Annotated in this window: 50 protein-coding genes; 46 read left to right on the plus strand and 4 right to left on the minus strand. The window is 37.3% G+C overall.

Features of this window, described 5'->3' with window-relative positions:
- The first annotated feature begins 601 nt into the window (after positions 1 to 601).
- Positions 602 to 1,315: an RNA polymerase sporulation sigma factor SigK gene (sigK, locus tag H280_RS0116340; RefSeq protein WP_020062213.1), complete on the plus strand. Its 714-nt coding sequence runs from the start codon at positions 602 to 604 to the stop codon at positions 1,313 to 1,315.
- 794 nt (positions 1,316 to 2,109) lie between these two features.
- Positions 2,110 to 2,889: a phosphatidylserine decarboxylase gene (locus tag H280_RS0116345; protein ID WP_020062214.1), complete on the plus strand. Its 780-nt coding sequence runs from the start codon at positions 2,110 to 2,112 to the stop codon at positions 2,887 to 2,889.
- Positions 2,890 to 2,995: 106 nt separating this feature from the next.
- Here the strand turns inward: H280_RS0116345 and H280_RS0116350 are convergent, their stop codons facing one another.
- Complete coding sequence (locus tag H280_RS0116350; protein ID WP_020062215.1) at positions 2,996 to 3,151, minus strand: sporulation histidine kinase inhibitor Sda; 156 nt, start codon at positions 3,149 to 3,151, stop codon at positions 2,996 to 2,998.
- A 382-nt stretch (positions 3,152 to 3,533) separates the two neighbouring features.
- Between H280_RS0116350 and H280_RS0116355 the strand changes: the two genes are divergently transcribed.
- The 8 genes from H280_RS0116355 (at position 3,534) to H280_RS0116390 (ending at position 8,638) form a co-directional block, all read left to right on the plus strand.
- Positions 3,534 to 4,046: a YqeG family HAD IIIA-type phosphatase gene (locus H280_RS0116355; protein WP_020062216.1), complete on the plus strand. Its 513-nt coding sequence runs from the start codon at positions 3,534 to 3,536 to the stop codon at positions 4,044 to 4,046.
- Between the two features lie 2 nt (positions 4,047 to 4,048).
- Positions 4,049 to 5,155: a ribosome biogenesis GTPase YqeH gene (gene yqeH, locus H280_RS0116360; protein WP_020062217.1), complete on the plus strand. Its 1,107-nt coding sequence runs from the start codon at positions 4,049 to 4,051 to the stop codon at positions 5,153 to 5,155.
- A 14-nt stretch (positions 5,156 to 5,169) separates the two neighbouring features.
- Entirely contained in the window at positions 5,170 to 6,003 is an 834-nt protein-coding gene (aroE, locus tag H280_RS0116365) for a shikimate dehydrogenase (protein ID WP_020062218.1), read from the plus strand.
- A 4-nt stretch (positions 6,004 to 6,007) separates the two neighbouring features.
- Positions 6,008 to 6,307, plus strand: coding sequence for a ribosome assembly RNA-binding protein YhbY (gene yhbY, locus H280_RS0116370; protein ID WP_020062219.1), 300 nt, complete (start codon positions 6,008 to 6,010; stop codon positions 6,305 to 6,307).
- A gap of 103 nt (positions 6,308 to 6,410) precedes the next feature.
- Positions 6,411 to 6,980, plus strand: a complete 570-nt coding sequence (locus tag H280_RS0116375) for a nicotinate-nucleotide adenylyltransferase (RefSeq protein ID WP_020062220.1) — start codon at positions 6,411 to 6,413, stop codon at positions 6,978 to 6,980.
- Positions 6,970 to 7,539 (plus strand): bis(5'-nucleosyl)-tetraphosphatase (symmetrical) YqeK, encoded by a 570-nt coding sequence (gene yqeK / locus H280_RS0116380; protein ID WP_020062221.1) that lies wholly within the window; start codon positions 6,970 to 6,972, stop codon positions 7,537 to 7,539. Before H280_RS0116375 ends, yqeK begins: the two co-directional genes overlap by 11 nt.
- Complete coding sequence (rsfS, locus tag H280_RS0116385; protein ID WP_020062222.1) at positions 7,536 to 7,892, plus strand: ribosome silencing factor; 357 nt, start codon at positions 7,536 to 7,538, stop codon at positions 7,890 to 7,892. The genes yqeK and rsfS overlap by 4 nt, the downstream gene beginning before the upstream one ends.
- Complete coding sequence (locus H280_RS0116390; protein ID WP_020062223.1) at positions 7,889 to 8,638, plus strand: class I SAM-dependent DNA methyltransferase; 750 nt, start codon at positions 7,889 to 7,891, stop codon at positions 8,636 to 8,638. The genes rsfS and H280_RS0116390 overlap by 4 nt, the downstream gene beginning before the upstream one ends.
- 95 nt (positions 8,639 to 8,733) lie before the next feature.
- On the opposite strand, the gene comER is transcribed toward H280_RS0116390, so the two are convergent.
- The gene (gene comER / locus H280_RS0116395; protein ID WP_020062224.1) at positions 8,734 to 9,558 is read right to left on the minus strand and encodes a late competence protein ComER; all 825 of its coding nucleotides are present in this window, start codon (positions 9,556 to 9,558) and stop codon (positions 8,734 to 8,736) included.
- Between the two features lie 79 nt (positions 9,559 to 9,637).
- On the opposite strand from comER, the gene H280_RS0116400 reads away from it, so the two are divergent.
- From H280_RS0116400 to H280_RS0116410, 3 genes are all read left to right on the plus strand, one after another.
- Positions 9,638 to 10,231, plus strand: coding sequence for a helix-hairpin-helix domain-containing protein (locus tag H280_RS0116400; protein ID WP_020062225.1), 594 nt, complete (start codon positions 9,638 to 9,640; stop codon positions 10,229 to 10,231).
- A gap of 66 nt (positions 10,232 to 10,297) precedes the next feature.
- A complete protein-coding gene (locus H280_RS0116405) occupies positions 10,298 to 10,855 on the plus strand; it encodes a ComE operon protein 2 (protein WP_020062226.1) in 558 nt (185 codons plus the stop codon).
- A 16-nt stretch (positions 10,856 to 10,871) separates the two neighbouring features.
- The gene (locus H280_RS0116410; protein ID WP_020062227.1) at positions 10,872 to 13,232 is read left to right on the plus strand and encodes a DNA internalization-related competence protein ComEC/Rec2; all 2,361 of its coding nucleotides are present in this window, start codon (positions 10,872 to 10,874) and stop codon (positions 13,230 to 13,232) included.
- Here H280_RS0116410 and H280_RS25240 read toward each other — a convergent pair.
- Positions 13,219 to 13,353, minus strand: a complete 135-nt coding sequence (locus H280_RS25240; protein WP_020062228.1) for a YqzM family protein — start codon at positions 13,351 to 13,353, stop codon at positions 13,219 to 13,221. The two genes, H280_RS0116410 and H280_RS25240, sit on opposite strands and share 14 nt — an antisense overlap.
- A 367-nt stretch (positions 13,354 to 13,720) precedes the next feature.
- Here H280_RS25240 and holA point away from each other — a divergent pair, with 367 nt between their 5' ends.
- A complete protein-coding gene (gene holA / locus H280_RS0116420) occupies positions 13,721 to 14,734 on the plus strand; it encodes a DNA polymerase III subunit delta (protein WP_020062229.1) in 1,014 nt (337 codons plus the stop codon).
- Positions 14,735 to 14,814: 80 nt separating this feature from the next.
- Here the strand turns inward: holA and rpsT are convergent, their stop codons facing one another.
- The gene (gene rpsT / locus H280_RS0116425; protein WP_020062230.1) at positions 14,815 to 15,072 is read right to left on the minus strand and encodes a 30S ribosomal protein S20; all 258 of its coding nucleotides are present in this window, start codon (positions 15,070 to 15,072) and stop codon (positions 14,815 to 14,817) included.
- Between the two features lie 182 nt (positions 15,073 to 15,254).
- Between rpsT and gpr the strand changes: the two genes are divergently transcribed.
- The 32 genes from gpr to H280_RS0116585 all read left to right on the plus strand — a co-directional run bounded on the left by gpr (position 15,255) and on the right by H280_RS0116585 (position 47,546).
- The gene (gpr, locus tag H280_RS0116430; RefSeq protein WP_020062231.1) at positions 15,255 to 16,358 is read left to right on the plus strand and encodes a GPR endopeptidase; all 1,104 of its coding nucleotides are present in this window, start codon (positions 15,255 to 15,257) and stop codon (positions 16,356 to 16,358) included.
- 21 nt (positions 16,359 to 16,379) lie between these two features.
- On the plus strand, positions 16,380 to 16,721 hold the full coding sequence (locus tag H280_RS0116435; protein ID WP_020062232.1) for a DUF3679 domain-containing protein: 342 nt from the start codon (positions 16,380 to 16,382) through the stop codon (positions 16,719 to 16,721).
- A gap of 213 nt (positions 16,722 to 16,934) precedes the next feature.
- Positions 16,935 to 18,758 carry an elongation factor 4 gene (gene lepA / locus H280_RS0116440; RefSeq protein WP_020062233.1) on the plus strand — a complete coding sequence of 608 codons (1,824 nt, stop codon included), beginning with the start codon at positions 16,935 to 16,937 and terminating at the stop codon, positions 18,756 to 18,758.
- A gap of 222 nt (positions 18,759 to 18,980) precedes the next feature.
- A complete protein-coding gene (gene hemW, locus H280_RS0116445; protein WP_020062234.1) occupies positions 18,981 to 20,120 on the plus strand; it encodes a radical SAM family heme chaperone HemW in 1,140 nt (379 codons plus the stop codon).
- 498 nt (positions 20,121 to 20,618) lie between these two features.
- Positions 20,619 to 21,650, plus strand: coding sequence for a heat-inducible transcriptional repressor HrcA (gene hrcA, locus H280_RS0116450; RefSeq protein ID WP_020062235.1), 1,032 nt, complete (start codon positions 20,619 to 20,621; stop codon positions 21,648 to 21,650).
- A 124-nt stretch (positions 21,651 to 21,774) separates the two neighbouring features.
- Positions 21,775 to 22,341, plus strand: a complete 567-nt coding sequence (grpE, locus tag H280_RS0116455) for a nucleotide exchange factor GrpE (RefSeq protein ID WP_020062236.1) — start codon at positions 21,775 to 21,777, stop codon at positions 22,339 to 22,341.
- A gap of 25 nt (positions 22,342 to 22,366) precedes the next feature.
- A complete protein-coding gene (gene dnaK / locus H280_RS0116460; protein ID WP_020062237.1) occupies positions 22,367 to 24,202 on the plus strand; it encodes a chaperone protein DnaK in 1,836 nt (611 codons plus the stop codon).
- A 216-nt stretch (positions 24,203 to 24,418) separates the two neighbouring features.
- Complete coding sequence (dnaJ, locus tag H280_RS0116465; protein WP_020062238.1) at positions 24,419 to 25,522, plus strand: molecular chaperone DnaJ; 1,104 nt, start codon at positions 24,419 to 24,421, stop codon at positions 25,520 to 25,522.
- A gap of 28 nt (positions 25,523 to 25,550) precedes the next feature.
- Positions 25,551 to 26,489 carry a 50S ribosomal protein L11 methyltransferase gene (prmA, locus tag H280_RS0116470; protein ID WP_020062239.1) on the plus strand — a complete coding sequence of 313 codons (939 nt, stop codon included), beginning with the start codon at positions 25,551 to 25,553 and terminating at the stop codon, positions 26,487 to 26,489.
- Between the two features lie 174 nt (positions 26,490 to 26,663).
- Entirely contained in the window at positions 26,664 to 27,413 is a 750-nt protein-coding gene (locus H280_RS0116475; protein ID WP_020062240.1) for a 16S rRNA (uracil(1498)-N(3))-methyltransferase, read from the plus strand.
- A 6-nt stretch (positions 27,414 to 27,419) separates the two neighbouring features.
- Positions 27,420 to 28,772, plus strand: a complete 1,353-nt coding sequence (gene mtaB / locus H280_RS0116480) for a tRNA (N(6)-L-threonylcarbamoyladenosine(37)-C(2))-methylthiotransferase MtaB (RefSeq protein WP_020062241.1) — start codon at positions 27,420 to 27,422, stop codon at positions 28,770 to 28,772.
- Between the two features lie 165 nt (positions 28,773 to 28,937).
- Entirely contained in the window at positions 28,938 to 29,603 is a 666-nt protein-coding gene (gene deoC / locus H280_RS0116485) for a deoxyribose-phosphate aldolase (RefSeq protein WP_020062242.1), read from the plus strand.
- Positions 29,604 to 30,156: 553 nt separating this feature from the next.
- Entirely contained in the window at positions 30,157 to 30,330 is a 174-nt protein-coding gene (gene rpsU / locus H280_RS0116490; protein ID WP_020062243.1) for a 30S ribosomal protein S21, read from the plus strand.
- Between the two features lie 15 nt (positions 30,331 to 30,345).
- Positions 30,346 to 30,789 carry a GatB/YqeY domain-containing protein gene (locus H280_RS0116495; RefSeq protein WP_020062244.1) on the plus strand — a complete coding sequence of 148 codons (444 nt, stop codon included), beginning with the start codon at positions 30,346 to 30,348 and terminating at the stop codon, positions 30,787 to 30,789.
- A 105-nt stretch (positions 30,790 to 30,894) separates the two neighbouring features.
- Complete coding sequence (yqfC, locus tag H280_RS0116500) at positions 30,895 to 31,188, plus strand: sporulation protein YqfC (RefSeq protein ID WP_020062245.1); 294 nt, start codon at positions 30,895 to 30,897, stop codon at positions 31,186 to 31,188.
- A gap of 168 nt (positions 31,189 to 31,356) precedes the next feature.
- Positions 31,357 to 32,556, plus strand: a complete 1,200-nt coding sequence (yqfD, locus tag H280_RS0116505) for a sporulation protein YqfD (protein ID WP_020062246.1) — start codon at positions 31,357 to 31,359, stop codon at positions 32,554 to 32,556.
- 7 nt (positions 32,557 to 32,563) lie between these two features.
- Positions 32,564 to 33,523: a PhoH family protein gene (locus tag H280_RS0116510; RefSeq protein ID WP_020062247.1), complete on the plus strand. Its 960-nt coding sequence runs from the start codon at positions 32,564 to 32,566 to the stop codon at positions 33,521 to 33,523.
- A 380-nt stretch (positions 33,524 to 33,903) separates the two neighbouring features.
- Positions 33,904 to 36,051, plus strand: a complete 2,148-nt coding sequence (locus H280_RS0116515) for an HD family phosphohydrolase (protein WP_020062248.1) — start codon at positions 33,904 to 33,906, stop codon at positions 36,049 to 36,051.
- The gene (gene ybeY, locus H280_RS0116520; protein ID WP_020062249.1) at positions 36,052 to 36,522 is read left to right on the plus strand and encodes an rRNA maturation RNase YbeY; all 471 of its coding nucleotides are present in this window, start codon (positions 36,052 to 36,054) and stop codon (positions 36,520 to 36,522) included.
- Positions 36,519 to 36,872: a diacylglycerol kinase family protein gene (locus H280_RS0116525; RefSeq protein WP_020062250.1), complete on the plus strand. Its 354-nt coding sequence runs from the start codon at positions 36,519 to 36,521 to the stop codon at positions 36,870 to 36,872. Before ybeY ends, H280_RS0116525 begins: the two co-directional genes overlap by 4 nt.
- 55 nt (positions 36,873 to 36,927) lie before the next feature.
- Positions 36,928 to 37,326 (plus strand): cytidine deaminase, encoded by a 399-nt coding sequence (locus tag H280_RS0116530; RefSeq protein WP_020062251.1) that lies wholly within the window; start codon positions 36,928 to 36,930, stop codon positions 37,324 to 37,326.
- Positions 37,319 to 38,227 carry a GTPase Era gene (gene era / locus H280_RS0116535; RefSeq protein WP_020062252.1) on the plus strand — a complete coding sequence of 303 codons (909 nt, stop codon included), beginning with the start codon at positions 37,319 to 37,321 and terminating at the stop codon, positions 38,225 to 38,227. The genes H280_RS0116530 and era overlap by 8 nt, the downstream gene beginning before the upstream one ends.
- Before the next feature lie 151 nt (positions 38,228 to 38,378).
- Complete coding sequence (locus tag H280_RS25245; RefSeq protein ID WP_020062253.1) at positions 38,379 to 38,522, plus strand: YqzL family protein; 144 nt, start codon at positions 38,379 to 38,381, stop codon at positions 38,520 to 38,522.
- A gap of 33 nt (positions 38,523 to 38,555) precedes the next feature.
- Positions 38,556 to 39,302 carry a DNA repair protein RecO gene (gene recO, locus H280_RS0116545; protein WP_020062254.1) on the plus strand — a complete coding sequence of 249 codons (747 nt, stop codon included), beginning with the start codon at positions 38,556 to 38,558 and terminating at the stop codon, positions 39,300 to 39,302.
- A 105-nt stretch (positions 39,303 to 39,407) separates the two neighbouring features.
- A complete protein-coding gene (locus H280_RS0116550; protein WP_028411275.1) occupies positions 39,408 to 40,040 on the plus strand; it encodes a helix-turn-helix transcriptional regulator in 633 nt (210 codons plus the stop codon).
- Positions 40,041 to 40,069: 29 nt separating this feature from the next.
- A complete protein-coding gene (locus H280_RS0116555; RefSeq protein WP_020062256.1) occupies positions 40,070 to 40,882 on the plus strand; it encodes a pyruvate, water dikinase regulatory protein in 813 nt (270 codons plus the stop codon).
- 254 nt (positions 40,883 to 41,136) lie between these two features.
- The gene (locus tag H280_RS0116560; protein ID WP_020062257.1) at positions 41,137 to 41,595 is read left to right on the plus strand and encodes a YaiI/YqxD family protein; all 459 of its coding nucleotides are present in this window, start codon (positions 41,137 to 41,139) and stop codon (positions 41,593 to 41,595) included.
- 38 nt (positions 41,596 to 41,633) lie between these two features.
- Positions 41,634 to 43,430, plus strand: coding sequence for a DNA primase (gene dnaG / locus H280_RS0116565; RefSeq protein WP_020062258.1), 1,797 nt, complete (start codon positions 41,634 to 41,636; stop codon positions 43,428 to 43,430).
- A 59-nt stretch (positions 43,431 to 43,489) separates the two neighbouring features.
- Entirely contained in the window at positions 43,490 to 44,611 is a 1,122-nt protein-coding gene (gene rpoD, locus H280_RS0116570; RefSeq protein WP_020062259.1) for an RNA polymerase sigma factor RpoD, read from the plus strand.
- A 387-nt stretch (positions 44,612 to 44,998) separates the two neighbouring features.
- Positions 44,999 to 45,358 carry a cytochrome c550 gene (cccA, locus tag H280_RS0116575; RefSeq protein WP_020062260.1) on the plus strand — a complete coding sequence of 120 codons (360 nt, stop codon included), beginning with the start codon at positions 44,999 to 45,001 and terminating at the stop codon, positions 45,356 to 45,358.
- Between the two features lie 362 nt (positions 45,359 to 45,720).
- Positions 45,721 to 46,428, plus strand: a complete 708-nt coding sequence (locus H280_RS0116580; RefSeq protein ID WP_020062261.1) for a tRNA (adenine(22)-N(1))-methyltransferase — start codon at positions 45,721 to 45,723, stop codon at positions 46,426 to 46,428.
- On the plus strand, positions 46,425 to 47,546 hold the full coding sequence (locus H280_RS0116585; RefSeq protein ID WP_020062262.1) for a Nif3-like dinuclear metal center hexameric protein: 1,122 nt from the start codon (positions 46,425 to 46,427) through the stop codon (positions 47,544 to 47,546). The genes H280_RS0116580 and H280_RS0116585 overlap by 4 nt, the downstream gene beginning before the upstream one ends.
- Positions 47,547 to 47,812 lie beyond the last annotated feature (266 nt).

A 47,812-nucleotide genomic window follows, 5' to 3' on the forward strand; every position in this document is an offset into this window, starting at 1 on the left:
TATCCTTCATAAAACAGTGTATATGAGTAATCAACAAATTTTATTTCAAATCAAGAAGGGAGGGAACCTGGTTTAAAACTTATATCCCTTTGCGTATAGTTGACTCGGATGAATGATTATGCGCAAAACAAGACCGTTCCTAACAGGAACCTGCCGTTATTCTTTCACAGTAGGTGAATGAGAAGGTGATAGCCTTGCGGACAGGAAAAAGGTGAGATCCCTTTTCGGTAGTTGGCTTTTGTCTTGGTTCGCCAACGTTTTGATAGATTTTTATAAGTTTTTTAAACCAGGATGGTGAAATAGAAGAAGGTTATTATCTTGTTTATGATCCGATTCCTTCACATGCTTTTATTGATGCGCATACCGGAGAAGACTTACATGAGCGTAGTCATTATGTAATTGAAACAAGAGAATTTCCAGCTTTAAGTGAGAAACCACAATTAGAAGCAAATATAGACCGTTTATTTCATATCGATAAGAACATTATGAAAAAAGTACATAAGGAATGTTTTTCATTTTGTCTATAAAGCTGTACAGACACAAACAACCACTCGCCCACATACAAATAGTAAAGACCACTATTTTTGCGGGGGTGAAGAGGTTGAGTCTGTTCGCCGCAATTGGATATATGATTCGTGAAATGTTTGTTTTCGTATCGTATGTCAAAAATAATGCATTTCCACAGCCGTTGTCGCCTGATGAGGAAAGGAAATACTTAGAGCTTATGGAGCAAGGCGATGCGCACGCAAGAAATATCCTCATCGAGCATAATTTACGTCTTGTGGCACATATTGTGAAAAAATTTGAAAATACAGGAGAAGATGCAGAAGATTTAATTTCCATTGGCACGATTGGCTTAATTAAGGCAATTGAAAGTTATTCGCAAGGAAAAGGAACAAAACTCGCAACATATGCAGCTCGTTGTATTGAAAATGAGATTTTAATGCATTTACGTGTATTAAAGAAAACGAAAAAAGACGTTTCTCTTCATGATCCAATTGGTCAGGACAAAGAAGGGAATGAGATTTCCTTAATCGATATTTTAAAATCAGAATCAGAAGATGTAATTGATACGATTCAATTAAGTATGGAACTCGAGAAAATTAAAGAATACATCGATATATTAGATGAACGAGAAAAAGAAGTGATTGTGAACCGATTTGGTCTTGGCATGGAGAAAGAGAAAACGCAGCGCGAGATTGCGAAAGCGCTTGGTATATCAAGAAGCTACGTATCACGTATTGAGAAACGGGCGTTAATGAAGATGTTTCATGAATTTGTTCGTGCGGAGAAGGAGAAGAAGGGGAAATGTTAAGGATAATTAGCACGGCTGTGGTAGATTCACAGCCGTATTTTTTTGTTCTATATTTTACAAGTTTATAATTTTAGCTGTGAAAGTAACTTGTGTTGATGAGCAAAAAACACGAGTTGCTTTGATAGCAATGTTGCTCAGGATGAAAATTTAGTGAAATAAAAAGTAATGGATAAAAGGAAAAATCCCTGGGGGACAGGGATTTACTAAGGGAGATATTATTATCGCGCAATGTCGAAATTTGGCATATTCAACAAATTAATATTATCACGAATTTTCAGGATATAGCGATAGTGAATGTGTCAAAAATGTGTACGGATTGCCTATAAAAGTGTTATTTAAATAGAAAGTTGTATTTGGTGAGTAAACAGGAAAAACCCCTAGCTTTCATACGGCTAGAGCTTTTTATAGAATTCATTGACTACTGTAACCCATGAATTTGTTCGTGCAGAGAAAGAGAAGAAAGGGAAGTATTTTTGAAGAAAGTGCTTGCCTTTATTCAAAGGTAGGCACTTTTCTTTTTTATCCCGCATTAACGGGCAGTAAGACCCCCACCTCAAGGTTCAGAAGAAACGAAGAAGATAGGTGGGGGATGAACAAAAACCCCCACTGATGGAAGTTTCGCTTTATATAAAATGAAACTCCTATGATAAATCGATGTTCACGGTTGAAAATGATGGGTTCTATCTGTAATATTAAAAGGTGCTAATAATTTATGATATAGAAACAAGAATAGGAAAAACTACATGTAAGGGTCTTATTACAACATTATATATCATAGTAGGGGGTTCCGCAGTTTGCAACGTACGTTATATCGATTATTGATTGAACTTACAAACGGTCGTTTTACATCTTATATATTGCGTAAATTTGCACAGTCTCATTTAAGTTCAATGATTATTCCATCTTATGCGAAGGTATTTCAAATTAACCAAGATGAGATGGAGAGGGATTTAAAAGAGTATCAAACACTTCATGAATTATTTACGCGTAAATTAAAAGAGGGCAAACGATCAATTGATACAGAAGAGTCTGCTATTGTGAGTCCGGTTGATGGTGTTTTTGCAGATCATGGTCCCATTGATGAGGCAAAAATGTTTGAGATTAAAGGGAAACGCTATTCTATTGTAGACATGCTTGATACGGACGAAAGGGCAACGCGTTACGCAGGTGGTACATACATGGTGATTTATTTAAGCCCAAGCCACTACCATCGTATTCATAGTCCACTTTCTGGTACAGTGACAGAGCGTTTTGTACTTGGAAGGAAGTCATATCCTGTTAATGCAGCAGGGATGAAATATGGAAAGGATACGTTGTCTAAAAACTATCGCTCTGTAACAGAGATAGAGAGCGAAGGCGAGCGGATGGCGCTTGTTAAAGTAGGTGCAATGTTTGTGAATAGTATTGAACTGTTGCATGAGAGAGAAACTATGCAAAAAGGTGAAGAGATGGCCTATTTTACATTTGGCTCCACAGTCGTGCTATTATTTGAAAAAGGTATGGTTGAAGTCGTTCAATCGTTAGCTAGTGGACAAGAGGTTCGTGTTGGTGAGAAAGTGGCAACTCGATTATAAAAGAGCCGTCTTATAAGATGGCTCTTTTTACAGGTGAAGCGGGGATCTCGTTCAACTAATCATAAGTGGTTAAATGTTATCTATGGAAGTTTTACTGTATATATACTTAAGACGATTTTAAAAGCTTGTCTTCTAATGAGCGTCTAATAATTTCTTGTTTAATAAGTAAAATGAAGTCAGGATTTAAATTTAGTTCTTTTGCTTTATAATAAGACTCAGTGAGTAATTCAGTAGATAACTGTTCCATATGTTTCGCCGTCAAGGCGGTTCACCTCCTGCGAAAAAGGAAATTTGTCTCATTTAATGTACCAAAAATTGTCTTATGTCACAATCTGTTGGTTATCCACATTCTGTCGTGGATAAGATGTGTGAGAATTGTTGATAATTTTCGAATTAACTGAATTTAACTGGAGGGAAATTGTGTACAAGTTTATCCACAGATGTATAATCGAAAAATGCTGTCGAAAAATTTTATCCCATTTTAATAGACAGTAGTTGTTAGATGATTTATCTCGCTCTTGCATAAAATTGCGACAAGAGTGACTTCCTGTAAGAGCCCGATAAGTTCAACTTCCACTTTGAGAACGGGTTTCTCTCAAAGTGGAAGTTGAACTATACAAAACTCCTCAAAGAGGTGAAAGAGATTGAGTTTATTTTTACCGAATGAATACGTGAAAAACGTGTATCATATTCAACCTGAAGAATTGAAAAACCGAGGTATAAAAGGAATCATTACTGATTTAGATAATACCTTAATCGAATGGGATCGCCCGAATGCGACACCGCAATTGGAAGAATGGTTTGCAAAAATGAGAGAACACGGCATTCAAGTGACAGTTGTTTCGAATAATAACGAGCAACGTGTAAAAGATTTTGCTGATCCGCTTGGTATTCCGTTTATTCATAGTGCACGTAAGCCGCTCGTTCGCGCTTTTAAACAAGCGCTAATGAAAATGAATCTGCGTGCGGCAGAGGTAGTTGTAATTGGAGATCAAGTATTAACAGATGTGCTTGGGGGGAATCGTGTTGGTTTGCATACGATTTTAGTTGTTCCAGTTGCAAAAACAGATGGATTTATGACGCGTTTTAATCGGAAAATTGAGCGTAGAATCATGCGTAATATGAAGAAAAAAGGTTTAATTAATTGGGAGGAATAAGCTTGACTGAGACGTTTAAATGTATTGGATGCGGCGTTGCAATCCAAACAGAAAATAAAAATGAAGTTGGCTATGCACCAGCTTCTTCATTAGAGAAAGAGCATATCATTTGTCAGCGTTGTTTTCGCTTAAAGCATTATAATGAAATTCAAGATGTGTCATTAACAGATGATGATTTTTTACGCATTTTAAATGGAATTGGACAATCTGATGCATTAGTTGTTAAAATTGTTGATATTTTTGACTTTAGTGGAAGCTGGCTTCCTGGTCTGCATCGCTTTGTTGGAAATAATAAAGTACTTCTTGTCGGGAACAAAGCAGATTTAATTCCAAAATCAGTAAAGAATGAAAAGCTTACACATTGGATGCGCTATAGTGCAAAACAACTTGGTTTAAAGCCAGAAGAGGTTTTCTTAATTAGTGCTGCAAAAGGTCAAGGTATCGAAGAGCTTGCGAACGCAATTGAACAATACCGTGATGGAAAAGATGTGTATGTTGTTGGATGTACAAATGTTGGGAAATCAACGTTTATTAACCGTATTATTAAAACGTTTAGCGAGGAAACGGAAAATGTCATTACGACATCACATTTCCCGGGTACAACGCTAGACTTAATTGATATTCCGCTTGATGAAACTTCATCTTTATATGATACGCCAGGTATTATTAATCATCATCAAATGGCGCATTACGTTGGAAAGCAAAGCTTAAAAATCATTACGCCAACAAAAGAAATTAAGCCGATGATCTTTCAACTGAATGAAGAACAAACGTTATTCTTCGGGGGATTAGCACGATTTGATTATATAAGCGGTGGTCGTCGTTCGTTTACTTGTCATTTATCTAATCGCCTTACGATTCATCGTACGAAGCTTGAAAAAGCAGATGCATTGTATGAAAAACATGCCGGAGAATTATTAAATCCACCAACACCAGAAGAACTTGAAAACATGCCTGAGCTTGTAAAGTACGAGTTTACCATTCATGAACCGAAAACAGATGTTGTATTTTCAGGTTTAGGATGGGTAACAGTGAATGAAGCTGGTGCAAAAATTGCAGCGCATGTACCAAAAGGAGTTAGTGTTTCATTACGTAAATCTTTAATTTAAAGTGGTGAGGGCTTGTGAAACAATTATATGGCGTAATTGGAAATCCAATTGGACATTCCTTATCACCGCTTATGCATAATGATGCATTTGTCCATTTTGAGCTGGATGCACATTATCATGCTTTTCTCGTTCAAGAGAGTGAATTAGGCGAAGCGGTGAAAGGATTGAAGGCGCTTGGAGTTGTTGGATTTAATGTGACAACGCCGCACAAGGTTTCGATTATGCAGCATTTAGATGAAATTGATCCTTTGGCAGAACAAATCGGTGCGGTAAATACAGTGCTTCATAAAGAAGGAAAATTAATTGGCTATAATACAGATGGAATAGGGTATGTTCGTTCATTGCAATCTATTAGTAAAGAGCCATTGACGAACAAACGTATTTTACTGCTCGGAGCTGGCGGTGCGTGCCGTGCAATTTATTATTCGCTTGCAGATGCTGGTGTGAAAGAGATTGACATTGCAAATCGTACAGTAGAGAAAGCAGAGCAGCTTATTGAAAAATGTAGAAGTGAAGTCATGTCTTTGGCACTTTCCTTAGAAGAAGCAACAGAGAAACAAGCGTTGTATGATATTATCATTCATACAACGACAGTAGGGATGCATCCTCATGTAGAAGATACACCGCTACGCATTCGAGGTTTGAAAAAAGGAAGCATTGTATCTGATATTATTTATAATCCGTTTGAAACGAAGTTGTTGCAAGACGCAAAAGCGCACGGGGCAATTGTGCAAAATGGCATTGATATGTTTGTTTTTCAAGGCGCACTTGCATTTGAAATTTGGACGGGACGTTTCCCGAATATAGAACGAATGACACAAATAGTAATGAAAAAGCTTGGAGGCTAAATACATGTTAACAGGAAAACAAAAACGATTTTTACGTGCAGAGGCACATCATTTAACGCCAATTTTTCAAGTTGGTAAAGGCGGCGTAAATGAAAATATGGTAAAACAAATTGCAGAAGCGCTAGAAGTACGTGAGTTAATCAAGGTTAGCGTACTGCAAAACTGCGAATTTGATCGCCATGAAGTAGCAGAAGAGGTTGCACAAGGTGCAAAAGCTGAACTTGTACAGGTAATCGGAAGTACAATCGTCTTATATAAAGAATCAAGAGAAAATAAACGTATTGTGTTACCAAAAACAAAGTAACGATTTCTAAAAGTTAGTTGAACCAATCGAGTTCGTATGGGTTTCTCGTTTTGTTATAAATGAGAATTATCACCTATAAGGACGAGGTAAAGGGGCGTTTTCTTTGAAGAGAATCGGGATTATTGGCGGGACATTTGACCCGCCTCATAATGGACATTTGTTAATTGCAAATGAAGTGTATGATACATTGGAGCTTGATGAGGTTTGGTTTCTACCAAATCAAATCCCCCCTCATAAACGAGACAAGGACGTTTCAAGTGTACGTAATCGTTTAGAAATGATTCATTTAGCAATTGAACAAGATATGCATTTCTCTATTTGTTTAGCGGAACTGGAACGAGAAGGTCCGTCTTACACATATGACACTATGTTACAATTGACAAAGGAGCATCCAGACGTTCAATTTTATTTTATTATTGGCGGGGATATGGTGGAGTATTTACCAAAATGGTATAACATCGATGAATTGTTAAAGCTTGTTACGTTTGTCGGGGTTTCACGTCCTGGTTATACACTTTTTACGCCTTATGATATTGTAACGGTAGAAATTCCAGAATTCGCTATTTCTTCTTCGCTTCTTCGCGAACGTGTTACAAAGAAGAAGACGTGCAAATACTTGCTTCCTAAAGGGGTACAGGAATATATTGAGAGGAATGGGCTATATGGATCGTAAACGGGCACTTGAAATTGTGAAACAGCAAATGCATGAAAAGCGTTATATTCATACAATTGGTGTTATGGAAACGGCTATTGAACTTGCAAAGCAATATGGTGTTGATGAAAAAAAAGCGGAAATGGCAGCTATTTTTCACGATTATGCAAAGTGTAGACCGATTTCAGAAATGGAAGAGATTATTAAGCGCGAACATTTGCCAAAAGATTTATTGTTTTATAATAAAGAATTGTGGCATGCGCCGGTTGGGGCATATTTAGTAGAACGAGAAGTCGGTATTACAGATGCTGATATACTACAAGCTATTACGTATCATACGAGTGGACATGAACAGATGACGATGCTTGATAAAGTGATTTACGTGGCGGATTATATTGAACCTGGTCGTAAGTTTCCAGGTGTTGAAGAAGCACGGAAGTTAGCGAGAGAAGATCTCAATCAAGCGTTATTATATGCTTTAAAGCATACAATCCAATTTTTAATGGAAAAGAATCAAACGATTTATCCATTAACATTTCAAACGTATAATGCAGTCATTAAGGAGGACTTTACGAAATGAAGGACAGAGAATTATTAGTATTGGCAGCGCGAGCAGCTGATGATAAAAGAGCAGAAGATATTGTTGTGTTAAATATGCAAGGAATTTCCCCGCTTGCTGATTATTTTGTAATTTGTCATGGTAACTCAGATAAACAGGTGCAAGCAATCGCTCGTGAAGTGAAAGAACAAGCGCATGAAGTACAAGTTGATGTAAAACGTATGGAAGGCTTTGAAGAAGCACGTTGGGTATTAGTTGATCTTGGTGATGTTGTTGTACACGTATTCCATAAAGATGAGCGTGATTATTATAATTTAGAGCGTCTATGGGGCGATGTACCGCGCGAAGATGTTACAGAAGAGTTAGGTCAATGAGATACGAACAATTTGCATTGTTGTACGATGAACTAATGAATGATGTCCCATATGAAAAATGGGTGGAATTTACGGAGCAAAGCTTGGGGCAAATTGGTAAAACGGATGCAAGAATTCTTGATGTTGCTTGCGGAACAGGGAATGTTACGTTACCGCTTGTACAAAAAGGATATGATGTAATAGGAGTAGATTTATCAGAAGAAATGTTAACAATTGCTCAGCAAAAGTTAGGTGAAGAAGGGCAATTTATTCCTTTTTATCAACAAGATATGCGTGAGTTAGATGTTCCAGGCGAGTTCGATTGTGTAACAATTTTTTGTGATTCGTTAAATTATGTACTAGAAGAAGAGGGCATCCAAGAGACATTCAGACGTGTATATCATCATTTGCGCCCAGATGGTTTGTTTTTATTTGATGTGCACTCTCTTTATAAAATTCATCACGTATTTCAAAATGAAACGTATACAGTGAATGAAGATGAAATCTCTCTCATTTGGAACTGTTTCCCAGGTGAAGAGCCGAATAGTGTGGAGCATGATTTGACATTTTTTGTACGAGATGAAGAAGAGGATGTGTATCATCGGTTTGATGAATTGCATATGCAGCGTACATATCCTGTTGAAGAACTGACGAAATGGCTTGAAAAAGCTGGTTTTACTGTTCTTCGTGTAACAGGAGACTTTGAAAGAATGGAAGTCACAGAACAAACAGAGCGAATCTTCTTTGTCGCTACAAAAAATGCATAATAAAAAAGCAACCATCCTCGGTTGCTTTTTTATTAGATAGCAAAAAATAAAATGTTTTATGAAGGAATATAGTTGTTTTTGTCGTAAAAGATATATTAATGCTTATTAAATTGCTGTTCTATGTGCTCTATATCCTCTTCGTACTTTTCATGTGTTCGATTTAACACCTTGTTAAACAAATCTCCAAGATGTTCTTCTAAAACGCGAATCCCTTCTCCTGTTATACCTCCTTTTACGCAAACTTTCTCCTGTAAAGTTGGCAAGGTAAAAATTTGCTTTTCTAGCAGTTTTCCCATTCCAATAATCATTTCACTCGTTAAAATAGTAGCTTCTTCCCGTGTAATATTTGTTTCCTCTACAGATGCGTCAATAAAACGTTGTAATAAGTAGCTGAAAAATGCCGGGCCGCAGCTTGCGATATCGGATGCTACTCTTGTGATATTCTCATCAATGATGATAGGTTTAGAGATTTTTTGAAACAAGTTCAATATACGTTTTTGCCATTCTTGTGAGCAGTTTTTCCCGAATGTGCATAGAGAGTCCCCGGCTAAGGCGCGATTTGTAATGCTTGGAATAACACGAGCAACGTTACAAGATACGATTGTTTCTAATTGTTCGGTAGATATGGGGCTTGTGATAGAAATCAGACATTTATCGTTGGTAAGAATTGAAGCGTGCTTTGTCAAAATAGGATGTATGTCTAATGGTTTTACACAAATAAAAATGAGCTCAGAGCGTTTGATTACTTCTTGGATTGTTTTTGCTATATGAATAGAAGGATACTTCTCTTTTATATGATATGCTTTTGCGAAAGTACGATTAATGATAGTAAGACACGAAGGTTTGACAACGCGGGCTTCGATGCATGCATCAATAAGTATATTCCCCATATTTCCTGTTCCTATTATTCCTATGTTCAATGTTTCATCCCCTCCTTCGTAACATCTTTCTCCTAAACAATATGAAGTTTATTTTGAATTTATGAATTAGAGGTGCAAAATGATGATGAATTTGCCGAGAAAGTGGTTAGTTTTGTTTGCGGCAATTGGTGTTGTCAGTATTTTATTTATATGGCAAACAAAAGGTGAACAAGGGAAATCGGCAGTGAAAGTGGAAGCGAACGCGAAGATAGAAGAAAGAAAGGAGAAAACAAAGGTAACAGAATCTAAATTTTCATCAAAAACGATTATCGTTGATACGAAAGGAGCTGTGCATCGTGAAGGGGTATATGAGTTGCAAAACGGAGCACGGGTGAAAGATGCTGTTGAAAAGGCAGGAGGTTTTTTACCGGAAGCAGATGTAACAAAAGTAAATTTAGCACAGCTTGTACAAGATCAAATGATGATTTATGTGCCGAAAAAAGGAGAGGCCGCTGTGAATGGACCGCCTGTGTCAGAAGGGAAAATACAAATAAACACAGCTACAAAGGACCAGATTGAAAAAATATCGGGCATTGGTCCTAGGAAAGCAGAAAATATTATTAAGTATCGTGAGCAGCACGGTCCCTTTCAAAAAGTAGAAGATTTATTAGAAATCGATGGAATTGGTGAAAAATCGCTGGAAAAAATGAAAGATGAAATAATTGTTCCTTAAATAAACATTGACGACTTTTTTATTATTTCGCTACACTATAAGCAGATTAAAAAGTAGGTGAAGATAATGGAACGAGTTTCTTGGGATCAATATTTTATGACACAAAGTCATTTATTATCACTTCGCAGCACTTGCACAAGGCTTGCTGTTGGCGCGACAATTGTGCGTGATAAACGGATTATTGCTGGTGGTTATAATGGATCGATTGCTGGCGGTGTGCATTGTATAGATGAAGGCTGCTATGTGATTGATAATCATTGTGTGCGTACAATTCATGCTGAAATGAATGCGCTGTTGCAATGCGCGAAATTTGGTGCGAAAACAGATGGAGCTGAAATTTATGTTACCCATTTTCCATGTTTGCATTGCTGTAAGGCGATTATTCAAAGCGGTATTACAGCGGTGTATTACGCACAAGATTATAAAAATCATCCGTATGCACTTGAGTTATTTAAACAAGCAAATGTAAGAATAAAACATGTTCCTCTTGCATTTGACGTAACAACATTGGAAGAACAACAAAAAATGCAGGAGTTAAAACAGTTTTTGTCTTCGGCACAAACGGACGAAATGACGTTAGAACAGTTGCAACAAGTATTACAACAAGTGAAAAATATGATATAAACCGTGAGGTGAGTACGTGCTATGCGGGCAATGGATTTGCGTTGCAATTTCAGTTATCTTTGGGATTGCAACAGCTTATTCCTCCTTTTCTATCATTCCTCTTCTTATATTTGGTTGTTATTGTGTGGTTTGTTTTTCGCGTCTCTCTTTTCCTCTATTCTCCTTGATTATCCTCGCGTTTGGTCTTACCTATGCATACGCAATCTATGTAGATGCGCAAAATCATTCTATGCCCTCTTTTCGGGAAGCAGACGTAATAGGTACAATTCAAAGTACGCCAATTATAAATGGAAATCGTCTTTCTTTCCAGTTGCAAATGAATGATGACGAAACGGTCCAGTTGTTTTACAAAATCCCTTCTCGTGAATTAAAAGAAAAATTGAAGCAGTTAACACCTGGTATGGTGTGTACGTTTACTGGTACGTTGAAAGAGCCACCATCTCCTCGTAATTTTTATGCGTTTGATTATAAGGATTATTTATATAAACAGCATATTCATGCTCTTTTTGAAGTCGAATCAATTTCGAATTGTGTGCAAAAAGATATTTCGTTTGTTCATTGGTTATTTTCGATGCGACAAGCAGCCGTTTCTTATATAGGAGAGACTTTTCCGGGGCAGTCAGCAGCTTTTATGAATGCTTTATTGTTTGGTGATCGTCAATATATGGCGTTTGAAGTTGAAGAACAGTATCAACAGTTTGGACTTGTTCATTTATTAGCAATATCAGGATCGCACATTGTTTTGTTAACTGCAATATGTTATTTTGTATCACTTCGAATTGGTATAACGCGTGAAAGCGCAACGATGCTTCTGTTTGTTTGTATTCCGTTATATATGTTTTGTGCAGGGGCTTCACCATCTGTTGTTCGGGCATCGATAGCAGCTGTTATTGTGTTTGTAGCCCTTACGCGAGCGGTGCGAGTGTCTGGGATGGATGCTTTAAGTATGACGTTAATAATTATGCTTTTTTATAATCCGTATGTATTATTTGATATCGGGTTTCAGTTTTCATTTATTGGAAGTTTTTCTCTTTTGTTATCTTCATCACGTCTGTTAGCGAATGAAAATGGTATAGTGAAAAATTCTATATATCTTTCCGTTATTTCCCAATTGACAAGTGCACCTATTTTGCTTTACCACTTCGGCTATCTTTCTCCTTACAGTATCATTCTTAATATGATTTATGTCCCGTTTTTATCTTTACTGGTTTTACCGGTGTGTATAGTCATTCTTGTATGTCTTATATGTCTTCCTATTGTGTCTCGGTGGTTGTCGGATCTGTTGTCCCTATGTATACATGTTTCAAATGTCATACTTCAAATGTGTGAAGCTTTACCGTTTGTACGTCTTACCTTTGGGCAAACCCAGCCGTTTCTTGTTGTTTTATATTGTATAAGTATTGTAACTATTCTTTTATCATGGGAAGGGATTATATGGAGAAAGTATCGCCTGTTGTTTCTAGCGACTTTTTTCCTCCTTAGTACATGCCACTATGCATTTCCGTATGTAAATGCAACCGGGAGTGTTACTTATATTGACGTCGGACAAGGGGATGCTATTTTGATTCGCCTTCCATACAATCAGGGGACGTACTTAATTGATACTGGCGGAACACTTCCGGTAAAGAAAGAAGAATGGCAGCAGAAAAAACATGAATTTTCTGTTGGGCATGATATTCTTGTTCCTTTTTTACAAAAAGAGGGTGTACAGATGATTGATAAATTAATTGTGACACATGGAGATATGGACCATATGGGAGCAGCGCAAGAGGTAATGCAATCTATTGCGGTGAAAGAAGTAGTCTTAGGAAAGAAGAGGAAATTCTCCTTGCTTGAACAACAAATACAGAAGCTTGCTATGCAAAAGAATGTGCCGGTTCGAATTGTAGAAAAGGGAGATAGCTGGGAGGCGGGAGAAGCGGTGTTTTCAGTATTATCACCAGAAGGAGAGGAAAAAGAAGATAATAATCAATCTATTGTACTTTGGACAAAAATAGGGGGATTAACATGGTTGTTTACGGGCGATTTAGAAGAAGCGGGTGAGAATCGCTTCATACAAAGGTATCCAGAGATGCATGCAGACGTTTTAAAGGTTGGGCATCACGGAAGTAAAACGTCATCTTCAGGGCAGTTTTTAGATACTGTTCAGCCGAAAAAGGCCATTATTTCTGTTGGAGAGAACAATCGTTATGGACATCCGCATATTGAAGTATTAGGGCGATTAAAGGAGCGTGAAATTGAGGTGTGGAGAACTGATGAACGAGGGGCGATTTCTTACGTTTTTCGAGGAGAGGCGGGAACATTTCACGGTAAGTTAACATATGATGAAACACAGAAAAAAAGAAGACTGCCACATGCAGTCTTTAAGAACCGATAAATTTAACGACTGTTGCGATGATAAATAAAGTGGTAAAAAATCCGAATGAAACGATAAAGCCTACTCCTGAGTCGACAGCGTCATTACGCTTACTTTGAACGTTTTTTTCAAATTCATTCATCTTTGAATCCCTCCCAACATTCCACTTTAGTATAAAATATTGTCAGAAAAAAATCTACAATTTATCCTTCTATTCGTGGTACGTAACCCTATAGTTAGTGGGAAATTTCGACCATTACGAACCTCTGTTAAAGCTCAATTGATTCAATGCTTTTCCAAGTGTGCTAACAGTTGTCATTCATAGCCCGCAAGGTAGATGTAAATAATAAAATTAAAGTGGTCACCGTTACGAAATAAGATTCCCGGGGCTTATTTTGTAACGTTTTATATAGATCAAGGAACGGGTAGCTGCCTGTTCCTTTAAACTTGTAAAACGGCAGTTGTCACATTACTATAAGTATATAAAGTGTTAGGGAGTAGGAAATTACATGAGTGATATACATAACAAAATAAAGAAAAAGCAATTTGCTTCGTTATACTTGTTATATGGAACAGAGGCGTATTTTATAAATGAAACACTTCGGCTTTTGACATCAGAAGCGTTAGCTGAAGAGGATCGCGAGTTCAATGTTGTTACGTATGACATGGAAGAAGCATACATAGAGGAAGTTGTTGAGGATGCAAGAACGCTTCCTTTTTTTGGGGAACGTAAAATTATCGTTGTAAAATCACCGTTGTTTTTAACATCACAAAAAGCAAAGATTGAGCAAAATGTTAAAGTGCTAGAAGAATATATTGCTGAACCTTCACCATTTTCTATCCTTGTATTTATTGCCCCGTTTGAAAAATTGGACGAGCGTAAAAAAGTTACGAAGCTCTTGAAAAAAACAGCGGATGTAGTAGAAGCAAATGCTATGCAAGTGCAAGATGTACGTAAATGGATTATAAGCCGCACGGAAGAAATGCATATTCAAATAGAAGAAGCGGCAGTTAGTTTATTGTTAGAGCTTGTTGGAAGTAATGTCACCATGCTTGCTAAGGAAATGGATAAAGTGACATTATATGTGGGAGCGGGCGGTGAAATTACGGAAAAGCTTGTCGCAGAACTCGTTCCAAAGTCTGTTGAACAAAATGTATTTTCTTTAACAGAAAAAGTAGTAAAAAAAGATATTGCAGGTGCGATGCGTATTTTAGAAGGGTTGTTCACACAACAAGAAGAGCCGATTAAACTGCTTGCGCTTCTTGTGAGTCAATTTCGTTTATTATATCAAGTGAAAGAACTTCAGCAGCGTGGTTATGGGCAAAATCAAATTGCATCTCACATCGGTGTACATCCATATCGTGTGAAGTTGGCTATGAATCAAACAAATTTTTTCTCGTTTGAAGCGTTAAAACGAGTGATTCACGAACTTGCTGAGGCGGATTATAATATGAAGACAGGAAGAATGGATAAACGTCTTGTACTAGAATTTTTTCTCATGCGTTTAAATCATATTGGATAGTGGAAAAATGTTCATGTAGATAACTACATGAACATTTTTTGTAAATAAAAAACGACCCATACGGATCGTTTTTAAACGCCTTACGCGTTTACTTGTTTCGCTAAGCGAGATTTTTGACGAGATGCAACGTTTTGGTGGATAAGACCTTTACGAGCTGCTTTGTCAAGTTTTTTAGAAGCTACTTTGTATGCTTCTTTTGCTGTTTCAAGATCGTTATTGTTAACTAAAGCCTCTACAGTTTTAACAGCTGTACGCATGTCAGACTTGATAGAAGCGTTATGTGCACGACGCTCTTCGCTAAGTTTAGCACGTTTGATAGCAGATTTGATGTTTGCCATATATTTCACCTCCCTGGTGCAATCGAGTGACTCGATTCTTACATAGAACAAGTGATATTCTATCAAACGGAGAAGAGAATTGCAATAGTGGGAACGATGAAATTTCAATATAGGAAAAGAATGTCTGAAAATAAATTGGGGAATTCTAATGAATATTGATTATAAATAGTGGAGGAGATTGTATGAGCGAACCGCTTGATTTAAGTAAATACGGGATTCGAACAGATCTTGCATTAGAAGCTCACCAAATGTTGCAAGAGAAGCAAGAAGAAAAAACTGCTATTCAAGGTGTAATTGTAAAAGAGCGCGAAGAAGAAGGGATTACAATTACAAAGGTGACGATTGATGAAAGTGCTGCTCCGGCAATGGGAAAGAAATCTGGAAATTATTTAACTTTAGAAGTACAAGGAATTCGTCAGCAAGATACCGCGTTGCAACAAAAAGTAGAAGGGATTTTTGCAAAGGAATTTTCGCACTTTCTAAAAGAAATTGGCATAGGTGAAGAAGCAAGTTGCTTAATTGTTGGTCTTGGTAACTGGAATGTAACGCCGGATGCCTTAGGTCCAATTGTTGTAGAGAATGTCCTTGTTACGCGCCATTTGTTTAAGTTGCAGCCGGAAAGTGTTGAGGAAGGTTTTCGGCCTGTTAGTGCAATTCGACCGGGAGTTATGGGGATTACAGGGATTGAAACGAGCGATATGATTTATGGTGTCATTGAAAAGACAAAACCAGACTTTGTAATTGCGATTGATGCGCTTGCTGCTCGTTCTATTGAACGAGTAAATAGTACCATCCAAATTTCGGATACTGGTATTCATCCAGGCTCTGGTGTTGGGAATAAACGAAAAGAATTGAGTAAAGATACGCTAGGTATACCGGTGATTGCAATTGGTGTTCCGACCGTTGTAGATGCAGTTTCAATTACAAGTGACACAATTGATTTTATCTTAAAGCATTTTGGGCGTGAGATGCATGAGGGTGGAAAACCATCTCGTTCTTTACTCCCAGCCGGTTTTACATTTGGTGAAAAGAAGAAGTTAACAGAAGAAGATATGCCAGATGAAAAAAGCCGCAATATGTTTTTGGGAGTTGTTGGTACGCTAGAAGAAGAGGAGAAGAGAAAGCTAATTTATGAAGTGCTAGCGCCGCTAGGACATAATTTAATGGTAACACCTAAAGAGGTGGATGCGTTTATTGAAGATATGGCGAATTTAATTGCGAGTGGCTTGAACGCAGCTCTTCATCATCAAGTTGATCAAGACAACACAGGGGCATATACGCATTGATTGGAAAAGGAGAAATAAGAAGTGGGGCAGTTTACACGCAAATGCATCATTGTCGTTGTGAGTGCATTTCTTATAATGTTAGCGGGGATGCAAGTTGCCAATAGTGGATTGAAACGAATGAAGGGTTATAACAATCCCACATATGAGCAAATTGCTCACATAACAGGAACAAACTACGGGGATATAGAAAAAATAATTCCTGAAAATGTATTTTCCGTTGAAGAAAAACAAGCGCAACTAGAAAAATTAAAAAGCTTTAATATGTTTGAAAGTATGGGGAGAGGCTTGACTTCTTTGGTGCAAAGTGTTAGTCGTAGCATAACATATACCATTGTTGATAAAATAAAAGGTGTATTTCATTAATTTAAAGTATAAAAAAGCGGCTATCTTACGTACGAGTAAGATAGCCGCTTTTTTGATTTTTAGGAAAGGTTTGTCTATTGTTTACAAATTGCATATGATAATAGTAAGAGTACTTGCTTATATCATAACACCAGTTTTCATTGAATCTTTTTCCTTGTATTGATATAATCAGTGCTAGTGTATATTGGCGAGATTAGTAGGAGTGATAAATAGATGAACAAAGAAGAAAGAGCACAAAGGCAGTCTAAAATTCGTAACTTTTCCATTATTGCTCACATTGACCATGGGAAGTCCACGTTGGCAGACCGTATTTTGGAGAAAACAAATGCGTTAACACAACGCGAGATGAAAGCACAGTTGCTTGACTCCATGGATTTAGAGCGTGAGCGCGGGATTACAATTAAATTAAATGCAGTACAATTAACGTATAAAGCGAAAGACGGAGAAGAATATATTCTTCACTTAATTGATACACCAGGACACGTCGATTTTACGTATGAAGTGTCTCGTAGTTTAGCGGCTTGTGAAGGTGCGATACTTGTTGTGGATGCGGCGCAAGGGATTGAGGCGCAAACATTAGCAAACGTATATTTAGCACTTGATAATAATTTGGAAATTTTACCAGTTATTAACAAGATTGACTTACCAAGCGCTGATCCAGAACGTGTTCGTCAAGAGGTAGAAGATGTAATTGGATTAGATGCGTCTGAAGCAGTGCTTGCTTCTGCAAAAGCGGGTATTGGTATTGAAGAGATTTTAGAGCAAATCGTTGAAAAAGTACCAGCTCCAGCAGGTGATTCTGAGGCACCGTTACAATGTATGATCTTCGACTCTTTATATGATCCATATCGCGGTGTAATTGCTTATATTCGTGTTGTAAATGGAACGGTAAAAGTTGGCGATAAAGTACGCATGATGGCAACAGGTAAAGAGTTTGAAGTAACAGAAGTTGGTGTATTCACACCGAAAACAACGCAACGTAAAGAGTTAACAGTAGGCGATGTAGGGTTCTTAGCAGCATCGATTAAAAATGTTGGCGACACGCGTGTAGGTGATACGATTACACATGCAAAACGCCCAGCAGCAGAACCTTTACCAGGGTATCGTAAATTAAATCCAATGGTATTCTGTGGTTTATATCCAATCGATTCTGCACGCTATAATGATTTACGTGATGCATTAGAAAAGCTAGAATTAAATGATTCTGCTCTTGAATTTGAACCAGAAACGTCTCAAGCACTTGGATTTGGTTTCCGTTGTGGATTCTTAGGCTTACTTCATATGGAAATCATTCAAGAACGTATTGAGCGCGAATTTAAAATTGATTTAATTACAACAGCACCAAGTGTTATTTATAAAGTATATTTAACAAACGGTGAAGACATGATAGTTGATAACCCATCTAACATGCCAGATCCGCAATCTATTGATCGTGTGGAAGAACCTTATGTAAAAGCATCTATTATGGTTCCAAACGATTATGTTGGCGCAGTTATGGAAATTTGCCAAGGAAAACGTGGTACATTTATTGATATGCAATATTTAGATGAAACACGTGTTACGTTGACATACGAAATCCCACTTTCTGAAATAGTATATGACTTCTTCGATCAATTAAAGTCAAATACAAAAGGATATGCATCTTTTGATTACGAGCTAATTGGCTATAAACCATCTAAGCTTGTGAAGATGGATATTTTATTGAATGGTGAGCAAGTCGATGCGTTATCTTTTATTGTGCATCGTGATTCAGCATATGATCGTGGAAAAGTAATTGTAGAAAAATTAAAAGAGTTAATTCCAAGACAACAGTTTGAAGTGCCTATACAGGCGACAATCGGAAATAAAGTTGTGGCACGTTCCACAATTAAAGCAATGCGTAAAAACGTATTAGCAAAATGTTACGGCGGTGACATTTCTCGTAAACGTAAACTTCTTGAAAAACAAAAAGAAGGTAAGAAGCGCATGAAATCTGTTGGTTCTGTAGAAGTACCGCAAGAAGCATTCATGGCTGTACTGAAAATGGATGATAACTAATAAAAAAGAAGCCGTACAAACGGCTTCTTTTTATTTAGGGAGCAGGACTTATATATTTAGACATCTTTGTATCTCTCCTTTACAATAGTGGTGATGCTTTTGGTTGTAAGGGAAAAAGTTATTTCGGGAAGAATGTGAATAGAGAAAGTTCGCATAGGATTACAGAAGTAAATAAACCTCCGAAATGCGGAGGTTTTCTTTTTAGAAAGGTAGGAACAGAATTTGATACAAGCTGCATATATCCATATTCCGTTTTGTCAGCATATTTGTCACTATTGTGATTTTAATAAAGTGTTTATTGAGCGTCAGCCAGTCGAACAATACTTGCAATATTTAGAGAAAGAAATTGTGAATACAGTCAACAAAACGCCTTTTCAAGAAATGAAAACGATTTTCGTTGGTGGAGGTACGCCAACAGCGCTAAATATGGAACAAACAAAGAAATTGCTAGATATTATTAATCGGCGTTTACGTCCGTTTGCACCAAATTGTGAACTAACTTTTGAAGCGAATCCGGGAGATTTACCAAAAGAAAAGTTAAATCTTCTATTAGAAGGCGGCGTAAATCGGATAAGTTTTGGTGTGCAAACGTTTCGAGATGAATTACTGAAAAAAATTGGACGCCAGCACACGAAAGAAGATGCGTTTATAGCGATTCGTGAGGCCAAGGAAGTAGGTTTTACAAATATTAATGTCGATTTAATTTATGCACTGCCAGGTCAAACGAAAGAAGATGTGAAAGAAACGTTAGAGATTGCATTTACTCTTGGGGTTCAACATTTCTCTGCATATTCTTTAATTGTTGAACCAAAAACAGTCTTTTATAATTTAATGAACAAAGGAAAGCTGAGACTCCCGGGTGAAGATAGTGAAGCTAAAATGTATGAAATTGTAATGGATGAGATGGAAAAGCACGGTTATCAACAGTATGAAATTAGTAATTTTTCAAAAGAGGGTTATGAAAGTAGACATAACCTCACTTATTGGAATAATGAAGAGTACTATGGTTTCGGAGCTGGCGCTCATAGTTACGTAAATGGCGAGCGAATTCAAAATGTAGGTCCACTAAAACAATATTTTACGAAAATTGATGAGACAGGTCTGCCGTATTTAGACGTTCATACAGTAACAGCGCAAGAAAAAATGGAAGAAGAGTTATTTTTGGGGCTTCGAAAAACAGCGGGTGTTTCAAAAGTAGAATTTAATAAAAAATTCGGTGTAGAGATGAATGACATTTTTGTAAAACAATTAAGTCATAATAAAGAACATGAATTGCTGCAAGAAACAAACACTCATGTCTGTTTAACAAGAAAAGGGAAGTTGTTAGGAAATGAAGTCTTTCAATCATTTTTAGTGGATTAACTTTGCTCAAACGGACGGTATATATAAATCCAAATTAAAAAACAGACAGAAAAACTCCTTTCTTTTTTAGGGAGGCGAGAGCATCTAGCTGCGCATAGAAAAGGGCCTTTTCCTACCACATGCAAGGTTTAAAACAGAAGGAGAAAGCAAGTAGAGGTCATATTGCATTTTGCATAGCAGCAACTTATATGTCGGAAAAATAAAATGAATAAATAACAGTAGGTGCAGAAAGGCGAATTGAGAAGATAGCGGCGGAAAAACTGCTGCTAAAAGTTTCGCTGTATCCCGCTCAAATAGCCGGTACATGAAGGTGGATCAAGAAGAGAAGACCGTCTGTAAGAGCATGATTGGCAGGGCTAATTAGCAGTAAAAGGTCGTGCTGCTAAAAGTTTCACTGTATCTCATCACGTTTCCGTTGACAATTCAATATCAATTTTGGTAAGTTAGTAATAGAATTAGCACTCGAAACACAAGAGTGCTAACAGAGGTGATGATGAAATGCTTACGGAACGTCAGCTCTTAATTTTACAGACGATAATTGACGATTTTATCGGATCAGCACAACCTGTTGGATCAAGAACATTATCTAAGAAAGAAGAAATTACATTTAGCTCAGCGACAATTCGAAATGAAATGGCTGACTTAGAAGAATTAGGGTTCATTGAAAAAACACATAGTTCTTCAGGGCGCGTTCCTTCTGAAAAAGGTTATCGTTTTTATGTAGATCATCTTCTTGCACCGCAACATTTGCCCAGTGAGGATATTGTACAAATTAAAGACTTGTTCGCTCAAAGGGTTTTTGAAGCAGAAAAGCTTGCGCAGCAATCCGCGCAAATTTTATCAGAAATCACGAATTATACGGCAATTGTTCTTGGGCCAAAAGTAAGTGCGAATAAGTTGAGAAATGTACAAATTCTTCCGCTTGGTCATCAAACAGCGGTTGCAATTATTGTAACTGATACAGGACATGTGCAAAGTAAAACAATCACAGTTCCAGAATCTGTTGATTTGCAAGATTTGGAAAAAATGGTTAACATTTTAAATGACAAGTTGTCTGGTGTACCGATGTCCGAACTGCATAATAAAATCTTTAAAGAAATTGTAATGGTTTTGCGTCAGTACGTTCATAATTATGATAGTGTTATGAAGATGTTAGATGGTACATTCCAATTTCCGTTATCTGAAAAAGTGTATTTTGGTGGAAAAACAAATATGCTTGCGCAGCCAGAATTCCATGATATTCAAAAGGTCCGATCATTATTAAATATGATTGAGAATGAAGATGCCTTTTATGACATCTTAAAGAGTAAACAGATTGGCATTCAAGTGAAAATTGGTCGTGAGAATTCTTCTGCTGCAATGGAAAATTGTAGTTTAATTTCTGCGACATACTCAATTGGAGATGAGCAGCTTGGAACAATCGCGATTTTAGGACCAACAAGAATGCAATATTCTCGTGTCATTAGTTTGTTGCAATTGTTTACAAAACAATTTACGGATGGACCGAATGGTTTGTATAAACCGAAATAATTAAGAAACTTTCATTTGGGGCGGGGATCTTCTCTGCTACGGGTGAGTAGTTGAATATAAGAAATTAGATAGCTGGGTTCGTGTTGATTTATGCCTGCCCTGTCTTTTTAAGGAGGTGAAAGTTGTGGAAGAGCGTAATGAACAAATGGTAGAAGAAGTAAAAGAAGCGCAAACAGAAGAAGCTGTAGCACCAGAAAATAGCGAAGAAACTGTTGAAGAAAAAAGTGAAGCTGCTCTTTTACAAGAAAAAGTAGATGAATTACAAGCGGAATTGACGGAAACGGAAGGTCGCATGCTTCGTCTACAAGCTGATTTTGAAAACTATAAGCGCCGCGTTCAACTAGAGAAGCAAGCGGCTGAAAAATATAGATCACAAAGCCTTGTGTCAGATATTTTGCCGGCTCTTGATAACTTTGAAAGAGCAATGCAAGTAGAAGCAAATGATGAGCAGATGAAATCCCTATTACAAGGGATGGAAATGGTATATCGTCAGTTGCAAGAAGCATTAGCAAAAGAAGGTGTTGAAGCGATTGAAGCTGTTGGAAATCAGTTTGATCCGCATGAACATCAAGCTGTTATGCAAGTAGAAGACAGTGAATTTGAATCAAATGCGGTTGTGGAAGAATTCCAAAAAGGCTATAAGCTAAAAGATCGTGTGATTCGACCATCAATGGTAAAAGTAAATCAATAATTACATAAATGTAGGAGGTTTAGTCATGAGTAAAATTATCGGTATTGACTTAGGTACAACAAACTCTTGTGTAGCTGTTATGGAAGGCGGAGAGCCAAAAGTTATTCCAAATCCAGAAGGTAACCGTACAACTCCTTCTGTTGTAGCTTTCAAAAATGAAGAGCGTCAAGTAGGGGAAGTAGCGAAGCGTCAAGCAATTACGAACCCAAATACAATCATGTCTGTTAAACGTCATATGGGTACAGACTACAAAGTAGAGGTTGAAGGTAAAAACTACACACCTCAAGAAATTTCTGCAATTATTTTACAAAACTTAAAAGCTTCTGCTGAAGCGTACTTAGGTGAAACAGTAACGAAAGCTGTTATCACAGTACCAGCATATTTCAACGATGCAGAGCGTCAAGCAACAAAAGATGCAGGCCGCATTGCTGGCTTAGAAGTAGAACGTATTATTAACGAACCAACAGCAGCTGCGCTTGCTTACGGTTTAGAAAAACAAGACGAAGAACAAAAAATCTTAGTATATGACTTAGGCGGCGGTACGTTTGACGTATCTATTCTTGAATTAGCAGATGGAACATTTGAAGTTATTTCAACTGCTGGTGACAACCGTCTTGGTGGTGACGACTTTGACCAAGTAATCATTGATCATTTAGTAGCTGAATTCAAAAAAGAAAATAACATTGATTTAAGCCAAGATAAAATGGCGCTTCAACGTTTGAAAGATGCAGCTGAAAAAGCAAAAAAAGATCTTTCTGGTGTAACGCAAACACAAATTTCATTACCATTCATTAGTGCTGGAGCTGCTGGTCCATTACACTTAGAATTAACTTTAACAAGAGCGAAATTCGAAGAGATTTCAGCTAACCTTGTTGAAAGAACATTAGAACCAACTCGTCGTGCGTTAAAAGATGCTGGTCTTTCTCCAAGTGAATTGGATAAAGTCATTCTTGTTGGTGGTTCTACTCGTATCCCAGCTGTACAAGAAGCGATTAAACGTGAAACTGGTAAAGAACCATATAAAGGTGTTAACCCTGATGAAGTTGTAGCACTAGGTGCTGCAGTACAGGGCGGTGTACTTACTGGTGACGTAAAAGGCGTTCTATTATTAGACGTAACTCCGCTTTCTTTAGGTATTGAAACAATGGGCGGCGTGTTTACAAAATTAATTGAGCGTAACACAACAATCCCAACAAGTAAATCACAAGTGTTCTCAACAGCTGCTGATAACCAACCAGCAGTGGACATTCATGTGCTACAAGGTGAGCGTCCAATGGCAGCGGATAACAAAACGTTAGGTCGTTTCCAATTAACAGACATTCCGCCAGCACCACGCGGCATTCCGCAAATCGAAGTAACATTCGATATTGATGCGAACGGTATTGTAAACGTACGTGCGAAAGATTTAGGAACAAGTAAAGAACAAACAATTACAATCCAATCTTCTTCAGGTCTTTCTGATGAGGAAGTAGATCGTATGGTAAAAGAAGCGGAAGCAAATGCTGATGCTGACCAAAAACGTAAAGAAGAAGTTGAACTTCGTAACGAAGCGGATCAACTTGTATTCCAAACAGATAAAGTTGTAAAAGACTTAGAAGGAAAAGTAGATGCAGCTGAAGTAGCGAAAGCAACAGAAGCAAAAGATGCATTACAAGCGGCAATCGAGAAAAATGATCTTGATGAAATCCGTGCGAAAAAAGATGCACTTCAAGAAATCGTACAACAATTAACTGTAAAATTATATGAACAAGCTCAAGCTGCTGCAGGAGCACAGCAAGCAGAAGGCGCACAAGGAAATGCAGGCGCAAAAAACGATAATGTAGTAGATGCTGAGTTTGAAGAAGTAAAAGAAGATAAATAATCAAATAAGTAAGATGACAAAAAGTCAAAGTCAAGCGTGCCTTGGCTTTGGCTTTTTTCACGAGTGAAGAAAAGACTGGGTATACATGAAGTCTTTTGTGTGAGAATCCAATCTTTTTCTTTTTGCATACTGTAAGTGAGGAAACAGTGTTGCAAAGCACTTTCTTTCGATGTTAAAATTACGTTTATGTGAAAGGATTCGGGGGGTTACAAACTTATGAGTAAACGAGATTACTATGAAGTGCTTGGCATTAGCAAGGGTGCTTCGAAAGATGAGATTAAAAAAGCATATCGTCGTTTGGCGAAAAAGTATCATCCAGATGTAAGTACTGAAGAAAATGCAATTGAAAAATTTAAAGAAGTACAAGAAGCATATGAAGTATTAAGTGATGATTCAAAACGTGCGCAGTACGATCAATTTGGTCATGTTGATCCAAATCAAGGATTTGGTGGAGGTGACTTCGGTGGTGGCTTTGGTTTTGAAGACATCTTCAGTTCATTCTTTGGTGGTGGAGGCGGTAGACGTCGTGATCCAAATGCACCGCGTCAAGGAGCAGACCTTCAATATCAAGTTTCTTTAAAATTTGAAGAGGCAATTTCTGGTAAGGAAATGGATATTGAAATTCCAGCTGAAGATCCATGTAATACATGTAGTGGTAGTGGGGCAAAACCTGGAACTTCAAAGGAAACATGTTCACATTGTTCTGGAACAGGTCAAGTTAGCGTGGAGCAAAACACACCATTCGGTCGTATTGTGAATCGTCAAGCTTGTAGACACTGCTCTGGAACAGGCCAAATTATTAAAGAGAAATGTACAACATGTCATGGATCTGGAAAAGTACGTAAACGCAAAAAAATTAATGTTAAAATTCCAGCCGGTATTGATAATGGTCAACAAATTCGTGTTACTGGTAAGGGAGAGGCTGGTATTAACGGCGGCCCGGCAGGAGACTTATATGTAGTAGTTCGTGTGAAAGATCATGAATTCTTCCATCGCGAAGGTGATGATATTATTTGCGAAATGCCATTAACATTCGCACAAGTAGCGCTTGGGGATGAAGTGGAAGTTCCGACAGTGCAGGGGAAAGTAAAATTAAAAATTCCAGCAGGAACACAAACAGGAACAGAATTCCGTTTAAAAGGAAAAGGTGCGCCAAACGTACGTGGATATGGACAAGGTGATCAATACGTAGTAGTACGTGTTGTTACGCCAACGAAATTAACATCGCACCAAAAAGATTTATTAAAAGAATTTGCAGGTCAAGAAGATCATGATGATAGCCTATTTGGAAAGCTTAAGAGAGCTTTTAAAGGGGAATAATGGAAATAAAAAATGGAGTTGGTAAATTGTGAAATGGTCAGAAGTTAGTATTCATACAACAGAAGAAGCTGTAGAAGCAATCTCGCATATTTTACACGAAGCAGGTGCAAGTGGCGTTGCGATTGAAGATCCTGCTGAATTAACGAAAGAGCGTGAACAGCAATTTGGCGAGATTTATGCATTAAATCCAGCTGAATATCCGGCAGAAGGTGTGCTTGTAAAAGCGTATTTTCCAAAGAATGATGCCCTGCAAGAAACGATTACAAATGTAAAGTCTTCCATTGATCTGTTACCTTCTTATGGAATCGAGATTGGAGCAGCAACTGTATCTGTTAATGAAGTAGATGAAGAGGATTGGGCAACTGCTTGGAAAAAATATTACCATCCGGTGAAAATTTCTGATACATTTACAATTGTGCCAACATGGGAAGAGTATACTCCTTCCTCACCAGAAGAAAAAATTATTGAATTAGATCCAGGGATGGCATTTGGTACGGGAACGCATCCCACAACAACGATGTGCATCCGTGCTTTAGAGAAAACCGTCCAGCCAGGAGATACTGTTATTGACGTTGGAACGGGTTCTGGTGTATTAAGTATTGCGGCGGCTAAATTAGGTGCTGCTTCTATTCAAGCATACGATCTAGATCCGGTTGCAGTAGAAAGTGCGGAAATGAATGTCCGATTAAATCATACAGAACATGTTGTAACTGTTGGACAAAACAGCTTACTAGAGGGCATTGAGGGGCCTGTTGATTTAATTGTCGCAAATTTACTAGCGGAAATTATTTTACTATTCCCAGATGACGCAGCGAAAGTTGTAAAACAAGGTGGATTGTTCATTACATCTGGTATTATTGCTGCAAAAGAAAAAATGGTAACAGCCGCGTTAGTAAATGCTGGTTTTACAGTAGAAGAAGTGTTAACGATGGAAGATTGGGTAGCAATTATTGCGCGTAGAGGATAAACTAAAGTTTTCCTAATCAAGTGTTTATTACCCGTTTGTACGGGAGATGTAAGCGGAAAGTCTCTCGCTGAAAGTAGTGAGGGACTTACCGTTTGTTTCATCCAAATCATACCGTTTGGCTCTTTTCGTAAGCACTCGTTTACGAAAAGAGCTAAACTTTACTAAGGTGATAGAATGCAACGTTATTTTGTAGAAGAACAAAATGTAAATGAAATGGCGATTCGTATTGTAGGAGATGATGTTCATCACATCGGAAGAGTAATGCGTATGACGCCTGGTGATCAAATTTATTGTTGTACAAGTGGAAAGACGGCAATTTGTACAATTGCTGAAATTACCAATGAATTTGTAAATGCGACTATTGTAGAATGGGTAGAGATGTCAACTGAGCTACCTGTGTTTGTGACAATTGCAAGCGGATTGCCTAAAGGAGATAAGCTTGAGTTGATTTTACAAAAAGGAACTGAGCTTGGAGCAGCAGGGTTTTTACCGTTCCAAGCATCTCGATCGATTGTGAAATGGGATGCGAAAAAAGCTGAAAAAAAAGTAGAGCGTTTTAATAAAATTGTCAAAGAGGCAGCAGAGCAGTCTCATCGCAGCGAAATTCCGACTGTGTATGCGCCTGTTTCTTTTAAAGAGCTTCTCGCGATGAGTAAAGATTATGATAGCTGCCTTGTTGCGTATGAAGAGGAAGCGAAACAAGGTGAAAAATCAAATTTCGCTAAGGTTTTAACAAAATTAAGGCCAGGACAAAAGGTGCTCATTTTATTTGGGCCAGAAGGTGGTTTGACAGAAGAGGAAGTATCTTCTCTTTCTGAGCAAGCTTTTGTACCTTGTAGTTTAGGACCAAGAATATTGCGGACAGAAACGGCGCCTTTATACGCGCTAAGTGCCGCTTCTTATCATTTTGAATTAATGGGGTGAGTATATATGGCAACTGTTGCGTTTCATACGTTAGGTTGTAAGGTAAACCACTACGAGACAGAAGCAATTTGGCAACTGTTTAAACAAGGTGGTTATGAACGAACTGAATTTGAAAAAACAGCTGATGTGTATGTAATTAATACATGTACAGTAACAAATACAGGGGATAAAAAAAGTCGTCAAGTTATTCGTCGTGCCGTTCGTCAAAATCCTGATGCGGTAATTTGTGTAACGGGGTGTTATGCACAAACATCTCCAGCGGAAATTATGGCAATCCCAGGTGTAGATATTGTAGTAGGAACGCAAGATCGTGAGAAAATGCTTGGCTATATTGAAGAATACCGCAATGAACGTCAGCCGATTAATGCTGTACGTAACATTATGAAAACACGTGTATACGAAGAGTTAGACGTACCATATTTTACAGATCGTACGCGTGCATCTTTAAAAATTCAAGAAGGATGTAACAACTTCTGTACGTTCTGTATTATTCCGTGGGCTCGTGGTTTAATGCGCTCTCGTGATGGGAAAGAAGTCATTCGCCAAGCGCAGCAATTAGTAGACGTTGGCTATAAAGAAATCGTCTTAACAGGTATTCACACAGGTGGATACGGTGAAGATATGAAAGATTATAACTTAGCAGGACTACTTCGAGATATGGAAGCGCAAGTGAAAGGATTAAAACGCCTTCGCATTTCTTCCATAGAAGCAAGTCAAATTACTGATGAAGTGATTGAAGTACTGCGTGATTCTAAAGTTGTTGTCCGTCATTTGCACATACCACTTCAATCTGGATCTAATACAGTATTGAAACGTATGCGTCGTAAATATACAATGGAGTTTTTCCAAGAGCGTTTAGACCGCTTAAAAGAAGCGCTGCCAGGACTTGCAATTACATCTGATGTTATCGTTGGTTTCCCAGGTGAAACAGAAGAAGAATTTATGGAAACGTTCAATTTCATTAAAAATAACCGTTTCTCTGAACTTCATGTATTCCCGTACTCAAAACGTACAGGAACACCAGCAGCACGTATGGATGATCAAGTGCAAGAAGAAATGAAGAATGAGCGTGTACACCGCTTAATTGCGTTATCAGATCAATTAGCGAAAGAATATGCATCACAGTTTGAAGGTGAAGTGCTTGAAATTATTCCAGAAGAACCATTTAAAGAAGCTGATCGTGAAGGGTTATATGTAGGATATACAGATAATTACTTGAAAGTTGTCTTTGAAGGTTCTGAAGAATTAATCGGTAAATTAATTAAGGTGAAAATTACGAAAGCTGGTTATCCTTACAATGAAGCGCAATTTGTTCGTGTGCTAGAAGATGTATCTCCAAAAGAATCAGCAAGCGCGTAACAGAAAAGCATGCAAACAGTTTTGTTTGTATGCTTTTTTATTTGCTGGAGAAGTTAAAATATGAAAACGCTATACGTTATGTTATAATGCTGACGATTAAGGTTGTCAGACAACCGGTGAGCAAAAAATTCACTACGTATAAGTTGAGGAAGGGGCAATTTTTAAATGAACTATGCAAAATTAATTGATCATACGGCATTAAAACCAGATACAAAAAAAGAGGTAATCGTGACGTTATGCCAAGAGGCGAAACAACATGATTTTGCTTCTGTATGTGTAAATCCAACATGGGTTGAAACGGCAGCAGAACTGTTAAAAGGAACGGATGTAAAAGTTTGTACAGTAATTGGTTTTCCTCTTGGAGCAAATACACCAGAAACAAAAGCGTTTGAAACAGCAGATGCGATTGCTAAAGGTGCAACAGAGGTTGATATGGTAATGAACATTGGTGCGTTAAAAGATAAAAACGATGCGTTAGTAGAGCGTGATGTTCGCGCGGTTGTAGAGGCTGCAAAAGGAAAAGCGCTTGTAAAAATAATTATTGAAACATGCTTACTCACAGAAGAAGAAAAAGTTCGTGCTTGTGAATTGTCTGTAAAAGCAGGCGTCCATTTCGTAAAAACATCAACAGGATTTTCAACAGGCGGTGCAACAGTAGAAGATGTTGCGTTGATGAGAAAAACAGTAGGACCAAATATCGGTGTAAAAGCATCAGGTGGTGTTCGTGACGAAAAAGGCATGGATGCAATGATAGAAGCAGGTGCAACGCGCATTGGAACAAGCTCTGGCGTAGCGCTAGTAAGCGGAAAAACAGCAACAACTGATTATTAAAATAAAAGCGGAAGCCGCTCGTATAGAACATGAGGGCGTTGGAGCTCTTGACGTAGAGGCGTTTTTGCCTCGTAGGAAAGAGTGAAACGACCGATTGTTCTAGCGGCTGTAGCTGGATAAAATAAAAGCGGGCCGGTCGTTTATATAAGTCCAAATCAAAAAAGATAGAAAACCATTCTTTTTCGGTGGACGAGAGCATCTGGCCATGCGTAGAAGCGGTCAGTTCCTTTTTCAGGCACATGTTCAGCTCAAACAAAGGGAGAAAGTAAGTGAAGGTCTTTTTTCTGCATAGCAGCTTACAGTGCAGTATTTAGACGATGGAAAATTAGAAGTAAATATTTTAGTAGAATAATGTTGCATTGATATAGAAATTTGTATCGAAATTGCATGTACCGTGAAAAAAAGAAAAGTAAGTGCTCTTCTTTTCTTTTATCAGATAGTTGACCTAAAAGTATAAAATGTATTATAATCGTAAAAGACATGCTGAGAAAGTGTTTCTTTTTGCATGCTGAAATTAGGATGTAAGTGGATGTTTCGGAGGGAGGGAAAGAGAATGTCAAAAACAGTCGTTCGTAAAAACGAGTCTTTGGAGGATGCACTTCGCCGTTTTAAAAGATCAACTTCTAAAGCTGGTACGCTTGCTGAAGCAAGAAAACGCGAGTTCTATGAAAAGCCAAGCGTAAAACGTAAGAAGAAATCTGAAGCGGCAAGAAAGCGTAAATTCTAAGAGAGGGTGTAATTTATGAGTCTTCTCGGTCGTTTAAACGATGATATGAAACAAGCGATGAAGAATAAAGAAAAACAAAAATTAACCGTTATTCGTATGGTTAAGTCTGCTTTACAAAATGAAGCAATTAAACTACAGCACTCTCTTACAGAAGAAGAGGAACTAACAGTTTTAGCTCGTGAAGTAAAACAGTATAAAGACTCCCTCCTTGAATTTGAAAAAGCGGGTCGTGAAGACCTTGTTGATAAACTGAAAAGCGAAATTCAGATTTTAGAAACATATTTGCCAGAGCAATTAACAGAAGAAGAATTGACTGCTGTAATTCAGCAAGTTATTTCTGAAGTTGGTGCAGCTTCTAAAGCTGATATGGGCAAAGTGATGAGTGCTGTTATGCCGAAAGTAAAAGGTAAAGCAGATGGCTCACAAGTGAATAGGCTTGTTTCACAACTATTAGCATAAAAAAGCGTCTCATTATAATGAGACGCTTTTTTATGCTTTTTTTTAATTTGGACGTGATATTACAAGCTTTTTTTTCATACATATGGGATGAGAGGGGGGTCTTCGATGAGAAAGTTGCAGCAAGTGAAAAATTGGATTACGAAGCAGATAGACCTACCTGCAGATGTATTCATGGATCTGCCGAGAATTACACTTGTTGGGCAGGTACATATTTATATAGAAAATCATCGTGGATTATTGGTATTTAGTGATAAAGAGGTACGACTTTTATTAAAACAAGGACAATTATTAATAAAAGGAAATTCTTTTGTAATTAAGACAATTCTTCCAGAAGAGCTTTTACTTGAAGGAACCATAGAACAAGTCTTGTTTTTAGAAGATGAAAAAAAAGGAAAATGAAACTGTTATTCATGAGAGGCTTTGTTAAATGAATTAGGGGCAAGTGGTTAGGGAATAGTTACTTCTTAGTCCTCCTACTACTGACTGTATGAGCGGAGTAAAGTCATAGAGGTGGTGCAGATCTCTTAAGGGGCTGCGCCTTTTTTAGAAAGCTGATGGAGGCGAGCTATGAAAAATAAGTGGTTCACAAAATGGATTGGGTATGTAAAAGTGCGGATTCAAGGAAGAGGTGCAGAACGATTTATTAACGAATGTGTACGAAGAGATATCCTAGTTTGGGACGTTAAGAAAGTTGCAGATGATACACTTGTATTTTGTATATTGCTACGAGATGTGAAACGATTACGCCCGATTTACCGTAAAAATGAATGCACTCTATATTTTATTGGACGTTACGGAGTTCCGTTTTGGAATAAGCGCTTACTTCGAAATAGTGGTTTTCTTGTTGGTTTTCTCTTATTTTTCTTAGGTGTTATTGTTTTATCAAATATGGTATGGAAAATAGAGATAACAGGGGCGAAGCCGGAGACGGAATATATTCTGATGAAAGAATTGGACAAAATGGGTATTAAAAAAGGGAAGCTTCAATTTCAAATGCCAAGTGTAGAAAATATACAGCGTTATTTGACTGATAATATTAACGCCATTACGTGGGTTGGTTTGGATGTGAAAGGAACGACGTATCATTTTAAAATAGTTGAAAAAAACGAACCGGAAAAAGAAAAAGAACAAATGCCGCAACATTTAGTTGCAAAAAAAGAAGCGATTGTTACAAAAATGTTTGTAGAAATAGGAAAACCGATCGTTATGAAAAATGATTATGTGCAAAAAGGACAACTTCTTGTATCAGGAATGTATGGGAAAGAAGAGAGTCCTACGATTGTTTCAGCCAAAGGTGTTGTATTTGGTGAAACTTGGTACAAGTCTGAAGTGGAGGTACCTCTAAAAACGAAATTTCAAGTTTATACAGGGGGGGCATATAAAGAACATTATCTTACTTTTGGAAACATGAAAATAAAAATATGGGGATTTCAGCATGATAAGTATAAGCAGTCTAAAACTGAGATAGTAAGACATGATGTGAAATTGCTTGGTTTTACACTGCCGATTGCTTATGAAAAAGCGATTGTACGTGAAGAGGAAGAAGCAAACCGTGAATATACAGAAAAACAGGCAATAGCGGTGGCGGAGGAAATGGGGCAAAAAGAATTAAAGAAAAAATTGGATGAACGTGCTATGATTATAGGGAAGAAAGTTTTGTATAAACAGGTTGAGAATGGAAATTTAAAATTATTGCTGCATTATACAGTGATTGAGAATATTGCAGAGGCTCAACCGATATCTGAATCCGATATTCAAGGAGATTGAGTAATTAATGGCTGAACAATTAGTAGAGATGAATCAACAATTGGAAAACCATAATGAAGCAATTGCTTTGTTTGGAGTAAATGATGCACATTTAAAAATAATTGAGAACGAACTTGAGGTATCGATTGTTACGAGAGGTGAATCTGTTCGTGTTTCCGGAACAAATGAAGCGGTAGCTCTTGTTGAGGGGATATTACAACAACTTCTAGTTGTTATTCGCAAGGGTATATCAATTTCTGAACGTGATGTAACCTATGCCATTCAGCTTGGACGTCAAGGGAAACTGGCTCATTTTGAAGAGTTATATGAAGAGGAGATTTTTAAAACAGCAAAAGGTAAGTCCATCCGTGTGAAAACAATGGGACAAAGGCAATATATTTATGCCATTAAGAAAAATGACATTGTGTTTGGAATGGGACCGGCGGGTACTGGTAAAACATATTTAGCTGTAGTAATGGCTGTTCGAGCGTTAAAAAATGGTTATGTGAAAAAAATTATTTTAACAAGACCTGCTGTGGAAGCTGGAGAAAGTCTCGGCTTTTTACCTGGAGATTTGAAAGAAAAAGTGGATCCGTATTTACGACCTCTTTATGATGCTCTTCATGATGTACTTGGGCAAGAACATACGCAAAGAATGATGGAACGCGGCATCATCGAAGTTGCTCCGCTAGCGTACATGAGAGGGCGCACACTCGATGACGCATTTGTGATTTTAGATGAGGCGCAAAATACAACTGGAGCACAAATTAAAATGTTTTTAACACGTCTTGGATTTGGCTCAAAAATGGTTGTAACAGGAGACCCATCTCAGATTGATTTACCAAAAGGCGTGAAATCTGGTCTTTCTATTGCAGCGAATGTATTAGATCGTGTGCCTGGTCTTTCGTTTATTAAACTTGAGCAGTCGGATGTTGTTCGTCATCCACTCGTACAGCGTATTATTGAAGCATATGATAAAATGGAATGATCCTGCTTGTAAGGATCATTTCTTTTTATCCCGGTTGATTATAACCTTCTATATAAATCAATTTTAATCTTTCGACATATAAGTTGCTGTTATGCAGACTGTAACACGACCTGTACTCGCGCGCCCTTTGTTTTAAAACCTCGCATGTGGCAGAAAAAGGCCCTGACCGCTTCTAGGAGCGCCAGATGCTCTCGACCTCCTCTAAAAGAAAGTAGTTTTATGTCGTTTATTAAACTTGCATGTATATAGATATTGTGAACAGGTTGGCTAATGCTTCATTTTTTATTATCATAAATAAAGGAAAGGGCATTTGTCCTTGTGCTTAAATATGTGAAAAGGAAGTTTCACTTAATATTTGGAGAGGAGAAGGTATTGTAATCATGTCAAGGTTTCAAGAAGTTGCTAAGTGGTTTCGTAATTTACAGCATTCGAAAAAACTGAGCTGGATTTCTTATATTTTAATAGGAGCGGTGTTATTTTTTGCACTGATGAATAATGTAAAACCGGAACAGCTCAATATCAAGATGTTGTCTATTTCCAAAAAGACAATTCATTCTCCAATCAAAATTGAAGATAAAGTAACGACAGAAAAGAAAAAGAGAGAAGCGGCTCAAAAGGTTGAGGATCAGTATACATATCGAAGTGAATATAAGCAAAACCGGATTGATGTTGTGAACTCAGTGTTTGAGGCAATCAAAGAGGTAGATGCAGAGTCAAATGCAATCGCTTCGGCGCCAGAAGGACCAAAAAAATTGTCGGCTTCAGAAAGATTGGACAAGTTAAAAAAGAAGCTACCAACGGAATTAACGAAAAGTTTGTCTGATCAAGTGTTATTACAATTTTTAGGTGCCACAGAAGATCAGCTTATTATAGCGAGGGAATCAACTGTTACAGCTGTTAATAGTTTAATGAGCTCTCATATTAAAATGAATGAAGTAGATCAGTTTAAAGACCGCATTACTAACGAGTTGAAAAATATATCTGTCAGCAATGAGTTGAAACAAGCAATTACTGCGCTTGGGCAGTATGCGATTGTACCGAATTATTTTTATGATTCGAATGCAACGAAAGAAAGAAAGCAAATGGCAATCGATCAAGTAGCTCCTGTATACATTTTGCAAGGTCAAATTCTTGTGAAAGAAGGAGACACAATTACAAGAGAAGCGTATGAACAGTTAAAGTTAGTAGGGCTATTAGATCAAAGTAATTCATTTCAGCCGTATTTGGGACTAGCGATTTTTATTGGGGTTCTTTTATTTTTTATGCATAAGCAATTTGAGGCATTTTTAAAGCCAAGAAGAGAGGATAAGCCATATATTTTAGCTTATACAACAATTGTTGCTATTACAGTTGTTTTAATGAAAATTATTAGTTTGTTTCAAAAGTTAGAATATGTCGGTATTGCTTATATTGCTCCAGTTGCAATGGGAACTATATTAGTCAAACTGATGATTGGTGATCGCTTTGTTTTTATAACAAGTGTGATTTTTTCGGTGTGCGGCAGTATTTTATTTAATGAAGGTGTAACGAGTACACTTAATTATGCAGTCGGAATTTATGTATTGCTAAGCTCGCTTTCTGTTAGTATTTTCTTGCGACAAAAACATCGCCGTACAATGCTGCTGCAAGTTGGGATACTTGTATCAATTTTAAATGTTGTTGTATTAGCAGCTTTATTGCTACTGCGTAACGGAAACTTTTCGATAATTGAGATTGGAACACATTTATTAATGGCAGCGGCGTCTGGAATTATTTCATCTATTTTAGCAATGGGGATATTGCCGTATTTAGAAAGTGGTCTTGGTCTTGTTTCAAGCATGAAACTAATAGAATTAGCAAGCCCCAACCATCCGTTGCTTCGCAAAATTCTGTTAGAGGCACCAGGAACGTATCATCATAGTGTTATGGTTGCTAATTTATCGGAAGCAGCATGTGAAGCCGTGGGAGCGAATGGTGTACTCGCGCGCGTAGGAGCATATTATCATGATATTGGAAAAACAGTGCAGCCGCATTTCTTTATAGAAAATCAAATGGGCATAGCGAATCCCCATGATCGGTTAGACCCTGAAACAAGTAGAGATATTATTATCGCTCATGTTACAAACGGAGTGAAAATGTTAGAGGAACATCATATTCCGCAAGAGATTATTGATATTGCGGCCCAGCATCATGGAACGACTTTGTTAAAATATTTCTACTATAAAGCGATGCAAGAAGATAAAGAGAAATATACAGAAGAAATGTTTCGTTATCCAGGGCCAAAAGCAACATCTAAAGAATCGGCAATTGTTGGGATTGCTGATAGTGTAGAAGCGGCAGTTCGTTCGATGAATGCTCCAACACCGGAACAAATTAATAATCTTGTTCGCAGTATTATAAAAGATCGTTTACAAGATGGCCAATTCAGTGAATGTAATTTAACGTTTAAAGAACTGCAAATTGTCGGGAAAACATTATGTGAGACATTAAATGGAATCTTCCACTCCCGGATTAAGTATCCGAAATTAACAGAAGAAAAGGTGAAATAAATGGGATTAATAATTGATTTTTTTGATGAAACAGAAGAAGTAAAAGAAGGGTATGTTGAGCTGATTCAACAATTAGTTGAAAAAGCTGCCGAGATAGAATCTGTAGAGGATGGAGCGGAGCTTTCGATTACATTTGTTAATAATGAACGCATTCAAGAAATTAACCGTGAGTATCGTGATAAAGATCAGCCAACAGACGTAATTTCTTTTGCGATGGAAGATATGGGAGAAGGAGAGATGGAAATTGTTGGTGTAGAAATGCCTCGTATGTTAGGTGATATTATTATTTCTATTCCGAGAGCGAAAGAGCAGGCTGAAGAATATGGTCATTCTTTTGATCGTGAACTTGGTTTTTTAGCGGTGCACGGTTTTCTACATTTGCTTGGCTACGATCACATGACAGAAGAAGAAGAGAAGGTTATGTTTGGAAAGCAAAAAGAAATTCTTGATGCATTTGGATTAGCTAGATGAAAAAGGGAAAACTTATAAACAGTTTTCGCTATGCGTTTGCTGGCATTTTCTTTTGTCTTCGCTATGAACGAAATGTACGAATTCATTGTTTGGCAGCATGTATTGTTAGTTTTCTCGGCTTTTATTTCCATGTGACAAAAACAGAATGGCTCATTTTGATTTTGACTATTGGTGTTGTATTTGCGCTAGAACTTGTGAATACAGCAGTGGAGAAAACCGTTGATTTAGTAACGATGGATGTGAAGCCCCTTGCTAAAATAGCAAAAGATGCAGCGGCAGGTGCGGTATTATTTTTCGCGATTGTTGCTGTTGTAATTGGTGCTATTATCTTTGGATCGTATATGATATAGTTGCATTCCGAAGATTATTATCTTTTCATATCGTGAATGGGAAGGAAGAGAAGCGATGAACAGCAATGAATTAATTCAAGAAGCAATTGAAGCGCGTAAACAAGCATATGTACCATATTCCAAATTTCAAGTAGGTGCCGCCCTTTTAACGACAGACGGGAAAGTATACCGTGGTTGTAATGTTGAGAATGCATCGTATGGTTTATGTAACTGTGCAGAAAGAACAGCGCTATTTAAAGCGATTTCTGAAGGAAGCAAAGAATTTGCTGCAATCGCAGTTGTAGCAGATACAAAACGTCCGGTACCTCCATGTGGAGCGTGTCGTCAAGTTATGGTAGAATTGTGTAAGTCAAATACAAAAGTATATTTGACAAATTTACAAGGTGACATACAAGAAACAACAGTAGGAGAATTGTTGCCAGGAGCATTTTTAGCGGAGGATTTACATGAATAGAGAAGGTTTTAAATCAGGTTTTGTCTCTATTATCGGGAGACCAAACGTTGGGAAATCAACATTTTTAAATCGAATTATCGGTCAAAAAATTGCGATTATGAGTGATAAACCACAAACAACACGTAATAAAATTCAAGGTGTGTACACAGAAAATGATGCGCAAGTCGTATTTATTGATACACCAGGTATACATAAACCAAAGCATAAGCTTGGCGATTTTATGGTTAAAATGGCGCAAACGACCATAAAAGAAGTGGATATTGTTTTATTTATGGTCAACGCAGAAGAAGGCTTTGGACGTGGTGAAGAGTTTATCATCGAAAAATTACAAGAAACGAAGCAACCGGTATTTTTAGTTATTAATAAAATTGATCAAGTCCATCCAGAAGAACTCCTCGGACTGATTGATAAATATCGTACGTTATATAATTTTGCTGAAATTGTGCCGATTTCAGCATTACAAGGAAATAATATTGATGCGTTAATCGGAGCAATTAAAAAGTATCTACCAGAAGGTCCTCAGTATTATCCAGAAAATCAAGTAACGGATCATCCAGAACGCTTTATCATTGCGGAATTAATTCGTGAAAAAGTATTGCATTTAACACGTGAGGAAGTACCGCATTCTGTTGCCGTAGTTATTGATGCAATTCAAAAACGTGAAGGCGGAGCGATTTACGTTAATGCCACAATTATTGTAGAACGTTCATCGCAAAAAGGAATTGTAATTGGAAAACAAGGTAAGATGTTAAAAGAAATTGGAAAAAGAGCGCGCCTTGATGTGGAGTCGCTTCTTGGTTCAAGAGTATTTTTAGAACTGTGGGTAAAAGTGCAGAAAGATTGGCGCAACAAAATGTCACAGTTACGTGATCTTGGCTTCCGTGAAGATGAATATCTATAAAGTGAAACGTTTTTACTGCTCGCAAATCGCGGGATAAAAGCTGTATAATTTAGAAAAATTTTTCTCACATGAAAATGAACAAAATGGGTCATTTTAATAGCAAAGAAAGAAATTGGATTACATGAACGCTCACTGAGAAAGGTGGATTCTTATGTTAGATTTTACCTGGAAATTTTTCTCGAAAACAGGAAGCATTGAAACATATCTTCTTTTGAAGGAAATGGAAAAAAATGTAGAAGATGAAATGCAACAGCATGAAGAAATACAAGTAGAGCTAGATTCTCCAATTTCCTAACCCATTTTGTTCGAACCTTGGATGGTGACGAACATGTTTCAAAAAATTGAGGGAATAGTCATTCGAACGATTGATTATGGAGAAACAAACAAAATTGTAACTATATTTTCTCGTGAATTAGGGAAAGTTAGTGCGATGGCGAGAGGTGCTAAAAAGCCTAAAAGCAGATTGTCATCCATTTCTCAATTATTAACTCATGGCCATTTTCTTATTCAAATGGGTTCTGGTTTAGGGACATTGCAGCAAGGTGAGATTATTTCTTCTATGAGAGAAATTCGTGAAGATTTATTTTTAACTGCTTATGCGTCATTTATTGTTGAGTTGACTGATAAAGCGACAGAAGAGAAAAAACATAATCCGTATTTATTCGAACTGTTATATCAAACGTTGCATTATATGAGCGAAGGGGTTGACCCGGAAATTTTAGCGCTAATCTATCAAACGAAGATGCTGCCAGTTTTGGGGCTTAACCCACACTTTGATACATGTGCAATTTGTCACCAGTCAACAGACTTTGTCGCCTTCTCCGTTAGGGAAGGCGGCTTTCTGTGTAAATATCACGCTGAGCAAGATCCGTACCGTATTTCAATTAGTGAAGCTATTCACAAGCTGCTTAGGTTATTTTATCATTTCGACTTAGCCCGTCTTGGAAGTGTATCTGTGAAAGCAGAAACAAAAAAACAAATGCGTACAGTATTGAATATGTATTATGATGAATACTGTGGGATATATTTGAAATCGAGACGTTTTTTAGATCAACTTGATAAATTTCAAATATAGAGGACCGAATTCAGGTCCTTTTTACATACTTTCTTTTTTGAATGATATATTTAGTATATAATATTTAAGAGATAGTATAACTTTTTTCGTTTTGTAATGAAGGTGGTGATTATCATAGAACTGAATAAGCGCCAAGAACATATCATTCAGATTGTAAAAGACAACGGTCCAATTACAGGGGAAGCGATTGCTGAGCAATTAAATTTAACGAGAGCAACGCTAAGACCAGATTTGGCTATTTTAACGATGGCTGGCTATTTAGAAGCGCGTCCTCGTGTTGGGTATTTTTACACTGGAAAAACAGGTGGACAACTGCTTTCAGAAGCGGTGAAGAAGATTATCGTACAAGATTATCAATCTAGACCAGTTGTGATTGATAAAAATGTTTCGGTATATGATGCGATTTGTACAATGTTTTTAGAAGATGTAGGCACTTTATTTATCGTTGATCAAAATACATTGTTAGTTGGTGTTGTTTCTCGAAAAGATTTGTTAAGAGCAAGTTTGGGAAAGCAGGATTTAGCGTCATTACCGGTAAATATTATTATGACAAGAATGCCAAATGTTACGATGTGTCGTAAGGAAGATAGCTTGTATGATGTTGCAATGGATTTAATAGAAAAGCAGATTGACTCTGTTCCAGTTGTAAAGGAAACGGAGCAGGGGTTAGAAGTTGTTGGTCGAATTACAAAAACAAATATTACGCGTGCATTCGTTGATTTTGTGAATCATGAGTAATGGCAATTCGTTTAAAGTGAGGTAATGCAATGAATAGTAAAATCGTGTATGTCGTATCTGATTCGGTTGGAGAAACAGCTGATTTAGTTGTTCGAGCGGCTATGGGACAATTTCCATTTGCGCCGGATCTTAGACGTGTGCCGTATGTAGAAGATACAGGGACGTTAAAAGAAGTTATTTCTATTGCCAAAAGTAATAATGCTCTTATTTGTTTTACATTAGTAAAACCTGATATGAGAAAATATTTACGAGAAGAAGCAGAAAAAGAAGGCGTAGAAGTTTATGATATTATCGGTCCTCTTATCGATCAAATTGAAGATATAACAAAACAAACTCCAAGATATGAGCCAGGGGTTGTGCGAAAGCTGGATGAAGAGTATTTCAAAAAAATTGAGGCAATTGAATTTGCTGTGAAATATGACGATGGTAGAGATTCAAGAGGTCTTTTAAAAGCAGATATTGTATTAATTGGAATTTCTCGTACATCGAAAACACCGCTTTCGCAATATTTAGCACATAATAAGCGATTAAAGGTTGCTAACGTTCCGCTCGTACCGGAAGTGGATCCCCCAGAAGAATTATACCATGTGCCGAAAGAAAAATGTTTTGGGTTAAAAATAACGCCTGATAAATTAAATCATATTCGCAAAGAACGTTTAAAATCTCTTGGATTAAGTGATGGAGCAAATTATGCAAACATTGAACGTATTAAAGAAGAGATTAAACATTTTGAACGGATTGTAAGTCGAATAGGTTGCCCGGTTATCGATGTATCGAATAAGGCGATTGAAGAAACGGCAAATATTATTGTGAATGCAGTGCAAAACCAAAAAATGTTTTAGCACATTTACCAAAGGTGAATGTGCTTTTTTCACTCACTATAAAAATTAAAAGGACATGTAGCTAAGTTTAGAAAAATGTATTATAATAAAAAATTGTGATAAAAACATTCATTTTACGTTTAGACTTCAATTTTTCAGAATAAACTAGTGATAGGTTTTGTAAAGGATATGCTTTTACGTAAAATCGACAAAAATCTGAACAAGAAAACGCACATTATGGAAGGATTCACAGAAGGGATGTAGAATAGAGAAATATGCAAAACATCACTCGGATTTATGTTGATGCAGATGCATGTCCAGTGAAGGAAGAAATTATGCGCGTCGGTGCAAAATTTCATGTCGATATTTGGTTTATCGCATCCTACGCCCATCAGTCAAGAAGTCAGAAGGGAAATTGGATATATGTAGATTCTGCGCAAGACGAGGTGGATTTTTATATCTATCAGCGTGCAGAAGCAGGGAATCTCGTTATCACACAGGATATGGGACTTGCTGGCCTTCTTGTCAAAAAAGGAGTATATGTATTATCTCCGCGCGGCACAATTGTGACCGATGAGCATATGGATACAATTTTATATAGTCGATACGTATCTGCGAAGTTACGCAGACAAGGAACCTTTACAAAAGGGCCAAAAGCCTTTTCTAAACGTGATCGACAATGTTTTTTGGCAAATTTAGAAAAAATATTGTCGAATTATAAAGGAATCTTGTAATTTGTATCGAATACAAATTACGACACGGAGATGGAGTTATGGGGAACAGAATTCCCGAAGAAGTTGTAGAACAAATTCGTACATCATCTGATATTGTTGAAGTGATTGGTGAATATGTACAGCTAAAAAAACAAGGTCGAAATTATTTTGGGCTTTGTCCTTTCCATGGCGAAAACTCACCGTCGTTTTCTGTTTCTGCTGATAAGCAAATTTTTCATTGCTTCGGATGTGGAGAAGGCGGAAATGTTTTTTCTTTCTTAATGAAAATAGACGGACTGTCTTTTGCGGAAGCTGCGCAAAAATTAGGTGAGCGAAATGGTATTCCTGTTGCTAACTTTACATCAGAACTAGAGCAAACACAAAATATATCTGATGATAGCACGATTATGTTGCAAGCCCACGAGCTTTTGAAAAAATATTATCATCATCTCTTAGTAAATACAGAAGAAGGAAAACAGCCACTTGCGTATTTACTAGAGCGAGGTATTACAAAAGAAATGATTGTAAAGTTTGAAATTGGATACGCCACTCCTTCTTGGGATGCAGCGGCAAAAATCTTACAAAAACGAGGTTTTTCAACTGCTGTTATGGAGCAAGCTGGATTACTTGTTCGTAGTGAGAAGGATGGCAGTTATCATGATCGTTTTCGTGGACGAGTTATGTTTCCAATTCATACACTGCAAGGGAAAGTAGCTGCTTTTAGTGGACGGGCATTAGGGGATGATACGCCTAAGTATTTAAATAGTCCAGAGACACCTATTTTTCATAAAAGCAAGCTGGTATATAACTTTCATCAAGCAAGGTCATTTATTCGAAAACGAGGACAAGTTCTTCTCTTTGAAGGATATGCGGATGTTTTAGCTGCTGTGAAAAGTGGGATCGAAGAATCGGTTGCTACGATGGGAACTGCTTTAACTGAGGAACAGGCAAAGCTTTTGCGGCGTAATGTTGAAACTGTTGTTCTTTGCTATGATGGTGATAAAGCAGGACAAGAAGCAACAATGAAAGCAGGACAATTGTTATTGCAAACCGGTTGTGAAGTGAAAGTTGTCTCTATGCCAGATAAATTAGACCCTGACGAGTATGTACAGCGTTATGGAACAACAGCGTTTCAAAAACTTGTACAAGCGAGTATAAGTTTTGTTGGATTTAAAATAAATTATCTTCGTTTAGGGAAAAATTTGCAAGATGAGTCTGGAAAAGAAGCTTATGTGAAAAGTGTTTTAAAAGAGTTAGCGTCATTGCAAGATGCAATGCGAGCGGAATCGTATTTGAAGGCATTGTCACAGGAATTTGCTTACTCAATGGAAACACTGTTGGGGCAATTGCACCAATATCGCAAAGAACAAAAGGTACAGCAAAAACAGGCAAAGCCGATTGCACAGCCTTCTCAAATTGTTCATGTGAAACCGAAATTTTCTGGTTTTGAAAGAGCTGAAAGAGAGCTTATTTATCACATGTTGCAGAGTGAAGATATCGCTTTTCGTATCGAACCTCATATAGAAGATTTTCATACAGAAGAACATAAAGGGATTTTATATGAGCTATACGCATATTATGAAAAGGGAAATGAACCGTCAGTCGCAAACTTTCTAAGTTGGCTTTCTGATGAAAAGCTGAAAAATATTGTAACTAATATTTCAACAGATGAAATGATTAATCCTGAGTTCTCGGAAGAATTGCTTCATGGCAATGTAGACGCGCTGCGTCGGCAGAAGCAAAAGTTAAAGAAAATGGAAAATATTTTTACGCTGAAGCAAATGGAAAAAGAAGATCATTTAGCAGCAGCACGATTTTTCCAAGAATATTTGCAAAAACGAAAAGCAAGAAAATAGCTTTTTGTATAAAAACTTACTATAATCATTGTTTGTATCTCGCGTAAGGAGGGGAACAAATGGCTGATAAACCAGCTCGTTCTAAACAAATTGAAACTGATATGACACTTGAGCAAGTGAAAGAGCAACTCACAGAGCTCGGAAAAAAACGTGGCGTTCTTACATATGAAGAGATTGCAGAACGCATGAGCGGATTTGATATTGAATCCGATCAAATGGATGAATATTATGAATATTTAGGTGAACAAGGAATCGATTTAGTTGGCGACAGCGATGAAGATCCAAATACTCGTCAATTAGCCAAAGCTGAAGAAGAGTTTGACTTAAATGATTTAAGTGTACCGCCAGGTGTGAAAATTAATGATCCTGTCCGTATGTACTTAAAAGAAATCGGTCGTGTTGACTTACTATCTGCTGAAGAAGAAATTGCTCTTGCAAAACGTATTGAAGAAGGCGATGAAGAAGCGAAGCGCCGCCTTGCAGAAGCAAACTTACGTCTAGTTGTAAGTATTGCAAAACGTTATGTTGGCCGCGGTATGCTTTTCTTAGACTTAATTCAAGAAGGGAATATGGGTCTAATTAAAGCTGTTGAAAAGTTTGATTACCGCAAAGGGTATAAATTTAGTACGTATGCAACGTGGTGGATTCGTCAAGCAATTACACGTGCAATTGCGGACCAAGCAAGAACAATTCGTATACCAGTTCATATGGTTGAAACAATTAATAAGTTGATTCGTGTTCAACGTCAATTATTACAAGATTTAGGTCGTGAGCCATCTCCAGAAGAGATTGGCGAAGAAATGGATCTTGCTCCTGAAAAAGTACGCGAAATCTTAAAGATTGCTCAAGAGCCAGTATCTCTTGAAACACCAATTGGTGAAGAAGATGACTCTCATTTAGGCGATTTTATTGAAGACCAAGAAGCAACATCTCCTGCAGATCATGCAGCATATGAATTATTAAAAGAACAATTAGAAGATGTATTAGATACATTGACAGATCGTGAAGAAAATGTTCTTCGTCTTCGCTTTGGTTTAGACGATGGACGAACTCGTACGCTTGAAGAAGTTGGAAAAGTATTCGGCGTTACGAGAGAGCGTATTCGTCAAATTGAAGCAAAAGCGCTTCGTAAATTAAGACACCCAAGCCGTAGCAAACGTTTGAAAGATTTCTTAGAATAGGGCTTTGTGTAAAGTTTACTTCATTAATGTGAAGTAAACTTTTTTCTTTTGTTAATTTTTGTTAAAATTTATTTAGCAGCAGCAATTACAATTCTTGTAATTTATTTTACAGAATTGTCTTTTGATTTGCAAATAGTCATTTTTCGATTTTTCGATTAATTTCGTGTATTTTTAACAAAAATATGTAGAAAATGTAACTGTTTATGATGAGAAAAGAGGATATTTAGCAAAAAAACTATGTGAATTTGTAGTGGGATAATTAATTGAATATACGGAATATTTTTGACTTATTGTAGTTTGGTCTTTTCTGGTAGGTTGTTTTCAAGTACAATAGAAATGACTGAATCATCAAACTATTAGGGGATATAGAGGGGGGAAAAAGAAAAAATGAAGCGTAATCCGTTAATTCCATTTGCTCTTATTGCTGTATTGGGAATTATTATTATGTTTGTATCTTCATTTCAAGGCATGCATAAATCAAAGGAACTAGCTGACGCGAAGAAAAACGGGGGGAAAACGACACAAACAGCAGCAAAACCAGAAGAGATTGTAAAACAAAGTTGTACAAGTTGTCATGGTGATCAATTACAGGGGGCTGTTGGTCCTAATTTACAAAAAGTTGGCGGTAAGCTTTCGAAAGATCAAATCCAAGAAGTGATTGTAAAAGGAAAAGGAAATATGCCACCAGGTATTATTCCAGCGGATCAAGCATCTAAAGTGGCGGATTGGTTATCAAAGAAAAAATAATAGTGGATTACATAGTAGCTCTTTACGCCTAAGTAAAGAGCTTTTTTATATTGCATTTAAAAATATATAAATCCAAGTTGACTTTCCAACATACAAGTCACCGCTATGCCAAGAAAAAAGCACCCTGCTACTTTTTTCCTCTATGTTTGAATATCGCATGTGGCAGAAAAAGGACCTGACCGCTTCTATGCATGGCCAGACGCTCTCGCCCACTTAAAAAGAAAAGGGTTTTATGTCAATTTTTTAACTTGGATATATAAAAATGACTTATAAGCTTAGTAAAATGATTTATCTACTTGCAATCACAACTATAAATTCTTTATCATGGAGACAGACTGAAAGAGAAGGAGCAATTGAAATAAATGAATGAAGTAAAGCTTTCAAAACGATTAGAAGAAGTGGTACTTGAAATTCCAGCAGGTTCCACTGTTGCAGATATTGGCTCGGATCATGCTTATTTACCTTGCTATACAATTTTACATCATATTGCTGTGCAGGCAGTAGCAGGAGAGGTTGTAGAAGGGCCATTTCGTTCTGCACGAGCTACAGTAGCAGAATGCGGTTTGCAAGATAAAGTAAGTGTGCGTAAAGGGAATGGTTTAGAAGTCATCGCGCCAGGCGAAGTAGATGTCATTACAATTGCAGGTATGGGTGGTGCGTTAATTCGTGATATTTTAGAAAATGGAAAAGAGAAGCTGAAAGGTGTAACCCGTTTAATTTTACAACCAAACATCGCCGCACATCATATTCGTGAGTGGTTTATTGAGAATGGTTGGGAATTAATAAAAGAAAAAATCGTAAAAGAAGACGGGAAAATTTACGAAATTTTAGTAGGAGAACAGGGCAATGTTCTAGCACCCTACAATGAGAAAAAAGAAGAAGCTTTATTCATGGGACCATTTTTAATGAAAGAGAAAAATGAAGTGTTTGTAGAAAAATGGGAAAGTGAACGAAAAAACTTTGAAAATATTTGTAAGCAATTAGAACGTGCAACAGAAACAGCAGAGACAAAAGAAAAGCGTGCAGAAGTACTTGAGAAGATCCGTATGATTGAGGAGGTTTTATCATGAGTAAAACGCCTAATGGATACGAAATTATTTCTTTGTTTGAAAGTATGTACCCGAAACATTTAGCGGTCGAAGGTGATAAAGTTGGATTGCAAATTGGGGCATTAAATAAACCAGTAGAGAATGTGTTAATTGCACTTGATGTAACAGAAGAAGTTGTACAAGAAGCAATTGAAAAAGGGGTAAATTTAATTATTGCCCATCATCCGCTTATTTTTAATCCGCTTAAAGCGATTCATACAGAGCAAGCGTACGGGCGTATTATTGAAATGTGTATAAAAAACGATATTGCACTTTATGCTGCTCATACAAATGTTGATATCGCAAAAGGCGGTGTGAACGATTTATTGGCAGATGCTTTAGGATTACAGGAAACAGAGGTGCTTGCTTCTACTTATGTGGAAGAAATGAAAAAGCTAGTTGTCTTTGTTCCTTCTTCGCATGCAGAAACAGTACGTCAAGCAATCGGCGATGCAGGAGCAGGATATATCGGAAATTATAGTCACTGTGCGTTTTATAGTGAAGGCAAGGGTACGTTTTTACCACAAGAAGGAACGAATCCGTATATCGGAGAGACAGGGCGTTTAGAACAGGTAGAAGAAGTTCGTATTGAAACGATTATTCCGGCGTCGTTGCAACGTAAAATCATGAAGGCAATGCTTGGAGCGCATCCGTATGAAGAAGTAGCATACGATATTTATCCGTTAGAAAACAAAGGTGAAACGTTGGGACTTGGAAAAATTGGATATTTGCCGCAAGAAATGACATTGCAACAATTTGCGGAACATGTGAAACAATCTCTTGATGTAAAGGGAGCTCGTGTTGTTGGTAACTTACAGCAAACAGTGAAAAAAGTAGCGGTACTTGGCGGAGACGGAAATAAGTATATAAAGCAAGCAAAGTTTAAAGGGGCAGACGTATATGTAACGGGGGATATGTATTATCACGTTGCGCATGATGCGATGATGCTCGGATTAAATATTGTAGACCCAGGACATAACGTGGAAAAGGTAATGAAAAAAGGTGTACAAAAACAATTACAAGAAAAAGTGGATGAGAAAAAATTTACTGCGTGTATACATGCTTCAGAATTACATACAGATCCATTTACATTTGTATAGAATGAAAAAAACAAAATCCGTTATCTTATGAGATAACGGATTTTGTCAGAGTGTTGGGAAACCCTTTGGGTTTCCCAACCTCTGATGACCTTTATTGTAACTATGTATAAAAAAATTGTACGAAACAATAAAAAATAAGAAAAACAGCCCTTCAACTGACCCTTTCTGGTCAGATGAAGGGCTATTTTTTTCATGTTTTGGCAGGCTGCGGTGAGATATGCCTGTATTTGGACAGACTTCATCCCTCGGAACCGAGCGTATCGATA

The organism is Bacillus sp. 123MFChir2, from assembly GCF_000383235.1.
GTDB lineage: Bacteria > Bacillota > Bacilli > Bacillales > Bacillaceae_G > Bacillus_A.

Bases quoted from the DNA above. Each gene is read 5' to 3' on its own strand.
- H280_RS0116390 (WP_020062223.1), top strand. From the start codon at position 7,889: ATGAGATACGAACAATTTGCATTGTTGTACGATGAACTAATGAATGAT.
- ybeY (WP_020062249.1), top strand. From the start codon at position 36,052: ATGGGATTAATAATTGATTTTTTTGATGAAACAGAAGAAGTAAAAGAA.
- H280_RS25240 (WP_020062228.1), bottom strand. From the start codon at position 13,353: ATGAATGAATTTGAAAAAAACGTTCAAAGTAAGCGTAATGACGCTGTC.
- cccA (WP_020062260.1), top strand. From the start codon at position 44,999: ATGAAGCGTAATCCGTTAATTCCATTTGCTCTTATTGCTGTATTGGGA.
- dnaJ (WP_020062238.1), top strand. From the start codon at position 24,419: ATGAGTAAACGAGATTACTATGAAGTGCTTGGCATTAGCAAGGGTGCT.
- yqfC (WP_020062245.1), top strand. From the start codon at position 30,895: ATGAGAAAGTTGCAGCAAGTGAAAAATTGGATTACGAAGCAGATAGAC.
- H280_RS0116525 (WP_020062250.1), top strand. From the start codon at position 36,519: ATGAAAAAGGGAAAACTTATAAACAGTTTTCGCTATGCGTTTGCTGGC.
- gpr (WP_020062231.1), top strand. From the start codon at position 15,255: ATGAGCGAACCGCTTGATTTAAGTAAATACGGGATTCGAACAGATCTT.
- deoC (WP_020062242.1), top strand. From the start codon at position 28,938: ATGAACTATGCAAAATTAATTGATCATACGGCATTAAAACCAGATACA.
- rpsU (WP_020062243.1), top strand. From the start codon at position 30,157: ATGTCAAAAACAGTCGTTCGTAAAAACGAGTCTTTGGAGGATGCACTT.
- H280_RS25245 (WP_020062253.1), top strand. From the start codon at position 38,379: ATGTTAGATTTTACCTGGAAATTTTTCTCGAAAACAGGAAGCATTGAA.
- recO (WP_020062254.1), top strand. From the start codon at position 38,556: ATGTTTCAAAAAATTGAGGGAATAGTCATTCGAACGATTGATTATGGA.
- H280_RS0116555 (WP_020062256.1), top strand. From the start codon at position 40,070: ATGAATAGTAAAATCGTGTATGTCGTATCTGATTCGGTTGGAGAAACA.
- H280_RS0116560 (WP_020062257.1), top strand. From the start codon at position 41,137: ATGCAAAACATCACTCGGATTTATGTTGATGCAGATGCATGTCCAGTG.
- rpsT (WP_020062230.1), bottom strand. From the start codon at position 15,072: ATGGCAAACATCAAATCTGCTATCAAACGTGCTAAACTTAGCGAAGAG.
- yqfD (WP_020062246.1), top strand. From the start codon at position 31,357: ATGAAAAATAAGTGGTTCACAAAATGGATTGGGTATGTAAAAGTGCGG.
- H280_RS0116530 (WP_020062251.1), top strand. From the start codon at position 36,928: ATGAACAGCAATGAATTAATTCAAGAAGCAATTGAAGCGCGTAAACAA.
- H280_RS0116405 (WP_020062226.1), top strand. From the start codon at position 10,298: ATGGAACGAGTTTCTTGGGATCAATATTTTATGACACAAAGTCATTTA.
- holA (WP_020062229.1), top strand. From the start codon at position 13,721: ATGAGTGATATACATAACAAAATAAAGAAAAAGCAATTTGCTTCGTTA.
- H280_RS0116580 (WP_020062261.1), top strand. From the start codon at position 45,721: ATGAATGAAGTAAAGCTTTCAAAACGATTAGAAGAAGTGGTACTTGAA.
- yqeK (WP_020062221.1), top strand. From the start codon at position 6,970: ATGGATCGTAAACGGGCACTTGAAATTGTGAAACAGCAAATGCATGAA.
- dnaK (WP_020062237.1), top strand. From the start codon at position 22,367: ATGAGTAAAATTATCGGTATTGACTTAGGTACAACAAACTCTTGTGTA.
- dnaG (WP_020062258.1), top strand. From the start codon at position 41,634: ATGGGGAACAGAATTCCCGAAGAAGTTGTAGAACAAATTCGTACATCA.
- H280_RS0116495 (WP_020062244.1), top strand. From the start codon at position 30,346: ATGAGTCTTCTCGGTCGTTTAAACGATGATATGAAACAAGCGATGAAG.
- mtaB (WP_020062241.1), top strand. From the start codon at position 27,420: ATGGCAACTGTTGCGTTTCATACGTTAGGTTGTAAGGTAAACCACTAC.
- era (WP_020062252.1), top strand. From the start codon at position 37,319: ATGAATAGAGAAGGTTTTAAATCAGGTTTTGTCTCTATTATCGGGAGA.
- lepA (WP_020062233.1), top strand. From the start codon at position 16,935: ATGAACAAAGAAGAAAGAGCACAAAGGCAGTCTAAAATTCGTAACTTT.
- H280_RS0116475 (WP_020062240.1), top strand. From the start codon at position 26,664: ATGCAACGTTATTTTGTAGAAGAACAAAATGTAAATGAAATGGCGATT.
- hrcA (WP_020062235.1), top strand. From the start codon at position 20,619: ATGCTTACGGAACGTCAGCTCTTAATTTTACAGACGATAATTGACGAT.
- H280_RS0116515 (WP_020062248.1), top strand. From the start codon at position 33,904: ATGTCAAGGTTTCAAGAAGTTGCTAAGTGGTTTCGTAATTTACAGCAT.
- H280_RS0116585 (WP_020062262.1), top strand. From the start codon at position 46,425: ATGAGTAAAACGCCTAATGGATACGAAATTATTTCTTTGTTTGAAAGT.
- H280_RS0116510 (WP_020062247.1), top strand. From the start codon at position 32,564: ATGGCTGAACAATTAGTAGAGATGAATCAACAATTGGAAAACCATAAT.
- H280_RS0116400 (WP_020062225.1), top strand. From the start codon at position 9,638: ATGATGATGAATTTGCCGAGAAAGTGGTTAGTTTTGTTTGCGGCAATT.
- yhbY (WP_020062219.1), top strand. From the start codon at position 6,008: ATGTTAACAGGAAAACAAAAACGATTTTTACGTGCAGAGGCACATCAT.
- rpoD (WP_020062259.1), top strand. From the start codon at position 43,490: ATGGCTGATAAACCAGCTCGTTCTAAACAAATTGAAACTGATATGACA.
- rsfS (WP_020062222.1), top strand. From the start codon at position 7,536: ATGAAGGACAGAGAATTATTAGTATTGGCAGCGCGAGCAGCTGATGAT.